This window comes from Nostoc favosum CHAB5714 (assembly GCF_020829495.1).
Classification (GTDB): domain Bacteria; phylum Cyanobacteriota; class Cyanobacteriia; order Cyanobacteriales; family Nostocaceae; genus Nostoc; species Nostoc favosum.
On the sequence record NZ_JAIVFQ010000036.1, the window covers coordinates 1 to 57,671 of the forward strand.

The window sequence follows — 57,671 nt, forward strand, 5'->3', positions numbered from 1 at the left end:
GTGCTTTGCTCGGAAATCCTCGATTATTACTATTTGATGAAGCCACCAGCCATCTAGATTCCGAATCAGAAAGAATTATTCAAAACAACCTCAAAACAATTCTTCAAGGACGCACAAGTGTAATCATCCCCCTCATCCCCCTCATCTCTTGCGTCCAATCAACAAATAAGTGGTCATCTTCCCTTTGCCTTCAACTTCGATTTCGCCCCGCTTTTCAAATAAAAATTCATCACACAAAGACTTATAAGTATCTTCTGTAACTTGGATTTTACCAACAATACCTTGGGATTCCATGCATCTAGCGATGTTTACCGTGTTTCCCCAGAGATCATAAGTAAATTTGTTGAAGTCAATTACTCCTGCGACTACGGAACCGCGATGGATACCGATACGGATGCTGAAGTTTTGGTTATTCTCAGTATTAAATAGAGCGATCGCAGTTTGCATCTGGAGTGCAATTTGAGCGATCGCTTGAGCATGATCTGGGCGGCGTGTGGGCAAACCACCAATTACCATATAAGCATCGCCAAGGGTTTTGATTCTTTGTAAACCATGTTGTTTGCTGAGGCGATCAAAAGTTGAGAAAATCGAGTTGAGTAAGTTTACCAGTTGAATGGCACTCATAGAAGGAGCAATTTCGCTAAAGCCGACAATATCAGCAAATAGAACTGTGACATCAGCAACGTCTTCGACAATGTTAGCTTCTTGTTTCAAGGGTTTGGAAATTGCTGCTGGCAAACTATTTAGCAATAAACGTTCGGTTTCTTCCTGTTGATGACGCAGCGCTTCTTCTGCTGTTAGTCGCTGGGTGACAGTGCGAAAAATGCCGCGAGTCGCAACTGGATAACCTTCGACAAATTTACAGTTAATATTACCTTCTAGAAAGATTGTTTGACCGTCTTTAGTAACGAATGCAGCTTTTACTTGTCCGATCTTTTCTCCTGACAGCACCCGATAAAACCTTTGCAAACAGTCTTGTTTAAACTCTGGATGTATAATATCAAAAATATTCATATTCACAATTTCAGCTTCGCTATATCCCAAAGCTTCTCGCCATGCACGATTTACATACAAAAAACGACCATAGGCATTGACGCATAGAATCAAATCATTAGCGTTTTCAAATAAATCTCGATATCGTTCTTCACTTTCTACAAGAGCATCTTCTGCTTGTTTGCGTTTGATAAACTGGGCGATTTGACTACCAATAGAACCCATCATTTGCAATAATTCTTTATCCTTTGGTTGTACATCCCGGCTAAAGAAAACCATCACTCCTAAGATTTCACTATCGTCTAAAATGGGGAAGCCAAAAGCGGCGTGCAATCCAGCCTCAGCAGCAGGTTGCGATCGCCTTTGGTCTCCATCTTCTGTGATATCTTGAATCCACAGGGGCAAACGTCTGATCCAAATTCTACCAGGTAAGCCAACACCGGGTGTATAGGTAGTTTGCCAGGTGATTGCTTTAAACTCTCGCGCCGAAATTACTCGACTTGACCAAATTTCTACACACCTTAGTACTGCATTGAGGCTATGTCCCTGTACCGAAGTGCCAATATATTGACTTGGTGTCCAAAGTTCGCCTAAATCCCATCCCAAGGTTTGACAAATCGACTGCAAAATTTGCGGAATTACCTGTTTTACAGTTTGGGATTCTGATAATATACGAGTGATAGCATACTGGGCACTTGTACGTTGTTCCCGTTGCTGCCGAGCAGTAATATCCCGACCAATGTAGACAATCTCTTCTAATCCTTTTATTTTTTTCGGTATTACTGAACAAGAAAAAGCAATCAACCGCTTTTCTCTAGTCTTGGTTCGGCAAACTACCTCTAAATTCTGAAGATTTTTCTGAAAAAAAGAATGCTGGTGAATGGCTTCTCTTAAGACTTGCTCATCATCAATTATCAGTGATATTGGTTTATTAATTAATTCTTCTTCACTAAAACCAAATAATTGTTGAGCTGCACGATTTACTTTTTTTATTTTCCCTAAATTACTGGTTATAAACAAAGCATCTGCCATTGCACTAATTACTTGATCCATGTGTTTTTTGTATTAAATTAAAATTGATATTAATTAATTAAGTGTGCTATTTTTTCATATCAACCCAATGCGTTTGAGTGAGAACAACCATGAGCAACCTTTTAATTTGGTTGCTCAAAATTAAGTAAGTGAGCGTAAATAACATGTATTGTATCTTTTGGAGGATTGACAATTGGATATAATTCTGAATCGTTTGAGCAGATTATACTTACAGTAGATTTCAAGTTGGTAAGGTACACAACCTAAGTCTGTTACCCAGGTATAAAGCGTGTTTTACTCCTGTTAACGTAGCGGGGCGTAGCCCATTCTGTATTCTGTATTCTGAATTATGCTGTAATAGCGCGGTTTATAAACGGTCGCCATTTTAACAAAACCATTCCTCTGCAATCCAGCCCTGAGTAAAGCTGAAAGTTATTTAAGGTTATAGCGCTTCTGGGTTGAGTCTAATAGACCTAACCTCCAGCCCTTTTCCTACTAGCGTTGGGGAGTAAGATGTATATAAATGAAAAGTGCTATATTGTTATGCACTTTATTAAATTATCAGATATTACAAAGCTTTGCCAATTCCAAAAGTAAACTTTTATTAGATGCAACATTGCATTGCGATCGCCGAAAATTAAATCTTGATAAAATCGTATTTATAAAGTCAAAACCCAATGAATCACCAGGATGCTAATAGTCTCAAAGCTGGACGTTCATGTTTATATGAACCGCTAGAGGGTGCAAACATAGAGATGTACTATATTATCTCTTTTGATAGATTTTTCCTAAACTGTCTTAAGTGTCTTAACTGTCCTTGTGTAAATTTTTCTGCCGTGATAAGTTCCTTGTGAAAAGCTTTAACAGACAGAAAATTATGACTGTAAAAACCACGGAAAGTATTACTAGAATCACACGACGACTAATGTTAGCAGTTTTGACACTGGTTGCAAGTGGAATGATGCTCTTATCATCTCCTGCGATCGCTGCTACCATAACAACTCTCAATCCAGAGAATTTTCAAACTGAAGTTTTACAATCTGATAAGCCTGTTGTTGTGGTTTTGGTGTCACGTCAGATACTTCAAAACGATATAATTACTTTAGAGCAGGTAAGTCGAAAGCTGAAAATTTTTATGGTAATAAATACAAAATTGCTGTAGGTGAAGTTGAAGAAAATCCAGAAGCCTATTATAAGACACCTTCACCAAGAATATTTCCACCTCCTTCCACGTCAGTCGAAACAATGGCATTGTGAGTCGAAACAATCGCATTGTTAGTCGAAACAATCAAATTGCAAGAGGTTGCATTGAGATAACACGGCGATGCAAATACTCAACGGCAAGAGAGCACTTATTGGCAAGTAGCGCGATCGCATCAATATAATAGCGCTTGTGTGTTGAGTCCAATACAGACCTAACCCCCGGCCCCTTCCCTACTAGCGTTGGGGAGTAAGATTCAAAGCCTCTCTCCTTTTAGGAGAGAGGAATGGAAGTGAGGTCAAAGTATATGCCAAAACTACGTCAAAATTGAGATAAACGCGATCGCACTTACCAACAATGCAGATTAGCCAAAGTCTCCATACAGCAATTCTCGTGACTGACTTAGAACGCTCTGAACACTTTTATGGCAAAGTATTAGGATTATCCAAAATAGATCGTTCCCTAAAATACGCTGGTGCATGGTATCAAGTCGGCAACTATCAAATTCACCTGATAGTTGCACCTACTGTCCCCACCGAAAACCCAAACGAAAAATGGGGACGCAACCCCCACGTCGCTTTCTCAGTCGCTAACTTGGACGCTGCCAAACAAGAGTTGCTCAATCATAATTATCCCATTCAACCCAGCGCCTCAGGCCGCCCTGCTTTGTTTACTCAAGATCCAGATGGGAATATTGTTGAGTTGAGTCAGCAGTAAGGGGGAGTGGGGAGTGGGGAGTAGGGAGTAGGGGAAGCAGGGGAAGAAGAACTATTTATTGATTATTGATCAATGCCCAATGACAAATGACAAATGACTAATGACTAATGACTAATGAAAATAATTGCCTACTCTTACACCAATCCGCTATTAGAATCTGCTCCCGATCAAGCCGATTGGGGATGGGAGGTGGATCGGGTTTATGAAGATTTGGGCAAGCCAGAGTCTTCTGGACACGCTACGCGATCGCAATTACAACAATTATTAACCGATTGCGAAACTGAACCAGCAGATTATCTCTTGATTCGTCGGTTAGAAGAATTAGGGGATACTGTAGAGGAAATTAGCGATCGCTTACATAAACTCGAAGTAATGGGAGTAGCAATAATTGCCACAGAACAACCCTATACTTCCGAAAATTACCCTCTGGGCGCTGACTTGCTGAATTTGCTACACGCTATCCAACGTCAGCAACGTAGTCGTCGCATTCGTCAAGGACACGCCCGTAATCGTCTTGAGGTTGCACCGCCACCGGGCAAAGTTCCCTACGGCTATCGCAGAGGTAAGGGAAAATATACTATTGATCGCAGTACTTCACCAGTAGTCAAAGATTTTTTTGAACACTTTTTACTCTATGGTTCCCTGCGGGGTTCAGTTCGTTACTTGGCGAAAAAATACGGCAAAAAAATCTCTGTCACCACAGGAAGACGCTGGCTAACTAACCCAGTTTATCGCGGCAATACAGCTTATCAAAATGGTGAAATTATCTCTAATACCCATATTCCGATAATTTCTAAAGAAGAAGCTGCCCAAGTTGACCGACTTTTACGCCGTAACAGCCGTTTACCATCCCGAACTGCTAGTGCTAGGCGTTCTTTAGCTGGGTTGGTTGTCTGTGCTGAGTGTCAGTCACATCTAACAGTTACTCGTGTCACCCAACGCAACCAAGATAAGGAGTATCTTTATTTACGTTCTACTAGCTGTCCTCAACGCCCCAAGTGTAAAGCTATTCCCTACCAAGAGGTTTTAGAACATACAATTGAAACCGTTTGCCGTGATTTACCCTTAGCTGTAGCAGGGATGAATTTTCCTCAGTTGGATGCAGTCAAGAATAGTTTAGGACAAGCGATCGCTCGTCAGCAAGAAATACTTGCTCAGTTACCCGCTTTAATTGAAACTGGAATTTTAGATATTGAAACAGCAAAGTTAAGGGCTTACAAACTCCGCACAGAAATTTCTGCACTCGAAGCAAAGTTGGCGACTCTTCCCCCAGTTAACTTGCGTTCTGTTGCTCAAGCTGTTTCAATACCACAATTTTGGTTAGATTTATCGGAAACAGAGCGACGATTTTACTTTCGAGAATTTATCAGGCAAATTGACATTACTCTTGAGAATAAAGAATTAAAACTCCGAGTTATTTTTATTTTTTAATTAAAACGCTATTTCTGAGGTGGTTGATCTTTAGTATACGCAACAGGTTTTGGCCCTGCATTTCGCACATTGACAACTTTATTTAGGATATCAAACCAAAAAGGCGCACCCATCGCAATAGCCAAACCACTCACTATCCAACCGCAAATTAATTTAAAACCCTGCCAAATTCTGATTAATAAAACCTTTCCATTATTCGAGTCTTTAACATCTAATAACTCAAACTGCTGATTGATGTTTTGCCATCCAATAGGTACAGAAGTATCTCCCAAAACTTTTTCAATTTGCCTTCTAGCTTCTGGATCTTTGATAAAATCGGCTCGTTGACTTGCACTTTGAGTTATAGCAGAGCGGATAGCCGAATCCTGCGACAATCTATTAACGAGGTGAAATGTATCAGTATTGGAGAATATGGCAACTGATATTCCAATTAAAACTGCAACTCCTTTGGCATTGCGCTTATAAACGCCACTGGCTCGATCCATAGAGCGATCAAACCATGTTTCGACTTCATTTTGAAACTGATTCATTTCTTGGGTGAGGTCGCTAATCTTTATCCTACTCCGTTGAGCAATCACACCAAGACTCTTAATTAAATTATCAGGTACATCATCCGGCAAATCTTTATTAACAAAATCTATAAATTTTTGGTCAATATCTCCATAAATCGTTTGAATAGTTTTATACTCTTCACTATTTTGATTATTAACACCTTTTTTAAGTTCTTTGTAAAATGCTAATATTATATGCAAATTAGTTTTAGCATCTTCACTAGGATGTTTAACATGATTAATTAGCTGGGGAATTTTTAAGGTATCTAATAAAGTAATTGCAAATGTTTCAGAAGGAAGATAGGAAGGGCCGCTTTGTTTTTCTCCTAGTCCTTTTTTGTCAAGACTTTTACTAATTTCCCGAAACTGCTTTTCTATTTTCTCCTTGGCTTGTTGATTCAAGGTATTAATCAAAGGATCAGCATAAAGTTTATCTACCAGTTTTTTTGCCTTAGTAATATCTGATTCTTCAGTTTCGCTACCACCTGCTAAAAGTAATTCAATTGAATTTTTTAAATGTTTAGCTCTCCATTGTAAACATGTAGCAATCAACTCTTGAATTTCAGAAGCTATCAGGCTCAAAATCAAGTAAATAAAAACTAAGCCAATTGTAATATCCACAACCACAGGTAAATTCATTGATAGGCTCCCATAATTTTATAGGGGTTTATTATTCTGAAAAACTATTTTATATAATTTTATAACATAGATATAGCGGTTCTCGAATGGAAGCAATACAATTTGACCTCACTTCCATTCCTCTCTCCTAAAAGGAGAGAGGCTTTGAATCTTGCTCCCCAACGCTAGTAGGGAAGGGGCTAGGGGTTAGGTCTGTATTGCACTCAACCGAGAAGCGCTATATTTCAATTAGATAATTACTTAATTAAATTTAAAATGCTAGAATTTACTTCAAGAATTATTTTTACTCATCAAATTTCAAATCGATATTTGAGGTAATAAAAAATTATTTTCTTAAAATGACTCACTAAAAATATAGATATTTGTTTAATTATTCAGCACGCCATTGATATCTTGTAGCAATTACTTCTTCGCTTCCCCAATTTAACCAGATAAAAAGTAAGTATATAAAATTTAAATGAAGCGTCACATTCAAAAAAAAAGACAAATTCCTTTACGGATTGTCATACAGGTAATAAATAATTTATTGCCTGTATTATTTTTATCATTTATAGACTGAAATGTTATTTAAATAACCAATATAAATTTTTCCAAAAATAGCGCTAATTAGAAAAAACTGAGTTAATCTTGGAAACTAGCAATTGTTAATAACATACGTTGTTACTGGGTGACAACATTGGAGATTCGCTAGATGTCTCTATGTAATCAAACCAGAAAGTAAAATGATTAACATAGAATATGCAAGAAGGAAGCTTTATTTGGAGTCATCTAGAAAAACAGCATCGCACGGTTGGCAAATGGATTGATTGGGTATGGTTAATGGTGTTGCTGGTGGCAGCAGTGTTACTGTTTAGCATCAATCTGGGAGGATTGCCGCTGCGAGATTGGGATGAAGGGACTGTGGCACAGGTTGCTCGTGAAATTTGGCACGCTCCAGCAGGTTCAATGCGTTGGCTTTACCCAACGCTAGGAGGCGAACCATATCATAACAAGCCGCCTTTAATGCATTTGTTAATAGCTTGGGCTTATTCTCTAGGAGGCGAAAATGAGTTGACAACGCGCCTGCCTGGAGCAATTTTAACAGCCACATCTGTACCTTTACTGTATTGCATTGCTAGAGAGATATTTCGCCAACGTTGGGCTGCTATTTATAGCGCCTTGATTTATCTAACAATGCTACCTGTGGTGCGTCATGGGCGGTTGGCAATGTTGGATGGGGCGATGGTAAGTTTTTTGATGGTGATGATGTTATGCGTGTTGCGATCGCGCCGGGATTTACGCTATTGCCTTGGTGTTGGTGTTAGTTTCGGGTTGATTTGCCTGACTCAAGGATTGTTAGGTGTATTACTAGGTGCGATCGCGATCGTATTTCTGTTTTGGGATACGCCACGACTGCTCACTTGTTACTATCTGTGGATAGCAATCTTAATTGGCATTCTCCCTGTAGCTGCTTGGTATGGTGCCCAACTAGTTGAATATGGTTACACTTTCGCCCAAATTGGGCTTGTAAACCCATCACTAGGCCGAATTGGCTCATTTGTAGAGGGTAATCCTGAACCACCTTGGTACTATGTTATTGAACTTCTCAAATACACATGGCCGTGGCTATTATTCTTACCGCAAACTGTCCGCTTAACCTGGGAAAATCGTAACCTTAGTTGGGCAAAACTAGTAATGGCGTGGAGTGGTGTTTATCTGCTGGTAATTTCTTTCATGATTACCAAAGTTCCCTGGTATTTATTCCCGATTTACCCTAGTTTAGCTTTAGCTTTTGGTATCCAGTTATCAGATACGGAAAATTCGCCTTTACTCTCATCCTATCCCCGTGCTTGGGTTGCTGGTTTGGCGATACTTGCTGTAGCCGCTTCTGCTGGTAGTATTTATTTCAGTTGGGGTACAACACCGAAAATAGACTTACAACTGATTTTTGCAGCAGTAGCTTTAACTATGACCTTAGCAGCTATTTTGGCAGAACGAGGAGACGGGCAATTTCTGAAGATTTTGTTTTGGGGAAGTTATATTTCGCTGCTACTGTTAATGAAATCTAACTACTGGGTTTGGGAATTATCTGAAGCTTATCCAGTTAAACCAGTCGCCGCCATGATCGTGCGGGCAAATCCAGCTACGAGGAAGATTTACACATCTTTTCCCTATCATCGTCCCTCGTTGGATTTTTATAGCGATCGCACCATCATTCCCGCTTCTGTTGGCGAACTAGAATATTATTGGCACTACAACGGGCAACCCTACTTTCTCCTTCATGCATCTGCTTTCAACAATCTCCAACTAGAGTCAATGAAGCTAGTTGACGAAGCTGAAGGCTGGAAGTTAGTTACAAAAGATACTAATCGTCTTTAAGTTTAGGGCATTGGGCATTGGGCATGGGGCATTGGTTATTAAGGGACTTCCAAATAAAAAAATGTCCCAAAACTACTGATGTAAAAACCCTCTCTATTTCTCCTCTCTGTGTTCTCTGCGTCTGGAGTGGTTCGTTTATTTGGATAATTTATTTCTTGGAAGTCCCTAAATATTAGACCTCTTGCAAAAGTCTATCCCCTTTTCCACATCCCGTGAAAAGTCAGGTTGAGCAACAGCATTTGCTTGTTGAGCGACAGCATTTGCTTTAGGACTTACGCAAAATATCTCTCAAACTCTTATTTCTCCGTGTCCTCTGCGCCTCTGTGGTTCGTTATTCCGTAACTTTTGCGTAAGTCCTATGCTTGTTGAGCAACAGCATTTGCTTGTTGAGCAACAGCATTTGCTTGTTGAGCGACGGCATTTGCTTGTTGAGCGACAGCATTTGCTTGTTGAGCGACAGCATTTGCTTGTTGAGCGACAGCATTTGCTTGTTGAGCGACAGCATTTGCTTGTTGAGCGACAGCATTTGCTTGTTGAGCGACAGCATTTGCTTGTTGAGCGACAGCATTTGCTTGTTTGGAAGTAGGTACGGTACTCTCTCTCTTTTTTCCAAAGCTATCTAAATACTTTAAACCTTCAGGCATCATGCGCCCTTTCTCTTGAAATCGGCGGTATATCTCTTTAGAGGATGTTTGAAAAGTATTTTTCGTCACATCAAAGCCTCGGAAACCTAACCCATCGAGCAAGCCTTCCCTACGTTCGCGCAGCGTCTCGAAGAGAGGGAATGGGGGTTTAAAAGCCTCTCTCCGCTTCGGGGAGAGGAATGGAAGTGGGGTTTCTAGTATACTTTACGACTTTTCAAACATCCTCTTAGCCTTGCCATCCTTAAATCGCTCGACCACCATGAATCAATACGCTTGGGTTAAGGCTAAAAACTTTTGGCAAAGTCAAGTTTTTTAACGTAGACGCGGAGCGGCTTGCCGCAGGCTACCTTATTAGGCGCAGAGAAGCCAGTGCGCCCTTGCGGTTAAGAGACTTGTTCGCGCAGCGTCTCCCCTTGGGAGAAGCAACTGGCGCGGCACTGAGAGAAGAAATAAATGCTTAACTGAACTGTATTGCACCATAAATAACATCTTGTCTTCTTCCTCACACTGTAACTAACACGATCTAAGGAATCATCGCTACCTTAATTACCTGACGCGCTTTCATCTTACAAAACACCTGTTCTAAATCTTTTAATGGCCGTTGTTCACTAATAAGCAATTCAAAGGGAATTTTGCGACTAGCGATCAGTGCCAGCGCCTCCTGCACATACTTTGGTGTATTATGGAACACCCCCTTGATGGTCAGTTCGCTGTAGTGTAGCTGTTCTGTGTTGACAGTAATGGTGGTATCCCGTGGGCATCCACCGAATAAGTTGACTGTTGCACCAGGACGGGCGCAGGCGATCGCAGTTTCCCAAACACTTGGTACACCAGTTGCTTCAATCACTACATCTGCGCCCCATCCTTGGGTAAGTTCTTTCACTACACTGGGAATATCCGGGATTTGATGATAATTAAAAGTCTGGCTTGCACCCAACTTCTGACCAATTTCTAGCCTGTGGTTATTACCTCCCCACAGCAACACCTCAGCTTTCCCACTCAACGCCGCCACAAACATCAGCCCGATCGCCCCATCTCCTAAGACGACTACTTGATCTTTGGATTTGACATTAGAACGGGCTACACCATGCAACACACAAGCTAAGGGTTCCGTCATCGCTGCCAATTCCCACGGCAACTCATCGGGAATCTGCAATAAATTATGCTCTACTATAGCTGCGGGAATTTTCAGGTATTCCGCAAAAGTTCCATTATTCCATGTCAGATTCGGACATAATGAATACTCTTGGCGTTGACAAAAAAAGCATTTCATGCAGGGTGCAGAATTATTAGCGACGATGCGATCGCCTATTTGCCAATTTGTAACACCTGCACCCAAAGCAATAATTTGTCCAGCCCCTTCGTGACCAAACAGTGTCGGTGGTATCAGCATTTTGGCATGACCACCACGCCGCCAGACTTTCAAATCTGTACCACAAGTTGTTGCTGCCCCCACTTGGATTACAACTTCGCCAGCCGCCGGAGTAGGGTCACGAACTTCCTCTAAGCGTAAATTTTCTTGCCCATAAAGTAACGCTGCTAACAAAGCTTTTAACCTATCAATTAGCTCCATCCAATTTTATCAGTTGAAGCTAATGGTCTGTCTCATTAATTTTGATGAGTTCGTAGTAAGCACTTCAGTGCTTAAAAATCCAGGACTAAAGTCCTTACTACGAACTTGTTTACTCCTCGTAACTAATGAGACAAACCACTAGTTGATAGGTTTAAAGTAAATTAGTTTTGATTTCTAGTAGGCTTTTATTAATCTAAAATGCCGTAAAACTAAGAATTTACCGCAGGCTGTGGAACTACTCCGGTGTTCCGGGTTTCCACATTAGGCAAGCGAGTAGCAGTTAATAGCGGTACTTCTTGTCGGCACGACAGGCAAAACCAATATAGTTCACCATGTCGGGCATGGCGCAGGAGGGAACCACCGCAGCATGGGCAGGTGTTGGCTCTCGTACTCATACCAATGTCCTCCTTGAAAAAAGTTATTGTTTAAGTTGGATAAAAAAAACAGTTGATTAAAACTGGATGTTAGCTGCACAAATGCAGCCATTCGATTCTATGCGGTCTTTAATAATTTGTCTGTAAACAGCTTCATATCCGTTAACCATTTGGCTAACACTAAAGTTGTTTTCTACGTATTTTCGACAGGTTTGACGATTAAGTTCTAAAGCTAGTGGAATCATTGCCGCCATTTCTGAATAGCTTTTGCAGATAAAACCTGTTTTACCGTGGGCAATCACTTCAGGTGCAGAGCCGAAATTCATGGCAATTACTGGTGTACCAGTTGCCATTGATTCAATCATTACTAACCCAAAAGGTTCTTGCCAGCTAATGGGGAAGAGAGTTATGGCAGCATTGCCCAGAAGTTCAGTCTTTTCGGCGTGGTTGATTTCGCCTAGATATTCAATTTGCTGACCATCTATGAGGGGGGCAATTTCTTGTTCAAAAAACTTAGAGTCTTGAACATCAACCTTTCCTGCCATCTTCAAGCGCCAACCACTCTGTTTAGCAATGGCGATCGCATGTTGTGGTCCTTTCTCTGGCGAAAAACGGCCTAAAAATGCCAAATACGGAGGTTCTGACGGTTGGGCTACCAATGGATAATCTGCTAGCTCGATTCCGTTATAAACCGTGTCAATATAATTGAGATCGATTTGACGCTGCGAGTTACTAATGCTGACATAAGGTTGCTTTTTGTGGTAGCTAAATGCGTGACGGTTATCCGTTGTAAAATCATTGTGCAGGGTATGCACTGTAGAAGTTGCTGTTATCAAACTCGCTAAAGGTAATGCCGAAATCCCTACATGAGAATGGATAATATCGAATTGGGCAGCACTCTGGTAAACTTGGCTTAGTTCCAGCATTTCGTACACTGCATACTCTTTGACATTTGGATCTAAGCGCAATGCTCGCGGATAAACTGCTTCTAAATGAGCCAAAGTTTGGGAATCGCCAGAGGCAAATAAAGTTACCTTATGACCGCGACGAACAAGTTCATCAGTCAAGCGACTCACTACCAGTTCTATTCCTCCATAATTGGGAGGTGGAACCCTTTCCCATAAGGGGGCAACTTGAGCGATTTTCATAAGTTTTTTTGGTTCAGTCTATGAAATTGTCCTCAATATAATGAGTTGCATCATTATTAGATAAGGAGAGAGCATTTGTACTTACTCTTTTGACATTTTAATTAACCTAACAGGCTACAAAAAGCGCAATAATGGTTAATCGTATTGTAAATTTTTTACCGACAAATCTAACAGACTATCGGCTAAACTAAACTCTGAGCTATATTTCTAACTTAGAGTAAATCAATTACTTGTTGCATCTGCCTTGGGGATCATAACGAGGTAGAATATTTTGTAGTAGAACTTACAAAAAGGAATATTTTGTAGCTAAAACTACTAAAATATGCAATGGGATCAAGCCATTAAAGCTTGGTTTAAATGTAATTGGGAAATGGAACAGAAATTATAAATATTAAGGAACTGTACAATAATTACATAATTTGTAATTATTAATTTACAAAAAATTCTGATAACTAATGAAAATCGCTACTTGGAATGTCAACTCAATTCGCACTCGTCTAGAACAGGTTACCGATTGGTTAACTATCAATCCCGTTGATGTTCTCTGCTTGCAAGAAACCAAAGTTGTGGATGCCGAGTTTCCGCGATCGCCTTTTGAGCAGTTAGGCTATAACCTTTATATATCAGGACAAAAATCTTATAACGGCGTAGCGATGATTAGCCGCCAGCCACTTGTAAACGTAAGTAGCGGCTTTAGGGCGATTTTGCCAGATTTACACCACGAATGGGATGAGCAAAAGCGGGTGATTACAGGTGTAATTGATGGTGTTCGGATTGTTAACTTATATGTTCCCAATGGTGCAGCAGTAGGAACAGAAAAATATGAATACAAATTGCGCTGGTTGACAGCACTACACGAGTATTTACGATTGTTGGTGCTGTCACAATCTGCAATTTGTGTGTGCGGTGACTTCAACATCGCCCTAGAAGATAAGGATATTCACGAGCAAGTGAGTACAGAAAATCACATTATGGCAACAGAAGCAGAGCGCCAAGCCTTACGGGATATTCTGAAATTGGGATTTGCTGATGCTTTTCGCAAGTTCACCACAGAAGGCGGAAATTATAGCTGGTGGGATTATCGCGCCGCCGCCTTCCGTCGCAACTTAGGTTGGCGGATTGACCATCACTATCTCACTCCTATCCTGTATGAGCGTGCTACAAGTTGCATTATCGATGTCGGGCCTAGGAAATTAACCCAACCCAGCGACCATACGCCGGTAATTGTGGAGTTTTGAATGGGGTATTGGGTATTGGGCAAAATAGTTCCGTTAGGGGATAGCTATGGTTGAGCCATTTCTGAGTTCTGAGCAAAAAAGTGAGATTCCCCACTCAGCACTCTCGATCAATTTAAGATTATACATCCCTCAGCCTTTTGCCGTATTCTTGGGCGTTTTAATCATTAATATAGCGGTTCTCGAATGGAAAATACACTTTGACCTCACTTCCATTCCTCTCTCCTTTTAGGAGAGAGGCTTTGAATCTTATACCAATAGGACTTACGCAAAAACCCTCTCAAACTCGCCAAGTTTCTCCTCGCTGTACATCGCTTGTAGTGTGGACGCGATCGTGCAAAGTTGTGCCTTCAATTGTGTATTGGTTATCAGTAAATTCCCCTGCACAAAACATTCGCCAACAACGATGCGGACAATAGGCATATTGATTCAATGCCGCAATGGAAATATATTCGGTTTGATTCATAACTTAGGTGGTTTTTAAATGATTATTAGAATTATGGAGAATATAGCCGCCGTGTCATTCCCATTCCCATAGTTGTTTTGCGACCAATTCCTGCATACAGAGCAAAATCAGCTAAAGCATTAAGTTGCTTAATTTGTATGGGTTCAATTTATCCCAAAATCTTGTAGTTAACTTCGCCAAGGATGCCAATAAATTTGCTGCGAGAGTCGGTTAATATTTCTGTGTGAATATTGACAAATGAGGGAAATATTGACTCGAGCGCAATGTGAGAAAATTCTATGCCACTGTACTTATTCCACCGCGAAAGTAGGGAATTAAAGACAGATTCTCTGGTAGGAAGGGTAGTATCATACTGTCCTTGACGGAAGGCGGTAGGGGTGCAGAAGCTAAGGTTAATGGAAGAATTGCGGTCGCTAGCTTCTTCGTATAATTGAGCGTAAGTACTGGCATTTGCCCAAGATTGAATAGATTGGGGTGTGCCTTGAATGCTGGTAATATACAAGTCAGCCGGGCCAAGATGCCAAGGACGATTGGGATTAAGATTTAGCCAGAGTTGGGTAAGTTTACCAAATAAAGTGTCATCTAATAAAGAGATGCGCCACCAACAAGGAGTTCCGGTGGGAATGGGTTGTTGATGTGAATATTGCAATTTAGATCCCCCTTTACCACCCTTCAAAATGGGAGAGTTTGTATTACTAATTTGTAGAGGGGAGAGGGTGAAAGCTTTATCAGCAGTGGAATCGTGCAAGCGATCGCCTAATGTGCTATCTACAGAACTAACGAGGGTTAAAAATAAGGCGTGGAGATGTCTACCTGTAAGATACTGTGGTGGAATAGGCGATTGAGGTAGCAAATTCAACACTAAACTATGAGGCATACTTTCTCTTTTTGGTTGTAGACTGAGTGATTCTTGACTCTACAGTAAACTCAGGGATTTCCTGGAGTTCAGCATCACTCAAACTATACTGTTCGCAAACGAGACTCAGACGATTTCCTGGGGTTTTGACAGCGTTAACCGAATGGGTTAAATCACCTTGAAAATAAACTAAAGTATTGAATTGGGGCTTAATTTGCCCAAGTTGGCGTTTGTGCGATCGCAATACCAGTTCTCCCCCTTCCATATCTGCTGGTACGCGCACATAGAGAACACTCACAACCGCAGGCGGTTCAATGGTTTTGGAGTAGGAACGTAAGGAGCGATCGATGTGCGGATCGACGCGGGAGCCTTCTTTGAGTTGTAAAGGATTGAGGTAAAAAGCATTACAATTCGGCTGGAGAGCCAAATCTAGGTAAGGCTTGAAGTAGGGAAACTGCTGTTCTACTTTTGCTAATCCAGAACGCTGAAATACTACAGAAAATCCTTTAGTGGCGACAAAATCGCGGTTGAGGTTGTTGATAGCAAAGTAAGGACAAGCTTGGATTTCTCCCCATAAGTTGTTTAAGTAATCGCTGGGGAAGGCGTTGGTTTGTTGTTGATAGTGTTTCACTGGGGATAGAGGAGCGATCGCTGAATGTGGTATCTAAAATTTTAAAGACTGTCGAGTGATGATAGTAGTATTCTTTTAAGTGAGAAAAACTACATAGGGAGAAAGACCAATGAGAATTGATGATTACAATGCAGCAAAGGCACTAACTGAAAAACTTAAAGAGAACTTACCCATTAAAGCACGAGCAGGGAAGGAGTTTTTGAAGACATTAAAGCAAAAAGGGGAAAACGCTGATCCAGACAGAGAGTTTGAGATTGATTTCGTTGGCTATTCAGGAGATGAAGGCGGGATTATGTGCGGACTAAAAGAGCCAAATAATCCCGAAAGTAAAGAAAAATATGTTTCTTCTATTACTCACCTAAAAATTGACTCTAATCATCCCCTAGCTGCTGAAGTGCAGGCTTACCAACGTCAGCGAATTCGTAAGTTAATGTTGCAAAATTCCAGAGGTTTTAAAGCAGAGCTAATGACACTAGAGCCAGCAAAAAATAAGAACCGTGGTAAAGGTTTTGGGAAGTAATTAACTCCGAAAGCGATATTCTATCCGAACTGGAATTTTTAAGTTTTGAATGCCATCAAATTGATAGTATTGCCCACGCATTTGGATATTCTGAATTAAGCTAACTGGAGGCATATTCACAACATCATAGCTAATCACTTGATTAGTGAACATGACATCTAACGGATTTAATGGATGTGTACAAGTGAATATACCTTCAGTAATTTTATGTTTCGGTAATTGTTCAACCGTGACTTCAGCCTTGCTCATCCATTTACCCAAGCGAATCCACTTTGGTAGTTTGAGTTCTTTTTGAGATATGACAAAAAACTCAAATAGACTTTCTGCTGCTATTTCCTTTGCTCTCCCAAAACTAGGGATATTTTTCTGTGTTTTCTCCATTTAAACGTAGTAGTTATTGTTAGCATACTTCCATGTGTTGAGGATAGAAGAATGATTGAGCGATCGCGCCTTACTAAAGCACACAAGCTTCGCGTACATCTTCAATCCCTGGATAATGTTCTAAATATTTAGCCGCCAGATAATACCATTCATAAGGTACTCCTCCGGTATTCCCCTTTAACTTATTTTCTTTGAGACTTTCGTTAATGCGTTGAATTTGTCTAATTTGGGGTAAATATTCTGCTAAATTCCAAAACTCTGCAACTTTGTGAGTTAAATCAAAATCGGGAACTGCTGGCAGCTTTTTATCTTTCTTACGAGCAGAATCAACGCGATTAACTGTCTCTTCCCAAATCTTCCGGCTAACTAAATCCCCAAATTCTGCTATTTGGTCAATACGGATATCGTCTTCAAATTTGAAGTCATAATCAGCAGATAAAACATTTTGTTGCTGAAACTTATTCAGATTTTCGCTGCGACTTTTAGCGACAGAGCCTTTATTAGGGTTTAAGATGCGTAATGTAGCATCTAAAGCTACTTTCATCAAGCCTATGTCATCAAACGTAAAGCTGAAGTACTCGCAGACAAACAACAAATTGCTCTTTAGGACTAAGATTAACTAAGCGCAAAATGCCACAGTGAGGATTTCCCCGTACAATCGCCAACTCTCCAAAGTCTTTATCAAGCGTTACTAAAATTCGACCTTCACGGTAAGCAGTTGCTAAAATCTCCTCATCGCCTGGATCTTCTGACCAATCTCCACTCCAAACTACGTCATAGCCAGCAGCAAGTAAATTGGTACGCACCCCAAACCACACACAAGTATCTAGCAGTATTTTCACGTTGCTTACTCTATCAATAATGGTTCAATTCGCTCATGACCAACTAACCTCCGCGCATAAACTAAACAGGCTTGCACATCTTCTTGTTCTAACCAGGGATAAGCTTCTAGCAAGGTTTCGATAGTCTCTCCTGCTGCAAGCATTCCTAAAATATGTTCAACCGCTAGGCGGCGACCTCGAATAATTGTTCACAGGCTTCTTGAAACTTGTCTCGGCTTTGTGCATACTGTTGTTTAATTGTGCGATCGCTCAACTGATAACATAGCCAAAATGATTGCACAGCCCCCCATCGACGATAATAACCACGAAAATCGTTGATTTGTCGATAATTCTCGGTAATTGTATTGTGAAAAGAGGGGCGATCGCAGCTCCTTTTTTCAATCCTTCATTTTCAGCATAAATCTCTAAATCAGCCCCACTTAGTCGCACTACACGCGGCTGATTTTCTGGCTGGAATTTCTCAACATATCCTCTAATCTGCGTTTCTTGATCGCGGGCGAGTTCATTGGTTGGGTAAAGTCCGATCGCAGAAAATTCGCCCTGAAGCACTTCTAGGTAAGCCGCGAGACTTTTACCATCGCCAGTCATCGCAGTGTTGAACACGACATCAATATTTGGATCGCGCAACGCTTCTAAAGTTGCGGCTTGATGCCAAGAAAGCAACCAATCTTTAGGTAATTTCACCCCGTCAGGTGTTGGGACGGTTTGCGAGTAAACAGGCTTGAGAGTAATACTGGAATTTTCGGACATACACTTAAATAGTGTCCGTAACTGGTTGTTAAAAACTATATTGGCACGCAAAATAGAGATTGGCAAGAATTACAAGTATAAAAGTGTCCGTATAAAACATGAGTCGAAAAGGTCAATCTATTACACTGTCGATATCAGAACGTGATAAAGCGGAGCTAGAAGCGATCGCTCGTGAATTCGGTATGATGTGGGGAGAGGAACCTAACATCTCTAAGTTAATTAAAGCGATCGCTCAACGTAAGTTACTCATCGGTAACAATAACGATTGGAAAGAACCACGCATCAGGGCATTACATAGATGTATCAATGCTTTGACAGACATCGGGCAAATTGAACAAGCCCAAATCATTGCAAACTTACTTCTCGAACGCAGCGAACTATCATTACCATTGCGGGGCGAAATCGAACGTTTCTTAGAGAATTTGCCCCCACCTTGGCGCTTAGAAATAGACCGCTACATCTTGCGCGAACAACCCTTTCAGCTTTCATATCAAGATGCAGCAGAGCGTGTGTTTAATTTTACCGTTCGCTATGCCAAAGTTACACCCCACGAAAAGCGGCAATATCTTGATTGCTGGTGCGAAGAGACAGAAGGAAACCATGACATACCAGAACTAGTTCACAACTGGAGTCTCAGATTAGATCGGATTACAGATGCGGCGGTGACTTCAATTGCTGGTGAATGGCGTTCTCAATTAGATGAGATAGATGTCGAAATACATTTATTAAATTGGTTAGCTTTTGCCTATCAAGCTAAACAAGAAGACAATATTAATGAATGGCTACCAGATAAAGCGCGAGTCCGGCGAGTTGTCAGGCGAGTATCTAGTACATTTTGGTTTAGCCGCGAAGTCATGCAGTATGCGCCAGATTGTGTTGTGATATTACCAGAGAATGTGCGCGATCGCCTCAAACAAAAACTCCTCACCCTATGCCATTTATACGATATCGAAACCAGAAGTTAAGTCTTGTGGGGTAACCTTCTAAAAAAGCAGTCAAGCAATTTTAGATTTTAGATCAACATGACTTCAACAAACCTCTCCCAACCTTGAACTTTCCTTCAACTCTTCCCCTCTCCGACTCGGAGAGGGACGGTTTTACGTAGTAAAGCCAGGGAGAGGTCTTTTCATCCTTGACAAAAGTACACTTCCATAAGATGCACTCATGTAGCCGTTATTTGCGATCGCCTATAGTCATCTACAATACGTAAGTAAAAAAAATGACGTAATAACAAGGTTTCCAGCCATCAATTCTGAAAATTAAAGAAAAAAATAATTACTAATTGCTTAAAAATTCCGGTTTATTTAGCTTTGGGATGATAAATAAAAATAATAGCGTTGAATGTCATGCTTCCTAACACGAAGGATTACTGAAATTCTTCGCTGCTTTCAGGATGACTACTCAACATCAAACAACATCTGCCGCCAATCAGTTTTTTGCTGGGGATGCTTCTGCGCTACCAAGCCTTTTGATGCAGCTACATCAATGGGCTTCTACCACAACAATTGCTCTAGATGTATCTAAGTAACTATGCTGACAAAGTGTAAAGATGCCAGGGTATCTAGGAGCGAATTCTAAAGCAATTATAAAGGAATTGGTGCCATTTGGGCAGGTTTTTCTCCCAAATATGGGATATTAGTAGATTGTAGAAATCTCTATTGTTATTCACTATCTACCGACAACTGCTGAGTACAAGTTTAAGTAATTTAATGAAGTAGGAAATAATACATGGTATTATCACTGTCTTCTCATAACGTTATCCAGTATCTGCAAGAAGCGGGGCTGTGTAGCTCAGAAGATGACGCATCAGATAAATCTGAGTTGCCAGGAAGTAGTAAGAACAATTTCGGTTTACTAGTGACTCTAGCAGATAATCGAAAACTGCTCATTAAACAAGAACGTAACGTTAACAACAAAGACGCCGCGCCTCATGAATTGTTTCACGAGTGGCTATTTCATCAGTTGCTCCAGCAGTTTCCAGTTCTCGGCAATATTTCCGCCATCGCACCATTGGTAGTGCATTTTGACCAAGAAAATTCTATCCTTGTCCGCAACTACTTAGGTGATTATCTGGAGCTTGCGACATTATACCACAACAATGGTATTTTTCCACAAGAAATTGCCACTGCGATCGGCACTACTTTAGCGGGACTGCATCGCGCAACCTATAACCGCCGAGAATATAAGGATTTTATGGCAACTGCTCCCCAAGGAGAGTTTCGCTATGGCTTTTACAATCCGGCGCAAGGGGTAGAGTCAATTGGGCCGGAGATTTTTGGAACGGTTCCCACGGATGCGCTGAAATTCTATCTACTATACCAGCAGTCGGAGAGTTTGGAATCTGCGATCGCTGATTTGGCATACGACTGGAATCCTTGCTGCTTGACTCACAACGACCTGAAATTGAACAACATTTTGGTTCATTCCAGGTGGGAAAAACTAGACAATTGCCTAATACGACTAATTGATTGGGAAGCTTGTTCTTGGGGAGATCCCGCCTTTGATTTAGGTACTTTACTAGCAAGCTATTTAGGAATTTGGCTCAAGAGCCTCGTAGTAGATCCTACCATTAAGTTAGAAGAATCTCTACATTTAGCATTGACACCCTTAGAGAGTTTACAACCTTCAATTATTACCCTAATTAGGGCTTATCTAAATGCTTTCCCCTTGATTTTGGAATACCGCAATGACTTTATTGTGCGAGTTATCCAGTTTGCGGGACTGTCACTGATTCATCAAATTCAGGATATGATTACCTGCCAAAAATCCTTTAATAATGCTGACATTTGTATGCTCCAAGTGGCTAAAAGTTTACTGACTATGCCGCAGCAAGGTGTACTGACTATTTTTGGGATATCAGAGTCAGAAATTCTGAATCCTGTAGCAAAAATCCATAAACTTCCTCAACCTGCAAAAGAGCCACACTTACTTCGCATTTATTACGAAAAAACTCGGCTTCGCGGTTGTTAATGGTAGGGAGTAGAACAATTCTGAATTCTGGCTCCAGAAGGACTGAATTCTGTTTTTTAAAGTTTAAGTTCTAAATGGATTAATGCTAAAATACTCTATCAATCAACCGCTAACTTCTCTATTCGACATTGCTAAAAATATCCAGATTGAGTCAAATTTTTGTATTTATCATCCCAATTATCAACCCTTTGGTCTGCCGAGTAAAATAGCCGAGAGATTTCAGCACAATTCTGTAGATTTACAACATAAATATCTCACTCTACTGCTGCGAAACTTTCTCTATGGGATCTATTACAATGGCTCTCTACAAAGTACTTTAGCAGTCAATACTGATACGCCAAAGCATAATTTAGCAGATAATTCTATTTTGGAAATTGATTGGAACTTTTACGAGCAATTGCACGCCAGTAATCACGGTATAGGTTACTTTGACCCCCGATGGCAGGTGTTGCGTAAAGAACCTGATGGTACTATGGCGGTGACTAAAGGCGGTTTAACACTTTATGTTGAGCCAGACTGCCATCTAAAATCCAGCAATAAATCTACCAAAGTGGGTGACATGGTAGCAATCTGGATGCCCAAAAATAGAATGCAAAATGGCTGTTACTTGGCAGTTAGCAATGTCGGACAGGAACGCCAGAGCAACCCCGATGCTGATTTGGGAGCAGGGCGAATTTACTTTAACTTTACGCCATCTGGTGCGATCGCTCTCATGGAAAGCCTGACACTGCAATTGAATGCAGCCTCGATTCCCTTTAGCTTTCAGGTTCTTCACAATCCCAGTGCATACGGACGTTATGATTCGGGGCTACTCTACTTTGAACTCCCCGACTATCCAGTAATTCGCACAATCCTTCAGGCTATTTATTCAGAAAATCAATCCTATTTCCAGCCGGAAATTCCCTTGTTTACAAAATTTTTAGCACCAGGGTTAGGTTTAGCCGAAGAACCAACCCAAAAGTTTGCCGCACAAGAAAGTTTTGGGATGAACCGTTGCCAAATTGTTGCTAATGCTTTATTTGAAGCTTGGCAAAAAGGTAAGAATGCGATGGAGGAGCGGATGAAGACGATTGACGAACACTTTGCGCGACACTTAATAGATTTACAGCGTCCTTATCTTAATCCAAGTTCTGAGGATATATATAAACCTATACGCTTGGGTTAAGGCTAAAACTCTTTGTCAAAGTCAATTTTTTTAACTAGGACTTACGCACAGATAACGGAAAATCGTAGACGCATTCGCAAAGCGTCTCCAAGAGTTGCGGCTTACCGCAGACTACCGCCATCTCTAGGAGACGCTATGTAATATCATGTCCGCTTGATTGCTTATTAAACCCGAAGAACCCCACCCCGCAAAAGCTACGCTTTCGCTCCCCTCCCCGCTTGCGGGGAGGGGTTGGGGGTGGGGTTCTTTTATTATGGGTAACTTGGCGGACATGATATAAACGCGTAGCGTCTCGTAGAGAAATCCCTGTTATATCATGTCCGGATAATTAGTTATGATTCCCACAGTCATTGCACCCCTCCCCTTAATCCCCTCCCCGATGCTTTGGGGAGGGGAGACAAAGCGACGATTGTTGGGGTGGGGTTCTCCGGGTTTAGTAAGTAATCAAGCGGACATGATATTAGGGATTTATATCATCATGTCCGCATAAATAGTTATGCTAACCACAGTCATTACATTATCTGGACATAATATCAATCATTCATTCCAAGCTCGGCTATCGCCTGAGACGTGGGGCTTCTGTTGGGTTAAGCTAAAAAAAGAAAAACCGGGAGAAAAGCCGGTTTTATGCACCCTGAAAAACAGAAATTTTGCATTTTGTTTAATCTAAGTTCCTAAGTTGATGTTTCTGATGAAAGACCCAGGTAATTTTGTACAATCTGCAAAATGCGCTCTGCTGCATGACCATCCCCAAAAGGATTAATTGCATTTGCCATTGCTTCATAAGCATCTGGATCGCTAAGTAACTCAGCAGCATTTGCAAAAATATTCTCACTCGTAGTGCCTACAAGTTTGGCTGTACCGGCTGCAACAGCCTCTGGTCTTTCGGTGGTATCTCTCAAAACTAATACTGGTTTTCCCAAGCTGGGGGCTTCTTCTTGCAAGCCACCAGAATCAGTGAGCAAAAGATGCGATCGCCCAATTGCACCCACCAATTCGCCATAATCTAGAGGATCTGTTAAGAAAATTCGGGGATGATTCCCTAAAAGTTCTTGTAACGGAACTCGCACTGTGGGATTGCGGTGTAATGGTAATAGCAAAGCTGTATCAGGAAACTTGTCTAATATCTGTAAAAACCCCTGAGCGATCGCTTGCAGGGGTTCTCCCCAATTCTCCCGACGATGAACTGTTGCTAGCAGAACGCGGTATGAATCCCAGTCTAAGCCTGGTACATTACAAACTGCTTGGGTTGCAGCTACATTCAACAATGCATCAATTACCGTGTTACCCGTCATGTGAATTTCACCCAAAACACCAGAACGGTGCAAATTTTCCACAGCCCAAGGAGTCGGCGCAAAGTGCAACTGAGTAATTTGAGAAATCAACCGCCGATTAGCTTCTTCTGGGTAAGGATTGAAGATATCATCAGTTCGTAACCCTGCTTCTACATGACCGATAGGGATTTTTTGATAAAAAGCTGCCAAAGCTGCGGCAAAAGCCGTGGTAGTATCTCCCTGCACCACCACTAAATCTGGTTTTTTCTCTTTAAATAATGCTTCTAACCCTTGTAAACTACGGCAGGTAATATCATTTAGAGATTGCTGAACCTGCATAATTTCCAAGTCATAATCTGCCTTAATGTTGAACAACTGCATAACTTGCTCAACCATCTCTCGATGCTGTCCAGTTAGAATTACTTGCGACTCAAAACTTGAAGACTTTTGGAAAACCTGAATCACAGGAGCTAGTTTAATCGCTTCTGGACGAGTACCCAAAATAATGCAAACGCGTTTTTGATTAGTCATTAGTTATTAGTAATCTGTCATTTGCCAATGGTTATAGTCAATGGTCTATGGTCAATAGTCAATAGTTAGCAGTCAATCATCACACAAATCATAAATATAAAAGGATAAATCACACAATAAGCATGAAAAAACCCGGCTTAATCGGGCAGATGCACTGTTTATCAAATTTATCGTAATGACTATATCTTGATCTCACAAGTAAAATCACAAACAGCATGAAAAAACCCGGCTTAACCGGGCAGACGTACTGTTTGTCGTATTCACCTGTAATGACTAGATTTTAATCTCACAAGTTAAAGGGCAAGCAGCGTAAACAGTAGCCTGCATTTGGTCTGCCTCTCCATGCAGCCAGCTTAACCATTTGATTTCATTAGGATGAACTCCTTTAACAGTTAGTACACCCGCAGCCAATACAACTGCCATCACATTAAACATGATTAAAGCGCCTGCTACAAGCAAAACAGCACTAACAGGCATCAGAGATTGTAAGATAATCGACAACAGACATCCGACCGTAGCCATCAAGACAACTAGTGGAAAACCGACAACCAACAAACAAACTGCTAATGTAAAAGTCCATATTAAAAAGCTTTTAATCATCAACAAGGAGTAGGTCTTTCCTAGATTAGAGCTTTGAGCAGAAACCATGACTTTTCCTCCTAAAATACACAACGAATTTTAATTTTCAGTCATATCTCGCTTTTTGCGAGTAAACTGAATTTGTTTCTCAGTGAAATTCAGTATATAAAAACTAATTGGAAAAATGAGCATTTATTTACTAAACTTTACAGTTAATTTTTTGTAATTATGAATATAAAGTCAAGTTTATATCTATTAAAAAAACTTCTTTCCTGCATCTACCTTCAGGTACATACCCTAAAAGCTATCAGCTTTTAACCTTGATCCCCAAGACATTACTCTTATTCAACTTAACATTTCTTATAAAAATTAGTATTAGTTCTCATAATTTATAAATCGGCTGAATAAATGAACTGCTGGCATTTGTGTTGTTAATTGCTAGCAATTCGTGTCTATGCGTGGGATAAATTTCTCATCTAAAAAGCTGAGAATATTTATTTTTGACAATAAGCATTATAAATTACCAAATAATGTAAGTAGTTTTCCTGAGGGGTTTTGAGTCCTTCCGTGTGTTAAACCAGTTGAGATAGGTTAAATAATTTATCTAAATAATCTGAGTAGTGGAATTTCAGGAAAAAAAGATACAAATTGAGGTGGATGAAATGGATTGAACGTGGTTCTAGAGTTTCAATCGCCTCCCATCACCACTAGAGCTTGCACGCAAGCACTCTCCAAAAGTCATAGAAGTAAGTGACTTGACTTCTCGTTAATTCAACTTTTAACTGCCAAATGTGAAGATATATGACACAATCACAGTCTCCATCAAATTCTAACTCTGCTGCCGGACGTAACCTGCCACCAATGCCGCCACCACCGCCAACCTCTAGTACCCAGAGGCAGATGACACAAACATTGGATATGTCAGATAGGAATACCAACGCGCCTGTTGCAGGTCATCGTCCGGTTAGTCCACCGCCAATACCTAGTTCAGTTCCCCTTAAAAACAGCAGTCCACAACTTACTTTAGCGAAGTTAATCAGAGAAGCTTTCGATCAGGGATATTCTGACATTCACTTGGGTGTAGGTGAAGTACCGCGCTTCCGCAGCCGAGGAGAAATTCAACCAACGGATTATCCAGAAACAGATAAAGAAGCTTTTATGAGTTGGTTACGGGAGGTGATGAGTGAAGGGGAAATTCAGCGTTTTGAAGAACACTTAGAATTTGACGGAGCAACTCAATATGACTTTGCTCGCGTGCGGATTAATGTTTTTGGCTCCCTTAAAGGGCCTGCGATGGTGTTGCGGTTGATTCCGCTAAAAATCTTAACTATGGAACAGTTGAGATTACCCCCGGTTTTTCGGGATATTTGTCATCATCACAAAGGATTAATTTTAGTGACTGGGCCCACTGGTTCTGGTAAGTCCACCACAATGGCGGCGATGGTTGACTACATCAATAAGGAGATGGCCAAGCATATCATCACCATTGAAGACCCGATAGAATTTATCCATCAAAGCCGCAAGTCTTTAGTCAAACAACGGGAAGTGGGAATGCATACCCGGAAATTTGACAACGCTTTGAAAGCAGCTTTGCGGGAAGATCCAGATTTGATTCTGGTGGGGGAAATGCGGGATAAAGAAACAGTTAACACCGCCCTAAAAGCCGCTCAGACTGGTCACTTGGTCATGGGAACCCTGCACACCAATAGCGCTGTCAAAACCATTGAGCGGATTCTCAATCTCTACTCTGGTGACGAACAGGATGCAATGCGGGTGGCAATTTCTGAGTCTTTGGTGGCAGTAATTGCCCAAGGTTTGTGCCGCACAACTGACGGGAAGCGGGCTGCTTTCCACGATGTGCTGATCAATACTGAGGCTATTAAGGAATGGATCAAAGACGGTAAGTATGATGAAATTGGCGAGTTGATGAAACAAGCTGGCTTTGACGGTATGGTTACGATGAATCAGTCCTTGCTCAATCTCTATCAAGACGGCCGCATCACTGAAGAAACTGCTTTAGAAATGTCGCCAACTCCTAACGAAATGGCACAGTTTCTCCGAGGTCGAGTTTAAGATTGAGCATTGGGCATGGGGCATGGGGCATGGGGCATGGGGCATTGGGCATTGGTTATTAATTATTCTCCTCTGCCTCCCCTGCTCCCCCTGTCCCCTCATCTCCGACTCCCCACTCCCCACTCCCCACTCCCAAATATCTTTGTCATCCTGGTTGCGGTTATAGCTAAGGTAAAAGGTAAAAGAGAGAATTTTTTACTTTTACCTTCCTAACCTCTGTGAATAATTTGACGACAAACAAACTATCTACACCCCAGTTGTTTAAAGGCATTGCCCTATTTACACCTGGAGGAGATTTAATTTACTGCATCGACCCTAGCAAGCAAGGTCGATGGCATTTGCATTTGTGTTCGGCTTTGCAAGAAATCCTAGATTTACCAGAGCCACCGCACTTTTTAGTGCCTTGTTATACTGCAACTATTGACCACTGGTTAGATCCGCGCACTCAACAAGTGCGAACTTTTGCTGAAGCTTATCCGGCTGTAATTAGACATCAAGCTTTGCTGAATGCCATTTTTGCCACAGGGGAGTTAGTATGGCAAGCAGCTCCTTGGCAGGAGGGGTTGTGCGATCGCATGGTCTTAACAACTTATCGTTCCTCATTCCCGCAGCTTTGGGAGGATCACGATTTAATTGTCCGTCTAGACCTTTCTGAACCTGTGCCAAAATACCACCAGCCAGTAATTGTACAAAAAAAGGAAGTGATTACACAAGGCTATGTTCTGCGATTGTTTGTTGCAGGACATAGCAGTACCACCGAACGCATTCTGCAAAATTTACACGAATTGTTGGAGCGATCGCTCGGACATCCTTATACTCTGAAAGTGATTGATGTTTTAACTCATCCAGAACAAGCAGAACTCAATCAGGTTTCTGCAACTCCTACCCTTGTCAAAGTTTGGCCGCACCCAATTCGGCGAATCGTTGGAGAGTTGGATCATGTAGAAAAGATTTTACAGATGTTAGCTGCTAAGGAAAAATTTTAAGTTTTATAACGAATTGAGGGTAAAAGTGAAACGCAAAGGTTTTAGGACTTACGCACTGGTAACGGAAAACGAACCACAGAGAAGCCAGTGCGCCCTTGCGGTTAAGAGACTTGTTCGCGCAGCGTCTCCCCTTGGGAGAAGCAACTGGCGCGGCGCAGAGGTCACGGAGGAATGAGAGTTTGAGAAGGTTTTTGCGTAAGTCCTAGGTTTGATAGGTGGCAATTGTTTTCGCTAGAAATGAAAGAAAGTCTGTACTAAGCTAATGGATAATGAACTGCTTTGCAATCAGACTAGTTTTTTTGCCCAGTGCGCGAATGGGTAGGTGTTGGTTAAGAGGTGACTACAAAAAAAGTATTGATAGTTGCAATTAACTAAAATCCCTATTAACCCAAGTTGCGGGTTATTAAATTTTAGATTTTTTTGCATCCGTCCACTCATGCGATCGCCATCACAAGTTGACGGTTGGAATTCTTCTTACGCATTACTTTTAAGAATATTTGACTACTTTCTTCTGTTGGGTATAACTGGGGTGATTAGGTTTATGCGATCGCTGGCAATGGCACGGGTCTACAGCACTCACACAACACAAAATCCCACACTCACACTGCGATCTCGTTTAGCGTGGCTTGACGGGTTGGGGTTTTGTTGCTTCTATCCGCAATATTAAAATTTTGTTAGCACGGCATTGCTTGCAGGAACTTGAACGATAACGGACAAATTGCACTTAGTCATATATTTTACATTCATCTTGCTAAATGCAAAATGTGATCTAAAAAATCTATCTAATCATCACATCGTTAAGGATTGCTAGAAAAGCTTACACACTATAAAACAAAGTGACCTGTACTTCTACGGTACAGGTTATACAACTAAGTTGTTATTGAATTGTTAGAAATCTATTCTCCTTTTAACTTTTTCTTAAGCGCTTTTACAATTTTCCAAAGTTTTATTGGGCTGACTTAGCAAATTGAGCAAATCAAGCGATCGCTTGCAGTACAATCAAATATTGGATGGTAACTTTAGGGCGATTTTGTTAAATTATAAAATCTATCAGAACGCATCTGAGTACCATTTCGCCAAACTTCCACTTTTTCAGGACTGACTAAATAATAAAAACTACCATTATCTGCTCGATATCTGCCTTTGCCAATATTTAAAGCTGCTATTTTTATAGGCTTAGTAGGCTCTTGTTTCAACTGCCCAATATAAAATAACTGACCATTTTCTTCACAGACTTTTACACGAATACTTGCAGTCTCACCCTCAATCATGGTAACTCCATTGCATTTAGTATCAGTGCTAACAGATGCAAAACCTATTGGAATTGGCTGGGAACGTGAAACTTGCTTTGCTACTGGGGGTGTCGAGACTGGGTGCTTCAGGTTATCCATTTGCTGAACTTTAGCAGCAGAAGCAACACTTGCAGTTAAGGATGTTAACAGACGAAGAGGATCAACTGCTATTCGACCATTTGGATGAACTTCAAAGTGCAGATGAGGCGCTGTACTATTGCCTGTAGATCCCATCTCAGCAATAATTTGACCTTGAATGACCTGTTGACCCTTGCTCACCAACAAACGGCGATTGTGACCATAAACAGTGATGCTGCCGTCAAGATGTTTAATAGTTATAGCATTGCCTAATCCCCAATCATCCCAACCTGCTTTGATCACTGTACCAGATGCAGCAGCAATAATAGGAGTTCCAGATGCCCCTGCAATATCAATTCCTTCATGTTGATATTTGCGGAAGCCTTGAGAAATAAACCCTTGAGTCGGCCAGATTAAGTTAGAAGCAGGGATAAGAGTTTGCCCAATTGGGGAATCGTCTGCTAACTGTGTTAGGACAGGTGTAGTTGTACTTAATACGGCGGTTAAAGAGATTAACCCAATTAGTCCATAAGTGCGGTATCGATAAACGGTAACTTTTTTCATAAATTAAAAGTTTATTCAAACAATAATTCAGATAGTTTCTGATTATTTGTTGTTTCAAGCTGACTCGGAAAATATCAGGAAATTTAGCAGATATGGCATCTCCAAGTCCCTCGCCAAACATCCTGACTTTTCACGTTATGTGGAAAAGTCCACTAAAAACCTAACCCCCTAACCCCCTAACCCCCAACCCGTGGCGGGAAGGGGGAAATTCAAAGTCTCTCTCCTTAAAGGAAGAGAGAAATAGAAGTGAGGTTTTCCAGATGACCTGAATTGTCAGGCCAAACATCTTGGCACTACAAGTGTAATCTTTGCCCCGTATGCCAGCCACCGACGCATCGAACGGTGGCATACGTTTATCGAAACAGAATTCAGGAGTCAGGAGTCAGGAGTCAGAATTCAGCGTCAACTGCCACACCTAAAGAGTGGAATGTGGCTTGTAACTAGGAAATAGAATTTCCCGAAACATACGGGGTCTTGACTGACCTCTGCTCCTCCGTCCCTTGGGTAGAGGAAAGAATAATCATGGACATTCCTAGAAGCATTGAGATTCGCGTGCGTCTCGTAGAGAGTGTCTGAATAAGTGGGTTTAAGATCCCCACGAAATCGTAGATTTCCTGGTCTTTAATTAGTCGCGGGTCTGAATCCCCCACTAAAAGATTGCTGAATTCTGAATTCTGGCTTCTGAATTCTTCAATGTGATTCTTCCCTTCTAGCTCAGGACTTAGTGTAATTCTCGATTACTTTGGCTAAGTCTGGCACTGCTTCTTCTACGTGCTTTTTGGCTGAACCGCGAAATTTTTCATAGGTTCCTCGCACGATTTGGCGCTTGGCGTTCTTGACTCTAGCATCGGTGACACCGAGTAGCGCGTCTGCCGTCTGAGAGCGATTCGCACTCAGGTATTCAATTGGATCGCCTTTCTGTACGCCTTCACTCCAGATGGGATCAAGTGCTGTGAAGCACTGCGGTAAAATCTGCTCAACCACGTAGGGGATATACCCTGGCTTAACCCCCTTCAGGGCGGCGAAGGCAGTTTTTAAAGCCATACCACTCATGCCTGACTTGGATGCAAGCTGTCCTTCAATCATGTTGCAACAGTCATCTATGACCATAGCCTTTTTGGTCGGGTTCAAAAGTCCGTCGCTAAGTCCCATTTCACTTTTCCTTATCTAAGTACTGAATTTCTATTCGACTAATTTTTTTAGCAAGCAGGAAATTACAGAAAATCGTATCAGAGTTAGAGGATGTTATGGACATCACATTTTCACTTCTTAAGTCTTTGCTGATAACGGGTGCTTTTTATTTGCAGCTGCAATGAATTTTTGAGCAGTCTCAACCAGGGTTTCAATCGGCGCACTAATGTTGGTAACAGTGCTTTCTGTTGTTTGAGCATCCGCACCAATGTTGTTGGAGCTAACGGTGATTTGCACCGGGGCGAGATCCGGTAGCTGAGAAATCGGCAGGATCGGAATACAGATGCTCCTTAGCAGCAAAATAATGAACGTGCAGACCGTCGTCAGGACTGGACGTCTGATGAAGGTATTGACAAACATAAATTAGGCAAAAGTTCAAGACTCGTTAGTGAGGTAGTAGCTTTTTATTAATATAAGGATTATTAAGGCTTAGTGTAGGCGATCGCCCAAAATTGCGGCTTGGGAATTTTTAAAAAGCCAAGGAGAGCAAGGGAGTGGAGTTCAAAGACTCATTAATGGAGCTAAAAGACTGATTAACGGAGTTCAAAGACTCATTAATGGAGCTAAAAGACTCATTAATGGAGTTCAAAGACTCATTAATGGAGTTCAAAGACTCATTAATGGAGTTCAAAGACTCATTAATGGAGTTCAAAGACTCATTAACGGAGCTAAAAGACTCATTAATGGAGCTAAAAGACTCATTAATGGAGCTAAAAGACTCATTAATGGAGTTCAAAGCCTCATTGTATTCTCTCGTTCCCATGTTCTGCATGGGAATGGCTGATTAGAGGCTCTTTTTCCAGTCAGACATTGAGGCAGCAGCCACATGAATGCATTCCCAGGCTCCCGCCTGGGAACGAGGAAAATTTAAATCGTCTTACTTCACAGAAAATTTATATATCTATTGTTGTAAAGTCTTAGCTACTAACCTAGTGGAGGCTAGTAAAACCAGCATAAATACTGTTTTTTGATTGACGTTCCACTGTTTGCATCTATCTAAAAAATATATTTATTTGGCAAAGATAGTCAAAAATAACTTGTAAGAGGTACGTGGAATATCTTAATTTACTAACGTAACAAATGTTTCAGCCTAATTCGTAATTGTAATTTAGGATACATTACCTGCTCATAATCTTTAATTTGAATCGCTCAAATTAAAAGTGGGTTAATTTGGCATTTTATTTGTAATTTCTAATTAGTAATCAAGAATTAGTAATTTTTGATAAACCTTTGGAGGATTTAATGTTTATGTCCATATCAAATCTAGCGAAAACGCTATCGATAGTAACAGCTGGTTCAGCATTTATTGCTTTCGGTGCTATTGATAAAGCAGAGGCAGCATTCATTACCAGTCAATCAGATCCAGCGTTATCAGGAACAAAGCTGATTGACTTTGAAAGCGTTACACCAGGTAGCTATACATCGTTGACAATTGGTGATGTAAATTTCTCTCCTAGTGTTGGTGAGGTAGAGTTTGTTAATGCGGACTATGCTGGAGATTATAACACCCAAGGACAGTCACTTCAAAACACTTATGCTGTCAAAGCATTTAACAATCTAAAAATTAGTTTTCTTACTCCTGTAAAAACATTTGGCTTTAATTGGGGAGCATCTAATGTTCCTTGGAAATTGACTGCGTTTGATTCTTCTAACAATATTCTTGATTCCCAAGTTCTACCAATTGTAGTTTCCTCGAATGCAGGTGATTTTTTTGGGATTAAAAATGTAAGTGCCCCCATAAGCTATGCAACCTTAGTCGCAAGTGAATTTGGCGATTATGTGTTGATTGATAACTTTAAATCTAAATCTGTATCAGTTCCAGAACCCTTGAATATAGCTGGGACTGGCTTAGTAGGAGCAATGGGTCTATGGCTGAACAGAAAGAAAGTCACAACAAAAAAAGCATAAATAAGTAAATGCAGAACTAAATAAGGCATTCAAAATGTTGATGGTATGTTCAGTAGTACTTTTTTGAAAGTCATTTGTAATCTTGTAGGGTGGATCACGGCAAGCCGTAACCCACCCTACATTTATAAGTGCCAGATTAACAAATCCAAATTTCTAGTTAGCTTTGCCATTACCCTGAAAATTTAACAACTGCTCATCATTGACCCAAATTGCTTGCTGAGGTACAGAAATAGAAATTCCAGCTTCGTCTAGGGCAACTTTCAGACGGCGGCGAAACTCCCGTGCAACATCCCATTGCTTGAGGGGCTGTGTTTTAATCCATACACGAATAATTAAACCGCGATCGCCAAATTGATCTATTCCCAAAACTTGCGGTGTTTCCAGAATTTGACGCTCCCATTGCGGATCTTTATCCATCTCAAAGCCAATACTTTCAATCAACTTCAAAGCCTTTTCAATATCGGCTTGGTAGGCGATGGGGATCGTTAAATCGGCTCGTGACCAACGGCTAGAAAGATTGGCAACAACTTTAATTTCACCATTAGGAATCGTAATCAAGCGCCCTTCGGAATCCCGCACTTGGGTCATCCGCAGATTCAGATTTTCTACTAAGCCTCCCACGTTTCCGACAGTAATCACATCGCCTAAAGCGTACTGGTCTTCTAAAATGATCAAGAAACCATTAATCGCATCTTTAATTAGGTTTTGCGAAGCCAGAGACACCGCAACACCAACTAAACTGGCACCCGCTAGCAAGGGAACGATATCTATCCCCAATGACACCAGCGCTAGCAAGAAGCCTACTCCTACGCAGATACCAGTAGCGATGCTTTTAGTCACGCCGGAAAATGTAGAAACTCGCAGTTGCAACCGTTCAGAACTTTCTGGAGTCAATAAAGCACCACTGCTGATCAGAGTAGTGGTAAAGCGGTCAATGAGGGCGTAGATGAGACGGATTGCTACGTAAGTCCCCAGGAACACAACACCTAATCGCAAAGGAAATTGGGCAGCTGTGAGAATTACTACCTGGAATGGTCGTGTGTAGGGAAATAGACCCAAAATAAAGAAACTTCCACTTCCCCAAATTCCTGCTTGAGTTAGCTGAAACAATCGTCTTTTGACTTCTTGGATATGTCGATGTTGCTGTTGATTCAGTTGTGTTGTAATTGGTTGAGCCGCTACTGGTGAAATTGGATTTAGAGACTCTCCGGGGGGTTGGGAGGCAAGGGGGTATACTACATCGTTTTTGGAACGTCTTTGCCAGCTATATACCCCCCAACTCATCACAATCATTGCCAATCCGATGCCCGCAGCAATTTTACCTTGGTCGATTAAAAATTGAGTTTGTCTTTCTTGCTTTGCTTGTTGCAAGTCTTCTTGTAACGATTCTTTGATTTGATTTGCCGATGTCGATATATCTACCTCTCGCAATCCAGCATCCTCAGAAGTGATGGTCATCAGGTATTGATCGTTGACATAAATTACTGGTAATTCGTTTACTTTGCGAATATTTACCTTGACTGCTGTTTTCGGTGGTGACTGAAAGTAATTTTGGGCAATTTTCTCCAACTTCTTTTGGATATCTTCTGAACGCTCAGGAAAGTTGCTTCTTGATGCCGCTATCTGAAATAACCGACGACCATCTAAATAAATCCAGCCTGTAACAAGTCTATTATTTGCATCATTACTCACACTGCTGGGAGCTTGCAGCTGCGGTAACAAAGGAATCTGGGCTGTGGCTTTTGGCACAGATACAACAGCTATGACCATTGAACTAGCGATCGCCAAAAATTGAAAGCGCACTCAAACACCTCCTTGAGTATAATTTCTTAGTGGCTACTTCTATAACTATCCTCCGTAATTACTTTGGGTAGATGTACCTATCTAAAGTTGAGGTTTTGCTTTGAGATGATGAAATTTTGATGTTTTTTTGAGCGTCTTCTATCTTTAGAGAGGTGACAATGTACTTAGAATCACCGACCAAAGCCTAGAAAAGTCTCACTCTTAGCAAAGATAAAACAAAAAGGAAGAACCTGGGGATGAAGTTGACATTATGCTGATCAAACGTCAAGCTAGTTTTGAGGACTATTGACTGGTAGTTTGCTTTTCTTACAAGCAAAAATCAGCAGTAGTAGAATAACCTAGTAGAGTGCGTAAAATTTACGTAGCTTTTTTTATATTTTGAGGTAACTTTTGATGACCGCAACTTCTCCCCGATTAAAGCACGAGGTTAAAGACCTCGGCCTAGCTGCCTTGGGAAGACAGCGCATTGAATGGGCTGGACGCGAAATGCCAGTTTTGCGGCAAATCCGCGATCGCTTTGCTATCGAGAAACCCTTCGCTGGTTTACGCCTTGTAGCTTGCGCCCACATTACAACAGAAACAGCACATTTGGCGATCGCTCTGAAAGCTGGTGGTGCAGATGCGCTTTTAATTGCTAGCAATCCCTTATCAACGCAAGATGACGTAGCCGCTAGCCTCGTCCTCGATCATGAAATTCCCGTCTTTGCTCAAAAAGGCGAAGATAACGCAACTTATAACCGCCACGTTCAAATAGCTTTAGATCATCGCCCCAACATCATTGTTGATGACGGTAGCGATGTGGTTGCAACTCTGGTACAAGAACGCCAACACCAAATCGCTGATTTGATTGGTAGCACCGAAGAAACCACAACTGGGATCGTGCGGTTACGCGCCATGTTTAGAGAAGGCGTTCTCACCTTCCCCGCAGTCAACGTCAACGACGCCGACACCAAGCACTTCTTTGATAATCGCTATGGTACTGGGCAATCAACCCTAGATGGCATTATCCGCGCCACAAATATTTTGTTGGCTGGTAAAAACATTGTCGTCGTCGGTTATGGCTGGTGTGGTAAAGGTACAGCCCTCCGCGCCCGTGGCATGGGTGCTAACGTCATCGTCACCGAAATCGACCCCATCAAGGCAATTGAAGCCGTAATGGATGGCTTCCGCGTCCTGCCAATGGCAGAAGCTGCACCCCAAGGTGATATATTTATCACTGTGACTGGTAACAAGCACGTCGTTCGCGGTGAACACTTCGATGTCATGAAAGACGGTGCGATCGTTTGTAACTCCGGCCACTTTGACTTGGAACTAGATTTGAAATACTTGGCTGCACAAGCTAAGGAAATCAAAGAAGTTCGTCCTTTCACTGAAGAGTACAAGTTGAAAAATGGTAAATCAGTTGTCGTTCTTGGACAAGGACGCTTGATTAACCTAGCTGCGGCTGAAGGACACCCCAGCGCGGTAATGGATATGAGTTTTGCAAACCAAGCTTTGGCTTGTGAATTCCTGGTGAAGAATAAAGGTAAGTTGGAACCTGGTTTGCACTCAATTCCTGTTGAAGTCGATCAAGAAATTGCTCGGTTGAAGTTGCAGGCTATTGGTATCACGATTGATAGCCTAACAGCAGATCAAATTGAGTACATCAATTCTTGGACTAGTGGAACTTGATACATTGATTAGTTGATTTTTTTGGGGATAGGCGTTTTGCTTATCCCTTTTTTTTGTGTTTCTCTCGCAGAGATGCAGAGGCACAGAGAGAGGATATAATAGGATGGAGGGTGTTATTGTAAGTTTGTATGTCAGCAAAAGATTTTTTTCATAATGCTGTTAAGTTAGCTTTAGAGAAAGATGGTTGGTTAATTACTGATGATCCTTTAATATTTATAGTAGATACTATAGAATTTCGTCTTGATTTAGGAGCAGAAAGACTTTTAGGAGCAGAAAAAGAAGGAGAAAAAATAGCAGTTGAAATAAAATCTTTTTTGGGAAAATCAGCGATTAGTGAATTTCATACAGCTTTAGGACAAACACTTAATTACCGTTCTATTTTAAGAAAAGAAGAACCTGATCGTATTTTATATTTAGCAATTAGTTATGAAATATATACAGCTTTTTTTCTGATATCTGTGATTCAAGAAATAATTGCTGAACATAAATTAAAATTATTGATATTTGAAAGTAGCAAAGAGGAGATTATTTTATGGAAGGAATGAATTATCCTGAATTAGTACAGACAGTATTAGCAAGACATACAGAAAGTCATTTAGCCAAGGGAACGGAAATACAATTAATATTTGATAATCAAAAAAATCACTATTTAGTAATTCATCTAGGTTGGGAAGGTGAAAAACGGACTTATGGTTCGGTGATTCATATAGATATTATCAATGGAAAAATCTGGATTCAGTGCGATTTTACAGAGGAAGGTGTAGCTAATGAATTAGTAGAATTGGGAGTACCAAAAACAGATATTGTTTTAGGTTTTAGATCACCTCATGTGAGACAGTTTACTGGTTTTGCATCAGTTTAATGATTTTTTATATGTCAGAAAAAGATATCTTTCATAATTTTGGCAATATCTCAAGATATCTACCAAGAGTTTTTTATAGATTCTTTTATTAAAAGTATATTGGAACGATATGAAATCAAATTATTTGTTTTTCATGTTCAGAAACAGGAGATAGTATTATGGAAAAATTAGATTATCAGGAATTAGTGAAAAGGATTATCTATAAAGATGCAAATGAGCAACCTAAAGAAGATTTAGAAAATACCGAAATTGTCTTTCATTAGGCTGGGAAAATAATCAACGGGTGCATGGTTGCTTAGTCCATCTTGACATTATCAACGACAAAATCTGGATTCAAAGAGACGGTACAGAATATGGGATAGCCAAGGAACTTGTTAACGCTGGTATTCCTAAAAATCAAATTGTTCTCGCCTTTCAACCAGCCGATATCAGACAGTATACTGAATTTGCAGTTACTTAATTAAGCCTAAATTTTATAATTATGATAGCGTTGCCATCAACTTGATATACTATAAATATCCCTACATACACATATCATGTTAACCGTAACGTTTGATGAAATCCAGCAAAATCTAACTAGCTATCTTCAACAAGTAGCAGCAGGAGAAAGTATTATTATCATGCAAGCAGGTAAACCTATTGCAGAAATTAAACCAGTTTCAGCCACCTCTCAACAAATTAGACCTTATGGCTTATGTGCTGGGGAGTTCATTGTTCCAGATGATTTTGATAGTCCTTTACCTGAAGAGATTTTGAATAGTTTTGAAGGGAAATGAAACTCTTATTAGATACCCATATTTTCTTATGGTTTATTAGTGGTGATCAAAAATTACCAATTAATTTACAAAATAACATTCGTGATTTAAACAACGACGTATATTTAAGTTGCGTTTCAATACCGTTCGGATAAGCAGGGGAGGCTCTTGAGGCTCTTGAGGCTCTTGAGGAAAGAAGGTTATTGTTCAGCAATTCTTCTCTCAAGAACAGCTTCTCTTCTCCCCCTGCTCAAGAACAGCCTGCCTCAACCAAAAAATTCCTTAACCGAACGGTATTGAGTTGCGTTTCAGTTTGGGAAGCAACTGTTAAATATCAATTAGGTAAATTACCATTACCAGAATCCCCTGAAATCTACCTTCCTAAACAGCGTCAGCAGCATTTAATCAGTAGTCTCAACCTAGATGAAGAAAGTGTTGCTCAACTCTTGAATTTACCATTATTACATCGCGATCCTTTTGATAGGATGTTGATTTGTCAAGCTTTACAACATAATTTAACAATTTTAACTGTAGACCCGGCAATTCGTTCCTACTCGGTCAGTGTTTTATATTAAGGTAATAATTGCTCAAAATCTGGAAGAGAATAGCCTTTCCATTTTAAAAGTGCATACAAGTATGCTTTTTTCAACATTAAATAATCAGCACTTAGTCGGAGCGATGCCTGCGGCGGGCTATTCGGCGTCGCAAAACTACACGCTATAGGAGCAATTCATGAATTGCCCCTACCTAAAAATCATTCTTCTCGGCTTTGTTTGCGTAAGTCCTGTTCACTTTTCGTTGTTCGGCTAAAAAGTCGATAGTATAGCCATGTACTAGTTTCCTTTAAGGGAAACAGTAGATAGGTGAGAGGATTTATTGCCACAATAATATTTCGGAAGTCTCGCCGTGCCAAAAATAAGATCGCACGAGCAACTTGCTGTGCAGACATCACTCCATAAGGATTAAGTTGACTCTTAAATGGGCCAAGAATTAACTTGCGAATTACACAATCCCCGTCCAAACGCTTCAGGGTAACAATATCTCCTAGCGATCGCTTGCTGAGTTCATAAAGCGGACTCAATGCTGGAGAAACCTCAGCCTCAGAAGTGTTTACCCAGATTTCCTTGGTTGCTTTTGCTTGTGGCCCTGTTACAGTTGTCAAAAATATATCCATCAACCGCAATGCTGAAAAGGTATTCACTTCATAAGAAGAGTTGATAGCCTCCGATGTGCGGCTGGCATAGACATTGATGCCGTGGTTGATAATTAAAATATCTACTTTCTCTAAACTATCTCTCAAATTGGCTTCATTACCCAACTGCCAAGGAACCACCTTCACCCCAACTTGCTCTACTAATTTTTCTGGATTAGTGGTTAATGCGACAACTTTAGCATTATTCTTTACAAGTTCAGCCGCTAATGCTTGTCCCAATGCTCCTGATGCTCCGGTTAAAGCGACGGTTTTACCCTTGAGAGACAGTCCTGTACCAAGAATTTTATCCACTAGAGGAAAGACACCACTGTAGTAAGCGTTGACATCATCAAAATGATGCCGCCAATGGTAAGACCGATTCACCCACCAAATGGATGGTATTGTCTCTAAAGGGCCGGGTAGGTGGTTGTAGTCTGTATCAATTTTTCCCTGGAAATATCGTACAGACGCGCCATACAAGAAGGTGCAACCATAAGCTACTCCCAGCCATAACCCCATTTGCTGGACAATTAAGGCAATGACTACCAATACCACCAGCAGTAGACTCGATTCTAAAATGTCGTGATAGAGCTGGGATTCTTGGTAAACTTTCAGGGAAACTATTGATAAATCGCGGCGATAAGCCATGTGGTGCTTGTTGTGCCATTTAGCAAGCCAATTGACTTGGTGACACAAAGCATGGTAGCTGTCTCTCAAGACCTCAGCGAGTAAAAGTGAGAAGAGTGCCCAACTAGCAAACTGTAAGCTGGCATTTAGCCAAACCCAATTAATTTGTAATCTTGCTTCAATTCCAATCAAGTTTTCAGCTAGCATTTTTATCATATTTGTCTATACTCGTTTTTCTTAATCATTCTTCAAGTGGTAATTAAGGTTGAGTCTAGAGCAAATAAAAATCAAAGGGAATAGGGAATAGGGAATGGGGAGTAGGGAATGGGAAATGAGGGAGCAGGGGGAGTGGCAAAAAGCAATATTCAATGCCCCCCGATCGCTCATACTACCAACCGTCGGAATTTAGCTACAATATCTCAGTTCAATAGAGCAAAACCAAGGCTGATCAACTGCAATTGAGACTCGATTGAGATGGCGATCGCAGCAGCATAAATACTTAATTGCCAACGCGTGGGGCGAATAATTTCGACTCGTGCTGCTTCCGGCACAAATTGAAAATCCATAGCATATTTTAACTTGGTAAGGTACAGAAGTTAGTTCTTAAAACCAGAATTAAGCTTGTTTTAAGGACTAACTCCTGCCTTATAGCGGTTCTCGTTTACGTCAGGTACACCCGTAGGGGCAAGTCTTTGCCCATAGGTGTCAACTTAACGTAAAACCCTTGCAATGACGTTATATCAAGTCCACTCAATTACTAATTAAGCCACTAATTAAGCCGTCGGAACCCCACCCCGCTTTTGTCTAACGACAAAATCTCCCCTCCCCGTTCACGGGGAGGGGATTAAGGGGAGCCAGTGCGGTCTTGGGGTTCACCTGCGTGGAGCCGGATAGCGTGTGGGGTAAAATGACTGTGGAATGAAGCTCTCTGACTTAAGTTGACACCAATGGGCAAAGACTTGCCCCTACACCTCGTGATGTAATGTTGTACCGCATCTGAATGGGAACCGCTATATTCAAATAGCTCTTTGCCGCGGATGTTCCCCATTAAGCCCTTGCTTAATCCAACTCAGGCATTCATATTCGGATTGGAATAATTTGGGAGCTGCAATATTATTCAATAACTCTGGTGGATAATGGTCATAAAAATATTTGTCTCCTTCTTGGAAAATGATTATCAAATTGTTTCGGTAAATGTAGCGAGACTTAAAACTATCTCTGTGACTAACAAACTCTAAATTTTTATCAATATGTTCTTTAGCAATATCAATGATATTACTAACGCTACTTCCATAGATTTTTGCTGGATTTTCTGCTTTATGAAATTGGCTTGTGTGTCCAACCTCCGATAGCAATTTATACGAATAAATCTCGGAATTATCAAGCTTCCCAAAAACAAATGGAATGATGAGATATCCTTTGTATGAGACTGAATTTTCATAAAGAAGACGACTCATCTCAACCTCCTTTGCTGTAACTGCTCTAAAAAAATTCCCTTAAATCACATTTACATTAAAAATCAATGCTTTTCTGTTAAATATATTCATGTATCGCCTAAACCCTCATCGCTATTTAACAAAGAGGGCTATTACCCCTTTTGTCAAGCAAAAAGGAATATCAAGCTTTAACAAAAAAGTATCGTAACACTAATTATGGCTCTTTTTGTAATTACTAAACATTAGATATTTTATAAAAGTTAAAAAATTATAAATCTCATTCTGTCGGCCTACTCCCCCTGCTTTTGCGCCCTGCCTTTCAAGACCATAAACTGAGTTGATTGGGGGGATGCTCAAGGTTATTCCAAGGTAGGGGTGGAACTGGTGTGTGACTCTGTTCTAATAGCTGTTGAAAGTGACGGGCTGTGCTAGGCGTAGACGCTTCTATTGGACAATGGACAAAGAAATAAATTTGCACTCCCATTTGCAACCATTGCTGAATCTGCCTTACCCACTCTTCCATAAACGGCTGATTCACTGATAAAATTGGATGAGAAATAAACCGAATCAGAGTAAAAGGTGCTGTCACACTTAATTGCAACGGTAATTTGGGTTTACGCCGTTCCGATTGCAACTGGGGGTCATCATCTCCGGTGTAAATAGGGCGCGAGTCTAACAATACCCGTCCCACACCTAGCTTTTCTAAAAGTGTCGTCAAATTACTCGCATAGGGTTCTCTGAACCAGTCGGGATGCCGAACTTCTAACGCTAGGGGTGCTTCTTTACGCGGCCAAGCTTCCAGAAAGTTGGTCAAATCGTCAAGCAATGCAGGTGCATAACTGGGTGGTAACTGGGCAAACATTGGGCCAAGACGCTTACCTAGAGGGCGCATCCCTTCCAGAAATTTGAAAGCAGCCGGAATATAAGGTTTCAGCAATCCTTGATGGGTAATATCTCGCGGTAATTTCAGACAAAATTCAAAACCTGCTGGTGTTTCGGCAGCCCAACGGGTTACAGTTTCTTGGTTAGGCACGGCATAAAAGGTGGTATTACCTTCTACAGTGGTGAAGCGACGACTGTAGAGATTCAGAAAATCGGCAGTGCGAGTGCCTTGGGGATAAAGTTCGCCCGCCCAACCTTTATATGCCCAAACAGCACAACCAATAAAAAAGTTCACAGTGCCTAAAAGCCTTGAGATATCATATTCAATTTTACAGGCAGGTTGTAGGGATGGATAAAGCTAGTACCGCAAGGCGGAAGTCAAAAGTCACGTATGCTTTAATTTTGGGCTTTCTGGCTATTTTTAATGGTAGGTTTATTTCCGCTGACTTGTACTAGGTTAGATTTCCGACTTCAAAATACTTGATTGCTTATACCATTTCTTTGTAAGGCTGCGCCAAACCCTTTTAACTTCTTTCTTTCTTTCTTTCTTTCTTTCTTTCTTTCTTTCTTTCTTTCTTTCTTTCTTTCTTTCTCTTTCTTTGTGTCCTTTGCGTCCTTTGCGGTTCGTTTTTCTTCCTTGTACTTAAATATGGTTTAGCGCATCTTCATACAGAATTGGTATTACTCATTTTGATAGATTTAGCAAGCAAAAAGGTATATTGCTTACTCAAAATGCTTGATTACTTTCTCATTTCAGTAGATTCAGCAAGCAAAAAGGCATATTGCTTACTCAAAATGCTTGATTGCTTTCTCATTTCGGTAGATTCAGCAAGCAAAAAGGCATATTGCTTACTCAAAATGCTTGATTGCTTACTCATTTCAGTAGATTTAGCAAGCAAAAAGGCATATTGCTTTCTCATTTGAGTAGATCGCGTATTCATTTTGGTGTTTTGGGCAAGTAAACAGGCATATAGCGGTTTCAATAGCCTGGAATACACATCACTTCACTTATAAGGGCACAGCATTGCTGTGCCCCTACCATCTGTTGCATCCAAACAAGAACTGCTTGATTGCTTTTTCATTTAAGTAATTCATACACTGTGTGTCATAGCGCAGCCTCAACTATTGAAAAATTGAACCATCAGGCATAATTGCCCCTGCTAAGTTAGTACCAACTAGTTTAACCAGAAGGCGCTCACCAGAGCGAATCCGCGCTCCCGTTAAGTCGGCTCCTCGCAAGTCGGCCCCACTGAGATCCGCTCCAATCAAATTAGCAGCGCGTAAATTCGCCTCCCTGAGATCCGCTAAAAGTAGATTTGCCCGAAATAAATTTGCTTCAGATAAATTCGCTCCTCTGAGGTTGACTTTGTGCATAAAAGTATCGCTGAGATTAGCACCGCTCAAATTGGCATAACTCAGATTTCTGCCAGATAAATCTTTATTGCTCAAATTTGCCCGACTGTAGTCTTTGCCACTCAAGTCTGAGTTTTGCTTTGGTGGTTTCTGGCTTGTTTGAGATGGTTTTTCCGGTTGCGGTGGCGGTGAGTGTGGTTTCTGGGTTGTTTGAGATGGTTTTTCCGGTTGCGGTGGCGGTGAGTGATGTGTGGTTTGATGTTTGGTTTTTAGAGAACGCAACTTTTCACGAGCTTCATTTATGGCTTTGAGCTTATCTTGTGCTTTCTGCTGTAAACGGAGATTGTCTTTGGGAATGCGATCGGGATGCCAAACAAAGACTAAATCTTTGTAAGCCTGGTTCACTTCTTCAAGTGTTGCCCCAGGCTCTAATTCCAAAACTCTATAGTAGTGCTCCAGATCGCTCATACGATATTTTGGTGGACAATCAACTTAATTATGAGTGATGGAGCCATTTATTCGCTGCATCATTTGTTATTGATCATTGGGCATTGGGCATGGGGCATTGGGCATTGGGCATTGGGCATTGGTTATTAATTTTTCTCTCTCACTCCCCCTGCCTCCCCTGCCTCCCCTGCCTCCCCTGCCTCCCCTGCCTCCCCTGCTCCACTCATCTCCCCATCTCCCCATTTCTCCATCGAGCGATCGCTCTCAAATATGCTGCAACTGGAATCTGATAAATTTCAATCACAATCCAAACAATAATTGATAAATGTGATAAAAAAGTTAATATCGTCCAAATATATGGCGTCCAGGTAATGGGTTCTTTGAGATTAGCAGGAAAATAGTAAGCTACTATGCCAATTAGAGTAGTGGGAAGAATTACAAAAACTGCTGCTGCTAGTCCATAACCCCAACCTAATTCCACACCTTCCAACTGGCCTTCTGTCCAACTAAAGCCATTCCAACGCCAAATTAAGGGTGGTTGCCTAGAAGGCATCTTGATTTGCTGTAGTTCTAAGTTGACTGTAAAAATTTCTTGGCAAAAGTCACAAGCCATAGCTTCCATCATTGGCATGTGAGAAATCTTACCTATCCGACAGACTGGGCAGGGGTAAACTCCATAATAGTCGAAAGATTGGGCTAAGATTTTGGAACTGGGCATAATGAAACTGAATGATCCTAAAAAGTTAATCTGGTCAATGAGGACTTGGGTAAGAATAATGTATGGCGATCGTCAATTGTCTGCAATAAGCTTTCGCAAGGTGAGGTGACAAGTCAGGAGAATTATATATTTTAACTTCTTAATCCTGGCTTTTTAAACTTCTCAGAGACAAAAGCTATCGTTTAGAGTTCTCTCTGATTACCTTGATTTGGCTGTATTCTATTCCTTTAGAGAATCGCCAGATTCGGAATTTTTAGATTTTTCACCATTGATTTTTGCTCATCTACACTACCCATTAGTCATGACACAACAATAATTTGTAAACTTATTAACTAGGGTGATATCTAATGACAAGCAGCTTTCTTTGTCTACGCAAACAAGCAACTAGCACTTCACTACACAATCAGAACAGGGCATGATTTTGAATTTTGCAAAGCGTTATTAGTCTTTACTCCCACATTTGTACTGAGTCTATCGCTTTTTTATGGTTTGTGGGGGTCTTGACACCGCCTAGTGTTCCTGTTAATGTTACTTTAAATAGGCATATTTATTCAGTTTTACAGCAAAAGCCCCGCAAATGCTTAACACAAATTTCTACTTATATTTTTCGTTTAGGGTGGTTCACCGGGAGTGAATCGAGTTTCCTAACGGAAACCGCCCGGTGAACCGCAGAGCGAACTCTGCGGTTTTTGTTGTTTTAAGGAGAATTTCATTGTCATGACTTATTTCAGTAGCTGGTTTTATGGCTTTTACTTTTGGCCCAGACTAAGTTCCGGGTAAATAGCGTCATGCCAATGAATCAGAACGCGCCCGGAACTCTTCAAAGGTTTCGGGCTTTTTTATTATCCGCAAATAGTGCCCAATACTCAATTTTTAGGAGAACGAAACCATGATTAACGCCAAACTTGCCGCACAATCTCATCCGAACCACCAGACAATCGTTAAAATTTCAGAAAAAGTCGCTTTCGGGGGCGAAGAACTGGTAATTATCGGCGGCCCCTGCACTGTTGAAAGTTTAGAACAAATGGAGATAGTCGCCCAAAAGCTATCTACTACATCCGTGCAGGGGTTGCGTGGCGGTGTCTACAAACCCCGCACATCTCCCTACGCTTTCCAGGGTATGGGTGAGTCAGGATTGGAAATTTTGGCAAGGGTGCGATCGCATTACAATATGCCAGTTGTCACCGAGGTTATGTCAATTTCCCAAATTGAAGTAGTTGCTGCCCACGCTGATATGCTTCAAGTTGGTAGCCGTAATATGCAAAACTTCGACTTGCTCAAAGCTTTGGGACAAGCTGGTAAACCAATACTGCTCAAGCGTGGGTTAGCAGCGACAATTGAAGAATTTGTTATGGCTGCTGAATATATTCTCAGCCACGGGAATCCTGATGTGGTGTTGTGCGAAAGAGGTATCCGCAGTTTCGATGATTACACCCGCAACGTCCTGGATTTAGGAGCAGTGGCAGCACTCAAGCAAATAACTCACTTGCCTGTGATTGTAGATCCTTCCCATGCCGTTGGTAAACGGGAGTTGGTAGCACCTGTGGCTAGGGCTGCGATCGCTTGCGGTGCTGATGGATTAATTATTGAATGTCACCCAGAACCAGAAAAATCTGTTTCTGATGCCCGTCAAGCACTTTCTTTAGAAGATATGGTGCATTTAGTTGATAGTTTAAAGCCTGTAGCAACAGCCGTTGGGCGCAGTATATCAGAAGCGATCGGGGCGGGTTCAAAACCTGCCCCGATTTTTTGTGCAGCTTAAATTTAGTCATTAGTCATTAGTCATTAGTCATTAGTCATTAGTCATTGGTACTAATGACTTTGATTTTTGCACGGCTTTTTATGAAAACGAGCGATCGCGCGAGCTTGTCGGAAAGACAAGCGATGTTTTGTAGCCGTGGGATGAGTCAAAATATTTATTTGGGCTGAAAGACAAACTGCGATCGCTAATGCTATTCAGCTTTCTTACAGTTCCATCTACTCGCCAATTGCTGGATGGACAGGTAGCCTGAAACTAACTCAAGGCAACTTAGTACAGGCGAATGCCACCGATCCGCCTCCTTCTGGTTGGTATTGTGAAGAGAAACGGGATCATGATGGTTGACTTTGCGATTATTGCCCGTCAAAATGGCAAAACTCCTTTATTTGTAGGGGCACAACATTGTTCATTGGTGTCAACTTAAGTTCAAACGCTTATCCCACAAGCGTTTTACCCCACCCCTTAATCCCCTCCCCGTGAACGGGGAGGGGAGATTTTGTCGCTAGACAAAAGCGGGGTGGGGTGTAATGCAATACAGTTCAGTTAAGCATTTCTTTCTTTTCTTCCTTTGCGTTCTTTGCGTCCTTTGCGGTTCGTTAAAAAAATTGACTTTGACTAATATTTAAGCCTTAACTGAACCGTATTGGGGTGTAATGACTGTGGTTAGCGTAACTATTTATGCGGACATGATATTACCTGTATTTTTGGAACCTGTGTTTGCGTAGGCGTAGCCCGTCGTAGACATCGCTTTTACGAATACCTCCAGCCATCTGATACTCGTAGCTATCCTCAAGGCAAAAGCTGCTACAGACTGCGCGAAACACCGAAACGTGATGGCAGAAGTTACTACTCTTAAGACGGAAGCTGCTACAGACTGCGCGAAACACCAAAACGTGATGGCAGAAGTTACTACTCTTAAGACGGAAGCTGCTACAGACTGCGCGAAACACCGAAACGTGAAGGCAGAAGTTACTACTCTTAAGACGGAAGCTGCTACAGACTGCGCGAAACACCGAAACGTGAAGGCAGAAGTTACTACTCTTAAGGCGGAAGCTGCTACAGACTGCACAAAACACCTAAACGTGAAAGCAGAAGTTAATTTTTAATCAGTAACTCTTGACTCCCTTCATTTTAAAAGGGAGTTTTTTATGTATTATGATTATTTTTGATAATTCACCTTGTTTAACTAGTTCCGTGGGTTTAAGTCCCCCGGTTCAATAAAAAAGCAAGTTTTGTGTTGGGGTTAAATCCCCATTACAAAACTTAATTACGAATTACGAATTACGAATTACGAATTATTTAACTTTACTATGATTGCGATCGCCTGGGTTGGATGCTTGGTGCGATCGCAAGAGTTATTTAATCTACTTTTATGACAAAATCTTTGATTGCAAAAAGACGAAATTATGTTTTTGTTGTCAAACATTAGCTTTAAATACTTTTATAAAATACCCAAAAGTATCTAACTGCACAAATTGTCTATGACAAATAATTTCACTAACTTACAACCTATTAACGCGTAACTTATGCCTGCTAAAGATCAGAAGGATAGTGTTCTGACAAATAGATAAATAATTTGAGATTCGACAAATAAATTAGTGAGATGTATGTTATGGTTTTTATAGGAATCAAAAAAGTAAAAGCACAAAAGACTTCAAGAAACTTTGAGGCAAGCTCAAGAAAGTTTTTTTGCTCTGGTAAGTCCACTTCACTTCGCTACATCTTTTTGTAACTAAAATCTAAAACTAGATTGAGTAGGATAGTAGCCTTCGTAACAACTTGAAGTCAATCGAAATTTATCTGGGTATGAGCCAATAAGAGTTGGCCAACCTAGCTAGAGCATTACCCACCAAAGGCGATTACTCTTGGAGTCTGGGAAGAAAGACTCTTAGTACAGCCTGACAAATCCATAGAAATACAGAATATTTACAAACTTATTCTTGCGGCAACAAACATTTTCAACCGCGAACTAAGTTGAAGCAGTTGCTGACTTTTGGAAGGAAAACTTCAAGCAATATGGTGTTGTTCCACAATTTTTAGGAATTTAACCATACTGTCAAAACTCACCAAGATATTGTCTCAACCAGAGTGTTAGAGGTTACTTGTGCAAGCATTATAGTATTGCACCTGTAGCTGTCACTTTTGGGCTGGAATTTATCCTGCTGCATCAATCACGAAACGAGAAGCGCTATAGAAGTTCTTAGGGACTTGACATTAGCAAAATCAGAGAAGTTGCAGTGACCATTTAGAGTGGATTGCAATTTGGTTGGTTGTGTGGTTCAGGGAACAAATCTGCGTTCATTTGAATTCCTGCTGCAACCACTCTTCAGGCTTGAGCAACCATTTGGGATTCTGTTACAACAACTGACAATGCTGAAGTCAAAGTTTTAAAGGCTTCGTTATTAGGAAATAGAGATTTTTCTATATCTTAAGCGATGTCTGACGACAAGCCGCTCTGCGTCTACGCTTCGTGGGTAAATATGTTCTGATTTTAACTGCTTTTGCCAGGATGCGATGTCTAGCGACAAGTTGCTATGCGTCAACGCCAATAGGCTCTACTTCCCTACGACACCAAGGGTGAACAACTACATCAAGCTTACGACCCATCAACTAAATCATTGTAGGAAACACAACCATGACTGACGAAAAGATTAGACAAATAGCTTTCTATGGTAAAGGCGGTATTGGTAAATCTACCACCTCTCAAAACACCCTTGCAGCAATGGCTGAAATGGGTCAACGCATTTTAATTGTTGGTTGCGACCCTAAAGCTGACTCTACCCGTTTGATGCTACACAGTAAAGCTCAAACAAGCGTTCTGCAATTAGCTGCTGAACGCGGCGCTGTAGAAGATATTGAACTCGAAGAAGTAATGCTGACCGGTTACCGGGATGTACGTTGTGTGGAATCTGGCGGCCCTGAGCCTGGTGTGGGTTGCGCTGGTCGTGGTATTATCACCGCTATCAACTTCTTAGAAGAAAACGGTGCTTACAAAGATGTTGATTTTGTAAGTTACGACGTTTTGGGAGACGTTGTGTGCGGTGGTTTCGCTATGCCTATCCGTGAAGGCAAGGCACAAGAAATCTACATCGTTACCTCTGGTGAAATGATGGCGATGTATGCAGCTAACAACATCGCTCGTGGTGTTCTCAAATATGCTCACACTGGCGGTGTGCGTTTGGGTGGTTTGATTTGTAACAGCCGTAACGTTGACCGGGAAATCGATCTTATCGAAACCTTGGCAAAACGTTTGAACACCCAAATGATTCACTACGTACCTCGTGACAACATTGTACAACACGCAGAATTGCGCCGGATGACTGTTAACGAGTATGCACCTGATAGCAATCAAAGTAACGAATATCGCATACTAGCTAAAAAGATCATCGACAACGACAAACTCGCCGTTCCTACCCCAATTGAAATGGAAGAGTTAGAAGAGTTGTTGATTGAATTCGGTATTCTCGAAAGCGACGAAAATACCGCAATGCTGGTTGGCAAGACTGCTACTCAAGCACCCGTAAAGTAGTACCAATTAAATAATGGTTTAGGGTGGGCTACTTGCCCACCCTTTTCCCAATTTTTGCATTTCTTTGTTTCATATTCATGTCCGCTTGATTACTTATTAACCCGCTTTTGTCACTCTAGGCAATCCCGATGAAGCAAGTTTCACAACCAAGCATGAAAGTGGTCTTTCACGACTCACCACTCACCACTCCCTACTCCCAACTTTCAAGTCAGAGGAAAAATATTAAAAAAGTTAAACCTTTGGAATCAGGTTACAAACGATAAGTCTAGATATGGCTACTTTGAGGTAGCTTTGTCCAGACATTATCGAGTGGTGACTTCTGGTTAAATACCCAAAGCTGCTCGTGTTTCGGGGCCCACAGTACCATCTACAAGTAGACCTTTACTTGCCTGAAAGCTTCGGACTCTGTTAACAGTTTCTTGACCATAAATTCCATCAACTCTGAGATTACCTAAAGCTGTTTGAACGTCTCTTACAAGCTGACCTCTAGAACCACGGGTAAGAATGACTGAACCGCCAACACCACCAGGTCTAGTTACAGGAAGATTGTTAGGTCTATCACCAACCCATCGAGCAAAAACGTATCTACCCGTAGAAAGCCTAGCAAACCCGTTTTCATACCTTTCAATCGCTGGAAGTGTTGCGCCATTTGGTACACAATCCACATAGGAGTAGTTGGTGCTTGGGCCTGTACGGATACGCAAACAACTGCCGTTAGTCCTGACAAATGCAGCCGAACTCATTTGAATTTGGGCAGCAGCAATAAGTAATACACCAACACCAGCTAAAGCTAACCAAGCTGAAGATTTAAGCAGTTTTTTCCAATTAAATTTAGCTTTAGTGATTCTAGATGCCTCTTCTTTAGTAATAACTATGTCAGAAGATTTAAGAGGTTTTTTGCTATCTAATTGAGATTTCGACGGATTATATTTGGTGTTTCGAGATGCCTCTTCTTGAGCAATAAACATCTCAGAATAAGCAAGATATTCCATAATGCACCCCTTTATATGAAAAAATGAGTAGTCACAGAGAACTATTTCAGTTTTCTCTGTATTTACTCTTAGTATATTTTATATCCCTGTGTTTTCAAAAGGTTTTTGCTGGTAGTGCAGTTAAAAAACAATAAAATTAACGTGAGTTCGACAAACCTCTCCCCGCCTTGAACTAAAGTTCAAAGCTGTCCCTCTCCGACTCGGAGAGGGACGATTTTGCTTAGAAAAATCAGGGAGAGGTCTTTTTGATTGAGCTAATTAAACGGACAGGATATAAGCTGCCGAAGTCACGTTGAAATCAGTCAAAAGAAAAAAATGCGATGTCTACGACGAACTACGCCAACGCGCTGATTTATTATAGAAATCACTAGGCGTTGGCATAATCCGTAGTAGACATCGCATTTTAACAGAACAGAATACATGCGTCAGTCGTCAGAATTCAGTATGAATTCTGACCGAAAAAGCAGATAGCGTAGCGTTAGCGAGTCATCGAGCGTCTGAATAAACGGGTTTAAGTCCCCCACACGCTAAAAATGTTTTAATAAAAGATTAGATTTTTCTATTTATAATATAACATAATTAAATTAAAGATTTCCAGTAGCAAATAAATCCTGATGTAAATCAAAAAATTTGGTATAGCTCGCTAAAGTATCTATCCAAAGGTGGAGAGCAAAATAATACAAATCACAAAGCAAAATAGCCCGCCTCAGAATGAATTCTGAGTCTAATAGCGAAAGTCGTCTAAAGACGACTGAGAAAATGTTATAGTCCGTTTTAATGAGCCTTCTGATAGACATTCCTATGCGGTGCATAAGAACGAATTACGAATTACGAATTACGAATTACGACTTTACCGAAGTGAGCCGCACTTTTGAGGTAATGATAAGCTTCTCGTGCTTCAGTGAAGGGAAAAACTCGATCAATAATCGGTTTGATTTGATGTTGTTGCATCGCCTGATTCATTGCCTCAAACATTTCCCGACTGCCAACATAAATTCCCTGAACTGTTAAACTCTTAAAAAGTATTGGCATGGGGTCAATTTCATTTCCTCTGCCTGATAATACGCCAATCAAATTAATACGTCCTCCAATGCGGACTGCTTGTAGTGATTTTGGCAAAGTGCCTGCACCGCCTACCTCAATTACATGATCTACACCCGTGCGATTGGTTAATTGGTAAACTTGCTTTTCCCAATCTGGCGTTGTTTTGTAGTTGATTGTCTCGTCAGCACCAAGCTGTTTCGCTCGTGCCAATTTCTCATCGCTGCTGGAAGTAATAATCGCTCTAGCACCATGTATCTTGGCGAACTGGAGAGCAAAAATCGAAACTCCTCCAGTACCGAGTAATAAAACACTATCACCTGCGCGAATATTACCTTTTGTCACCAGTCCATGCCAAGCTGTGACTGCTGCACAGGGTAAGGTTGCCCCTTCAATGTAGGATAGGTGGTCAGGTAATTTCACTAACCCATCTTCGTGTAATACGACATACTCAGCCAGCATTCCATCGATACCGCCTCCAAGATCGGATTTCATTTTCTCTTTGGTTAAAGAGCCATAAATCCAGTCTTGGAAGAAAATACCAGCTACGCGATCGCCTATTTTAACCCGTGTCACACCTTCCCCCACCGCCACGACTTCCCCAGCACCGTCAGATAAGGGAATTAAGGGATATTTCTGTCCAGAACCGTAAGAACCTTCAATGACAAGCAGATCGCGGTAATTTAGGGATGTTGCTTTGACTTGAATGAGAACTTGTCCCGCAGTTGGTTTTGGTTCAGGGCGATCAACTAATGCGAGGGCATCAATCCCGGCGTTGCTTTGAATTTCGTAAGCTTTCATTGGCGGACTCCTTTTCCTAAAGATCATAGTGTAGAGAAATTTTGTGCTGCTTTTCTACACCAAGATAATTACTGTTAACAATTCTGTATGAAGTGCGCTAAACCATATTTAAGTACAAGAAATAAGAAAGAAAAACGAACCGCAAAGGACGCAAAGGACACGAAGAAAGAATTGAAGAAGAATTCAGCTATTCTGAATTCAGGAGTCAGAATCAATCAGTCGGGGATTCAGACCCGCGACTTTCTTGTTGACCACCAAATCTACGATTTGGTGGGGGTGCAAAAACTCCGGTTATTCAGACGCTCGATGACTCGCTTTTCGCGTCGCTATCTGCTTTTTCGGTCAAAATTCATTCTGAATTCTGACGACTGACGCATGTATTCTGTTCGATAAGTTAAAAGGATTTGGTGCAGCATTACAAAGAAATGGTATAAGGCTCGTATTTAATTTTTGAAAGAAATCAGTATACCCCAAAAAGGCTTCTTTCCCACTCCCTACTCCCTGTGTATCGCGCCTGCGCTGCGCTTCGCGCACCACGCAAATAATTTCAAAAATCAAAGCGGACTGCTATATGAAGAGGGGAAAAGGAATAATTAAAAAGCAGTGATTTAATATCATATTAAACCACTGCTTTTTATTGTAATAGATAAATAGTCACTACCCTAAGTGATAGTAGTCATTTAGCTTTATGAGCCTGGTTGCTGATCGGGAAACATACACTTATCAGAGTCACAACCACTAGGGCCAGCCTCTGCCATTTCGCCTAAATCGTAGCGGCTTAAGACTGCACAGAAATCATCTGTTTTACGCCGTGCTTTCACCTCTTGATTCAAGCGATCGTATGTTGGTTTATCTATTGGTTCAAATGGCAAACGTGGGAATGATTGCAAATCGTCAAAACGAGCTAAAAGGGCTGCTGAAATGTATCCCTCATCATTCTGAATGGTTTCGTAGATGCGCTGTCCTAAAGGTTCAATTTCATCAGAGCGAAGTTCTAAAGTAGCTGATGTGTTGTGAGTCACATACCAACGTTGAACCTGGAGGACAAAATCAAATTGGGCTAAAACTGAAAACTTAGAAACATCAATTTCATCAGCCCCTGGTAAATCAGCCCAAGATACAGAAACAGGAATTTCTACTAACCATTCACTCACCCGTGAATCAAAGGGATCGTTGAGCAAATTGCCCTGTTCATCTTTATCTGATTGAGAGGGAATGATGTTGTAACCATAGTCAATACAAGCTAAGGCTACTGGGTCATTTTTGCCGAAGGTGATGCGGCGAATAAATCTTTGCGCTTTCGGGGGATGCCATCCTGAACTAGCATTAGTTAATAATGCCTTTGTGCCACTGGGTTGGACTGTGGTACAGCGATTTGGACGTTTGAGATTGTGGCGATCGCAGTAATTCCAAACTACCCGATGTACAATATCTCTCCAGGAACTTAGATATTTTTCTTCCTCACGCTTGAAAGCTAACCCTTGTGCAGTTGCGGGTCTTCCTTGTTCCCACCAGCGCAGCCAATCAACACCAAAAGCATGGACAAAGAAATCAAATAAACCTGTAAAAGAAACTCCCACAATCGGGTCTAATTCACGGCTGTATTGATAGCGTGGTTCCAGGAATTTGTGATTTAAAAGTGCTGCTACAGATAGCGCCCCAGCAGTGAAAGCCTCCTCTTGTTCTTTGTAGTTATGTGGGTCGATTTGATTGAGGTGAACCTCAGACAAATTACAGTGGAAATTAGAGCCGATAATTTCACCGCAATTGTGAGTAATGCAACCGTTGGCAATGAATGAGTGAGTTAGTGGAACATGAAGATCATAGACAGGTTCTTCACCAAACTCTTCAATACTGTGAACTTTGGAAGTAAACCATCGGTTGATAATAGTTTCACTATAAGTCCTTGCTAGTTTCTTTGTTGCAAGTTGCTCTAGACGTTGCTGTTTTTCAGGTACAAGAGGAAAACCAACTAATTTATAGAAGTTTCTGACTCCCTCTCCTGAGTAAACTATCAGTCGCCAACTTCCTCTATTTTGACTAATCTTTTCCGTTCCATCTTTCAAGATGTAAGATACACCTTTTTCTCCTGGGTTTTGTTTAAGTTTTAGACTGCTTTTGATTCCCAGGTTTAGCAACAATAACTGAACTTGCCGCAGGAAATCTTTAGAAAGGTTACGAAGTTCTACATGTCTTGCCTTAAAACTAACGCAACCATCAGCAGAAAATAAACCTTGTAGAAAGCCAATGATGACTTCTTTAGATTGATTTAGAAAGCTATCTGGTAAACAGTTCTTTGACTGAATGCCTAGTTTTTCCAAGAATGAATTCATTAAAGATGAACCACTATGAAAGGTATATACCCCTTTCACCAAACTAGGTTTATGGTTATAGCCTGTTAGAGATTCGACAGCTTGGCTTAGGACAGGAAAAACTGTTGGGTATTCCTTTTGATTGATGTAGAATACTGCATCTAAACTTCTATATCCTTTGTAGATTGAACCATCACCATATAACCAGCCCAGCATTTGAGCTTGTTCAATAGTGATTGTACCTTTACCGAAACTTCCTTCTCCTTTTTGAATATAGATACTATGCTCTGAGGTTAAGTCCTTGGTTGCTACCCATCCGTGATTAGTAAAGTGTTTATGGTCAGCAGTACATCTCATCTGTAACCCATTTTCTAAGGTTACTGTACAAGTTGTTTGTACACCAGTAGAAAACGCGATCGCATCAGTCAACTTGACTCCATCTAATCCTACTGAGCGCAAATCCACCAAGGTTCTGAATGGCTTACCAATTAAATCTTTTATTGGTACTAACCCTTGATCAGTTGATACTAATGTATCGCCCGAATGACAAGGATTTAGCCCGTAGCGGTGCAAACGATGTTCTAGCTCATTAGCATCAAGGTTGGGATAGCGTTCCTGTAACCACTGTTTTGCTGTTCCTTGGTTATAAGCTTTCAAAAAATCAACTTTTAATGCTTGTGTTGGTAACAAATCACAATTAGCTCTAGCGACAGCTTCACCACCCCATTGAATCGCTCCCTCTCCGCTATAATATTGTTTACGGACAGCATCAATACATTCTTCTAATGAGGGTTTGTGGTGAAAGACCCTGCTATGGTTTGCCATTCTTAGAGCATCACGCTCTGGATCAATTCGCCAGTTGCCACTTTCATCTTGCTGCCATAAATTATCTTTGGCAGTGGCTGCTAGGCGATCGCCAGAATCAAACTGACGCATCCCCGCGCTTCTTCGGATATTACCTGCAACAATTGTTACAGCACCTTGATCGATTAACAGACAGCATTCAACTGAATTTAATTGTCGTCCTACAGCTTTATTCAGGATAGATGCACAACGCTGATAAAGTCCGGGCAATTTTACAGGATTAGCAACTCCTCCAAAGCCGTTGAGAGTTTCTCCTGCTTTTCGGACATCACTGATATCAACTAATACTTCAACTTCTGCTGAAAATTGTTCATCAGTGGAGAGTTCTAATAGGGCTTGATATGATTCAACCCAACCTTCACGGCTATCTCCAACGTGAATAGTGACGTTGTTGCCTTCTATATGAGTTTCAGTATATTCACGTCGCTGTTGCACAGGAGTGCTGCCAATTTCACCTTGTACAGTGACATTCAGTTGATTACGGATGGGGGGTAACTGGTTAATAAATTGTGGTTCTACGACGGCTCCAGTACCACAGCCCATCATTGCCAAATCCATCATTAATCCGAAGGCATTCCAGTCTTGGAGATTGGTGGAGGTGCAATTATAAGCCCCGGAAAAATTCTTTGGCTTGGTTATCCAGTCTGTACCACCAACCCATAGCCAGCGCCCACTGGGCATAGCTTTCAAGTTGCGCTGCATCTTATCCAGTATGACAGCTTCTTCTTGAGTTAGCTTTCCCAACTCGACTAAGCCGAGTAGAGTGCGATCGCATACTTCATCCCATGTTTCCCTTAGTCCCGCCAATGTCTTGCGGCTATAGGTTCTAAAAAATACGGGATTAGCAGCCGGTGCAGTTTCGGGAAACTTTGCACTCTGGCGTTTTCTTTCGAGTTCTCGAACCATATATCAAGTGTCTTGCGTTCTTGTTGCGTGCGGACAGATTATGACTATACGCCAAGTAGTTCGAGTATTAAAGATTGTCAAATTGTCCACTTTACGCTAGCTATAGGCCGTACTATTTGCAACATAAATTTATGATGTATAATATCCTTCAACCCTGGGTATGATCTTAATATAGAGTTTTAATTAGCACATATAAAATCATAAGTACTTTTAGAATGATTAATATCCGTTGTGAAACTCTGCCAGACTACACAGTAATAGCTGAGGTGAATACATTAGCCTTTGGGCAGGAAAATGAGGCTAAACTTGTAGAGGAAATTCGCCGTTCTGACCGCTATATTCCAGAACTTTCTCTAGTTGCAGAGGTTGAAAATGTTGTAGTCGGTCATATTTTATTTAGCTACATTGATTTAGTGGGTGAAAAAACACTACAGGTACTAGGTTTAGCACCTTTGGCAGTTCATCCACAGTTTCAAAGACAAGGTATTGGTAGCGCACTTACTAAAGCAGGCTTAGAAATAGCAGAGGCAAAGAAAGAAGCCATAGTGATTGTCCTTGGTCATCCCCACTTCTATACTCGTTTTGGCTTTCAGCCTTCTGTTGTTTATGAAATCGAGTCTCCTTTTGCAGTACCAGAGGATGTCTTCATGGTTAAACCACTGCAAAGCTATCAAAAAAACTATAAAGGGAAAGTTGTTTATCCCTCAACTTTTCATGGGGTGTAGTATTATCTCCCACGAATTAAGAATTAGGAAGTTGAAAAAATGC

General features: G+C 41.1%; 52 protein-coding genes and 5 pseudogenes. 25 read left to right on the forward strand and 32 right to left on the reverse strand.

Annotated features, from left to right (window positions below; translation table 11 throughout):
• Positions 1-141: 141 nt before the first annotated feature.
• Positions 142-2,046, reverse strand: coding sequence for an adenylate/guanylate cyclase domain-containing protein (locus LC586_RS21300; RefSeq protein WP_229486694.1), 1,905 nt, complete (start codon positions 2,044-2,046; stop codon positions 142-144).
• A gap of 856 nt (positions 2,047-2,902) precedes the next feature.
• Between LC586_RS21300 and LC586_RS21305 the strand changes: the two genes are divergently transcribed.
• The 3 genes from LC586_RS21305 (at position 2,903) to LC586_RS21315 (ending at position 5,374) form a co-directional block, all read left to right on the forward strand.
• Positions 2,903-3,187, forward strand: a complete 285-nt coding sequence (locus LC586_RS21305) for a YbbN family protein (RefSeq protein ID WP_229486695.1) — start codon at positions 2,903-2,905, stop codon at positions 3,185-3,187.
• Between the two features lie 396 nt (positions 3,188-3,583).
• Positions 3,584-3,943, forward strand: a complete 360-nt coding sequence (locus LC586_RS21310; protein WP_229486696.1) for a VOC family protein — start codon at positions 3,584-3,586, stop codon at positions 3,941-3,943.
• A gap of 114 nt (positions 3,944-4,057) precedes the next feature.
• Positions 4,058-5,374: a recombinase family protein gene (locus LC586_RS21315; protein ID WP_229486697.1), complete on the forward strand. Its 1,317-nt coding sequence runs from the start codon at positions 4,058-4,060 to the stop codon at positions 5,372-5,374.
• Positions 5,375-5,382: 8 nt separating this feature from the next.
• Here the strand turns inward: LC586_RS21315 and LC586_RS21320 are convergent, their stop codons facing one another.
• A complete protein-coding gene (locus LC586_RS21320) occupies positions 5,383-6,564 on the reverse strand; it encodes a hypothetical protein (protein WP_229486698.1) in 1,182 nt (393 codons plus the stop codon).
• A 738-nt stretch (positions 6,565-7,302) separates the two neighbouring features.
• Between LC586_RS21320 and LC586_RS21325 the strand changes: the two genes are divergently transcribed.
• Positions 7,303-8,922: an ArnT family glycosyltransferase gene (locus LC586_RS21325; protein WP_229486699.1), complete on the forward strand. Its 1,620-nt coding sequence runs from the start codon at positions 7,303-7,305 to the stop codon at positions 8,920-8,922.
• A gap of 356 nt (positions 8,923-9,278) precedes the next feature.
• On the opposite strand, the gene LC586_RS21330 is transcribed toward LC586_RS21325, so the two are convergent.
• The 4 genes from LC586_RS21330 to LC586_RS21345 form a co-directional block, all read right to left on the reverse strand.
• Positions 9,279-9,668, reverse strand: coding sequence for a hypothetical protein (locus LC586_RS21330; RefSeq protein WP_229486700.1), 390 nt, complete (start codon positions 9,666-9,668; stop codon positions 9,279-9,281).
• Between the two features lie 421 nt (positions 9,669-10,089).
• Positions 10,090-11,112: a zinc-dependent alcohol dehydrogenase gene (locus tag LC586_RS21335; RefSeq protein WP_229486749.1), complete on the reverse strand. Its 1,023-nt coding sequence runs from the start codon at positions 11,110-11,112 to the stop codon at positions 10,090-10,092.
• Positions 11,113-11,348: 236 nt separating this feature from the next.
• Positions 11,349-11,534, reverse strand: a complete 186-nt coding sequence (locus LC586_RS21340) for a hypothetical protein (RefSeq protein WP_118166720.1) — start codon at positions 11,532-11,534, stop codon at positions 11,349-11,351.
• Positions 11,535-11,590: 56 nt separating this feature from the next.
• Positions 11,591-12,661, reverse strand: coding sequence for a glycosyltransferase family 4 protein (locus LC586_RS21345; protein ID WP_229486701.1), 1,071 nt, complete (start codon positions 12,659-12,661; stop codon positions 11,591-11,593).
• Positions 12,662-13,116: 455 nt separating this feature from the next.
• Here LC586_RS21345 and xth point away from each other — a divergent pair, with 455 nt between their 5' ends.
• The gene (gene xth, locus LC586_RS21350) at positions 13,117-13,899 is read left to right on the forward strand and encodes an exodeoxyribonuclease III (protein WP_229486702.1); all 783 of its coding nucleotides are present in this window, start codon (positions 13,117-13,119) and stop codon (positions 13,897-13,899) included.
• Positions 13,900-14,179: 280 nt separating this feature from the next.
• On the opposite strand, the pseudogene LC586_RS21355 reads toward xth, so the two are convergent.
• The 3 genes and pseudogenes from LC586_RS21355 to LC586_RS21365 all read right to left on the reverse strand — a co-directional run.
• Positions 14,180-14,362 (reverse strand): annotated as a pseudogene (locus LC586_RS21355) (CRISPR-associated protein Cas4); the annotation flags it as partial.
• A gap of 31 nt (positions 14,363-14,393) precedes the next feature.
• Positions 14,394-15,239, reverse strand: a pseudogene (gene cas6 / locus LC586_RS21360) (CRISPR-associated endoribonuclease Cas6).
• Positions 15,229-15,849, reverse strand: a complete 621-nt coding sequence (locus tag LC586_RS21365) for a 2OG-Fe(II) oxygenase (RefSeq protein ID WP_193947514.1) — start codon at positions 15,847-15,849, stop codon at positions 15,229-15,231. Before LC586_RS21365 ends, cas6 begins: the two are co-directional and overlap by 11 nt.
• 109 nt (positions 15,850-15,958) lie before the next feature.
• Between LC586_RS21365 and LC586_RS21370 the strand changes: the two genes are divergently transcribed.
• Entirely contained in the window at positions 15,959-16,369 is a 411-nt protein-coding gene (locus tag LC586_RS21370; RefSeq protein WP_229486703.1) for a hypothetical protein, read from the forward strand.
• Here LC586_RS21370 and cas5d read toward each other — a convergent pair.
• The 5 genes and pseudogenes from cas5d to cas3 form a co-directional block, all read right to left on the reverse strand.
• Positions 16,370-16,822: pseudogene (gene cas5d, locus LC586_RS21375) on the reverse strand (type I-D CRISPR-associated protein Cas5/Csc1); the annotation flags it as partial. It lies immediately after the preceding gene.
• A gap of 10 nt (positions 16,823-16,832) precedes the next feature.
• Positions 16,833-17,312: pseudogene (cas10d, locus tag LC586_RS21380) on the reverse strand (type I-D CRISPR-associated protein Cas10d/Csc3); the annotation flags it as partial.
• Positions 17,308-17,592 (reverse strand): DUF5615 family PIN-like protein, encoded by a 285-nt coding sequence (locus LC586_RS21385; protein WP_309143393.1) that lies wholly within the window; start codon positions 17,590-17,592, stop codon positions 17,308-17,310. The gene LC586_RS21385 and the pseudogene cas10d, both read right to left, overlap by 5 nt.
• A 5-nt stretch (positions 17,593-17,597) precedes the next feature.
• Complete coding sequence (locus LC586_RS21390) at positions 17,598-17,777, reverse strand: DUF433 domain-containing protein (protein ID WP_309143395.1); 180 nt, start codon at positions 17,775-17,777, stop codon at positions 17,598-17,600.
• Between the two features lie 166 nt (positions 17,778-17,943).
• Positions 17,944-18,342: pseudogene (gene cas3 / locus LC586_RS21395) on the reverse strand (type I-D CRISPR-associated helicase Cas3'); the annotation flags it as partial.
• A gap of 98 nt (positions 18,343-18,440) precedes the next feature.
• Between cas3 and LC586_RS21400 the strand changes: the two are divergent.
• The 4 genes from LC586_RS21400 (at position 18,441) to LC586_RS21410 (ending at position 22,477) form a co-directional block, all read left to right on the forward strand.
• On the forward strand, positions 18,441-19,307 hold the full coding sequence (locus tag LC586_RS21400) for a WCX domain-containing protein (protein WP_229486705.1): 867 nt from the start codon (positions 18,441-18,443) through the stop codon (positions 19,305-19,307).
• Between the two features lie 428 nt (positions 19,308-19,735).
• Complete coding sequence (locus LC586_RS40760) at positions 19,736-19,870, forward strand: hypothetical protein (RefSeq protein WP_267921708.1); 135 nt, start codon at positions 19,736-19,738, stop codon at positions 19,868-19,870.
• A 200-nt stretch (positions 19,871-20,070) separates the two neighbouring features.
• Positions 20,071-21,312 carry an aminoglycoside phosphotransferase family protein gene (locus tag LC586_RS21405; RefSeq protein ID WP_229486706.1) on the forward strand — a complete coding sequence of 414 codons (1,242 nt, stop codon included), beginning with the start codon at positions 20,071-20,073 and terminating at the stop codon, positions 21,310-21,312.
• Between the two features lie 82 nt (positions 21,313-21,394).
• A complete protein-coding gene (locus LC586_RS21410; RefSeq protein ID WP_229486707.1) occupies positions 21,395-22,477 on the forward strand; it encodes a T3SS effector HopA1 family protein in 1,083 nt (360 codons plus the stop codon).
• Positions 22,478-23,151: 674 nt separating this feature from the next.
• Here the strand turns inward: LC586_RS21410 and wecB are convergent.
• A complete protein-coding gene (gene wecB / locus LC586_RS21415) occupies positions 23,152-24,282 on the reverse strand; it encodes a non-hydrolyzing UDP-N-acetylglucosamine 2-epimerase (RefSeq protein WP_100897132.1) in 1,131 nt (376 codons plus the stop codon).
• Positions 24,283-24,555: 273 nt separating this feature from the next.
• The gene (locus LC586_RS21420; RefSeq protein ID WP_229486708.1) at positions 24,556-24,930 is read right to left on the reverse strand and encodes a hypothetical protein; all 375 of its coding nucleotides are present in this window, start codon (positions 24,928-24,930) and stop codon (positions 24,556-24,558) included.
• Positions 24,931-25,662: 732 nt separating this feature from the next.
• Here LC586_RS21420 and LC586_RS21425 point away from each other — a divergent pair.
• The 3 genes from LC586_RS21425 (at position 25,663) to LC586_RS21435 (ending at position 28,587) form a co-directional block, all read left to right on the forward strand.
• Positions 25,663-26,934 carry a type IV pilus twitching motility protein PilT gene (locus tag LC586_RS21425; RefSeq protein ID WP_229486709.1) on the forward strand — a complete coding sequence of 424 codons (1,272 nt, stop codon included), beginning with the start codon at positions 25,663-25,665 and terminating at the stop codon, positions 26,932-26,934.
• 218 nt (positions 26,935-27,152) lie between these two features.
• The gene (locus tag LC586_RS21430) at positions 27,153-27,920 is read left to right on the forward strand and encodes a circadian clock KaiB family protein (RefSeq protein WP_229486710.1); all 768 of its coding nucleotides are present in this window, start codon (positions 27,153-27,155) and stop codon (positions 27,918-27,920) included.
• A gap of 436 nt (positions 27,921-28,356) precedes the next feature.
• Positions 28,357-28,587 (forward strand): hypothetical protein, encoded by a 231-nt coding sequence (locus LC586_RS21435; protein ID WP_229486711.1) that lies wholly within the window; start codon positions 28,357-28,359, stop codon positions 28,585-28,587.
• Between the two features lie 352 nt (positions 28,588-28,939).
• Here LC586_RS21435 and LC586_RS21440 read toward each other — a convergent pair whose 3' ends face one another.
• The 4 genes from LC586_RS21440 to LC586_RS21455 form a co-directional block, all read right to left on the reverse strand.
• Entirely contained in the window at positions 28,940-29,854 is a 915-nt protein-coding gene (locus LC586_RS21440; RefSeq protein WP_229486712.1) for a M23 family metallopeptidase, read from the reverse strand.
• Between the two features lie 714 nt (positions 29,855-30,568).
• Positions 30,569-31,006, reverse strand: a complete 438-nt coding sequence (locus tag LC586_RS21445) for a DUF6918 family protein (RefSeq protein ID WP_229486713.1) — start codon at positions 31,004-31,006, stop codon at positions 30,569-30,571.
• A 117-nt stretch (positions 31,007-31,123) separates the two neighbouring features.
• Positions 31,124-31,405: an efflux RND transporter permease subunit gene (locus LC586_RS21450; protein ID WP_229486714.1), complete on the reverse strand. Its 282-nt coding sequence runs from the start codon at positions 31,403-31,405 to the stop codon at positions 31,124-31,126.
• A gap of 109 nt (positions 31,406-31,514) precedes the next feature.
• Positions 31,515-31,817: a hypothetical protein gene (locus LC586_RS21455; RefSeq protein ID WP_229486715.1), complete on the reverse strand. Its 303-nt coding sequence runs from the start codon at positions 31,815-31,817 to the stop codon at positions 31,515-31,517.
• Between the two features lie 458 nt (positions 31,818-32,275).
• Here LC586_RS21455 and LC586_RS21460 point away from each other — a divergent pair, with 458 nt between their 5' ends.
• Positions 32,276-32,953, forward strand: coding sequence for a PEP-CTERM sorting domain-containing protein (locus LC586_RS21460; protein WP_229486716.1), 678 nt, complete (start codon positions 32,276-32,278; stop codon positions 32,951-32,953).
• Between the two features lie 153 nt (positions 32,954-33,106).
• On the opposite strand, the gene LC586_RS21465 is transcribed toward LC586_RS21460, so the two are convergent.
• Positions 33,107-34,756: a mechanosensitive ion channel family protein gene (locus LC586_RS21465; protein ID WP_229486717.1), complete on the reverse strand. Its 1,650-nt coding sequence runs from the start codon at positions 34,754-34,756 to the stop codon at positions 33,107-33,109.
• Between the two features lie 393 nt (positions 34,757-35,149).
• Between LC586_RS21465 and ahcY the strand changes: the two genes are divergently transcribed.
• The 7 genes from ahcY to LC586_RS21500 all read left to right on the forward strand — a co-directional run bounded on the left by ahcY (position 35,150) and on the right by LC586_RS21500 (position 38,619).
• Complete coding sequence (gene ahcY / locus LC586_RS21470; RefSeq protein ID WP_229486718.1) at positions 35,150-36,427, forward strand: adenosylhomocysteinase; 1,278 nt, start codon at positions 35,150-35,152, stop codon at positions 36,425-36,427.
• 128 nt (positions 36,428-36,555) lie between these two features.
• Positions 36,556-36,972, forward strand: a complete 417-nt coding sequence (locus LC586_RS21475; RefSeq protein ID WP_229486719.1) for a XisH family protein — start codon at positions 36,556-36,558, stop codon at positions 36,970-36,972.
• Entirely contained in the window at positions 36,960-37,289 is a 330-nt protein-coding gene (locus LC586_RS21480) for a XisI protein (protein ID WP_094353376.1), read from the forward strand. The genes LC586_RS21475 and LC586_RS21480 overlap by 13 nt, the downstream gene beginning before the upstream one ends.
• A 39-nt stretch (positions 37,290-37,328) precedes the next feature.
• Complete coding sequence (locus LC586_RS21485; protein WP_229486720.1) at positions 37,329-37,460, forward strand: element excision factor XisH family protein; 132 nt, start codon at positions 37,329-37,331, stop codon at positions 37,458-37,460.
• Positions 37,461-37,572: 112 nt separating this feature from the next.
• Positions 37,573-37,749, forward strand: a complete 177-nt coding sequence (locus tag LC586_RS41190; RefSeq protein ID WP_309143394.1) for an element excision factor XisI family protein — start codon at positions 37,573-37,575, stop codon at positions 37,747-37,749.
• Positions 37,750-37,825: 76 nt separating this feature from the next.
• Complete coding sequence (locus tag LC586_RS21495; protein WP_229486721.1) at positions 37,826-38,065, forward strand: type II toxin-antitoxin system Phd/YefM family antitoxin; 240 nt, start codon at positions 37,826-37,828, stop codon at positions 38,063-38,065.
• Positions 38,066-38,247: 182 nt separating this feature from the next.
• Positions 38,248-38,619, forward strand: a complete 372-nt coding sequence (locus LC586_RS21500; protein ID WP_229486722.1) for a type II toxin-antitoxin system VapC family toxin — start codon at positions 38,248-38,250, stop codon at positions 38,617-38,619.
• A gap of 179 nt (positions 38,620-38,798) precedes the next feature.
• Here the strand turns inward: LC586_RS21500 and LC586_RS21505 are convergent, their stop codons facing one another.
• The 8 genes from LC586_RS21505 to LC586_RS21540 form a co-directional block, all read right to left on the reverse strand.
• The gene (locus LC586_RS21505; RefSeq protein WP_229486723.1) at positions 38,799-40,079 is read right to left on the reverse strand and encodes a bifunctional sterol desaturase/short chain dehydrogenase; all 1,281 of its coding nucleotides are present in this window, start codon (positions 40,077-40,079) and stop codon (positions 38,799-38,801) included.
• A gap of 203 nt (positions 40,080-40,282) precedes the next feature.
• On the reverse strand, positions 40,283-40,429 hold the full coding sequence (locus tag LC586_RS21510; RefSeq protein ID WP_229486724.1) for a hypothetical protein: 147 nt from the start codon (positions 40,427-40,429) through the stop codon (positions 40,283-40,285).
• Between the two features lie 450 nt (positions 40,430-40,879).
• Positions 40,880-41,320 carry a hypothetical protein gene (locus LC586_RS21515; RefSeq protein ID WP_229486725.1) on the reverse strand — a complete coding sequence of 147 codons (441 nt, stop codon included), beginning with the start codon at positions 41,318-41,320 and terminating at the stop codon, positions 40,880-40,882.
• Positions 41,321-41,618: 298 nt separating this feature from the next.
• Positions 41,619-42,476 (reverse strand): DUF72 domain-containing protein, encoded by an 858-nt coding sequence (locus LC586_RS21520; protein WP_229486726.1) that lies wholly within the window; start codon positions 42,474-42,476, stop codon positions 41,619-41,621.
• Between the two features lie 445 nt (positions 42,477-42,921).
• A complete protein-coding gene (locus LC586_RS21525; RefSeq protein ID WP_229486727.1) occupies positions 42,922-43,122 on the reverse strand; it encodes a hypothetical protein in 201 nt (66 codons plus the stop codon).
• Between the two features lie 181 nt (positions 43,123-43,303).
• Positions 43,304-44,002, reverse strand: coding sequence for a pentapeptide repeat-containing protein (locus LC586_RS21530; protein WP_229486728.1), 699 nt, complete (start codon positions 44,000-44,002; stop codon positions 43,304-43,306).
• 66 nt (positions 44,003-44,068) lie between these two features.
• The gene (locus LC586_RS21535; protein WP_229486729.1) at positions 44,069-44,224 is read right to left on the reverse strand and encodes a hypothetical protein; all 156 of its coding nucleotides are present in this window, start codon (positions 44,222-44,224) and stop codon (positions 44,069-44,071) included.
• Positions 44,205-44,699, reverse strand: a complete 495-nt coding sequence (locus LC586_RS21540) for a hypothetical protein (protein WP_229486730.1) — start codon at positions 44,697-44,699, stop codon at positions 44,205-44,207. The genes LC586_RS21535 and LC586_RS21540 overlap by 20 nt, the downstream gene beginning before the upstream one ends.
• A gap of 889 nt (positions 44,700-45,588) precedes the next feature.
• Between LC586_RS21540 and aroF the strand changes: the two genes are divergently transcribed.
• The 3 genes from aroF (at position 45,589) to nifH (ending at position 49,987) form a co-directional block, all read left to right on the forward strand.
• The gene (gene aroF, locus LC586_RS21545) at positions 45,589-46,461 is read left to right on the forward strand and encodes a 3-deoxy-7-phosphoheptulonate synthase (RefSeq protein WP_229486731.1); all 873 of its coding nucleotides are present in this window, start codon (positions 45,589-45,591) and stop codon (positions 46,459-46,461) included.
• Between the two features lie 830 nt (positions 46,462-47,291).
• Complete coding sequence (locus LC586_RS21550) at positions 47,292-47,564, forward strand: hypothetical protein (protein WP_229486732.1); 273 nt, start codon at positions 47,292-47,294, stop codon at positions 47,562-47,564.
• Between the two features lie 1,529 nt (positions 47,565-49,093).
• On the forward strand, positions 49,094-49,987 hold the full coding sequence (nifH, locus tag LC586_RS21555; RefSeq protein ID WP_229486733.1) for a nitrogenase iron protein: 894 nt from the start codon (positions 49,094-49,096) through the stop codon (positions 49,985-49,987).
• Positions 49,988-50,310: 323 nt separating this feature from the next.
• Here nifH and LC586_RS21560 read toward each other — a convergent pair whose 3' ends face one another.
• From LC586_RS21560 to nrdJ, 3 genes are all read right to left on the reverse strand, one after another.
• Positions 50,311-50,979: a peptidoglycan-binding protein gene (locus LC586_RS21560; protein ID WP_229486734.1), complete on the reverse strand. Its 669-nt coding sequence runs from the start codon at positions 50,977-50,979 to the stop codon at positions 50,311-50,313.
• Between the two features lie 828 nt (positions 50,980-51,807).
• Entirely contained in the window at positions 51,808-52,821 is a 1,014-nt protein-coding gene (locus tag LC586_RS21565) for a zinc-dependent alcohol dehydrogenase family protein (protein WP_229486735.1), read from the reverse strand.
• Between the two features lie 686 nt (positions 52,822-53,507).
• Positions 53,508-56,903, reverse strand: coding sequence for a ribonucleoside-triphosphate reductase, adenosylcobalamin-dependent (gene nrdJ / locus LC586_RS21570; RefSeq protein ID WP_229486736.1), 3,396 nt, complete (start codon positions 56,901-56,903; stop codon positions 53,508-53,510).
• Positions 56,904-57,118: 215 nt separating this feature from the next.
• Here nrdJ and LC586_RS21575 point away from each other — a divergent pair, with 215 nt between their 5' ends.
• Complete coding sequence (locus tag LC586_RS21575; RefSeq protein ID WP_229486737.1) at positions 57,119-57,628, forward strand: GNAT family N-acetyltransferase; 510 nt, start codon at positions 57,119-57,121, stop codon at positions 57,626-57,628.
• Positions 57,629-57,671 lie beyond the last annotated feature (43 nt).

What these genes read in the sequence shown, in the direction of transcription:
- LC586_RS21345 (WP_229486701.1), bottom strand. Translation starts at nt 12,661, where the DNA reads ATGAAAATCGCTCAAGTTGCCCCCTTATGGGAAAGGGTTCCACCTCCC.
- ahcY (WP_229486718.1), top strand. Translation starts at nt 35,150, where the DNA reads ATGACCGCAACTTCTCCCCGATTAAAGCACGAGGTTAAAGACCTCGGC.
- LC586_RS21495 (WP_229486721.1), top strand. Translation starts at nt 37,826, where the DNA reads ATGTTAACCGTAACGTTTGATGAAATCCAGCAAAATCTAACTAGCTAT.
- LC586_RS21405 (WP_229486706.1), top strand. Translation starts at nt 20,071, where the DNA reads ATGGTATTATCACTGTCTTCTCATAACGTTATCCAGTATCTGCAAGAA.
- LC586_RS21550 (WP_229486732.1), top strand. Translation starts at nt 47,292, where the DNA reads ATGGCAGAAGTTACTACTCTTAAGACGGAAGCTGCTACAGACTGCGCG.
- LC586_RS21445 (WP_229486713.1), bottom strand. Translation starts at nt 31,006, where the DNA reads ATGGGACTTAGCGACGGACTTTTGAACCCGACCAAAAAGGCTATGGTC.
- LC586_RS21440 (WP_229486712.1), bottom strand. Translation starts at nt 29,854, where the DNA reads ATGAAAAAAGTTACCGTTTATCGATACCGCACTTATGGACTAATTGGG.
- wecB (WP_100897132.1), bottom strand. Translation starts at nt 24,282, where the DNA reads ATGACTAATCAAAAACGCGTTTGCATTATTTTGGGTACTCGTCCAGAA.
- xth (WP_229486702.1), top strand. Translation starts at nt 13,117, where the DNA reads ATGAAAATCGCTACTTGGAATGTCAACTCAATTCGCACTCGTCTAGAA.
- nrdJ (WP_229486736.1), bottom strand. Translation starts at nt 56,903, where the DNA reads ATGGTTCGAGAACTCGAAAGAAAACGCCAGAGTGCAAAGTTTCCCGAA.
- LC586_RS21535 (WP_229486729.1), bottom strand. Translation starts at nt 44,224, where the DNA reads ATGGGGAGATGGGGAGATGAGTGGAGCAGGGGAGGCAGGGGAGGCAGG.
- LC586_RS21320 (WP_229486698.1), bottom strand. Translation starts at nt 6,564, where the DNA reads ATGAATTTACCTGTGGTTGTGGATATTACAATTGGCTTAGTTTTTATT.
- LC586_RS21315 (WP_229486697.1), top strand. Translation starts at nt 4,058, where the DNA reads ATGAAAATAATTGCCTACTCTTACACCAATCCGCTATTAGAATCTGCT.
- LC586_RS21565 (WP_229486735.1), bottom strand. Translation starts at nt 52,821, where the DNA reads ATGAAAGCTTACGAAATTCAAAGCAACGCCGGGATTGATGCCCTCGCA.
- LC586_RS21560 (WP_229486734.1), bottom strand. Translation starts at nt 50,979, where the DNA reads ATGGAATATCTTGCTTATTCTGAGATGTTTATTGCTCAAGAAGAGGCA.
- nifH (WP_229486733.1), top strand. Translation starts at nt 49,094, where the DNA reads ATGACTGACGAAAAGATTAGACAAATAGCTTTCTATGGTAAAGGCGGT.
- LC586_RS21425 (WP_229486709.1), top strand. Translation starts at nt 25,663, where the DNA reads ATGACACAATCACAGTCTCCATCAAATTCTAACTCTGCTGCCGGACGT.
- LC586_RS21575 (WP_229486737.1), top strand. Translation starts at nt 57,119, where the DNA reads ATGATTAATATCCGTTGTGAAACTCTGCCAGACTACACAGTAATAGCT.
- LC586_RS21420 (WP_229486708.1), bottom strand. Translation starts at nt 24,930, where the DNA reads ATGGTTTCTGCTCAAAGCTCTAATCTAGGAAAGACCTACTCCTTGTTG.
- LC586_RS21480 (WP_094353376.1), top strand. Translation starts at nt 36,960, where the DNA reads ATGGAAGGAATGAATTATCCTGAATTAGTACAGACAGTATTAGCAAGA.
- LC586_RS21410 (WP_229486707.1), top strand. Translation starts at nt 21,395, where the DNA reads ATGCTAAAATACTCTATCAATCAACCGCTAACTTCTCTATTCGACATT.
- LC586_RS21510 (WP_229486724.1), bottom strand. Translation starts at nt 40,429, where the DNA reads ATGGATTTTCAATTTGTGCCGGAAGCAGCACGAGTCGAAATTATTCGC.
- LC586_RS21400 (WP_229486705.1), top strand. Translation starts at nt 18,441, where the DNA reads ATGAGTCGAAAAGGTCAATCTATTACACTGTCGATATCAGAACGTGAT.
- LC586_RS21300 (WP_229486694.1), bottom strand. Translation starts at nt 2,046, where the DNA reads ATGGATCAAGTAATTAGTGCAATGGCAGATGCTTTGTTTATAACCAGT.
- LC586_RS21370 (WP_229486703.1), top strand. Translation starts at nt 15,959, where the DNA reads ATGAGAATTGATGATTACAATGCAGCAAAGGCACTAACTGAAAAACTT.
- LC586_RS21325 (WP_229486699.1), top strand. Translation starts at nt 7,303, where the DNA reads ATGCAAGAAGGAAGCTTTATTTGGAGTCATCTAGAAAAACAGCATCGC.
- LC586_RS21310 (WP_229486696.1), top strand. Translation starts at nt 3,584, where the DNA reads ATGCAGATTAGCCAAAGTCTCCATACAGCAATTCTCGTGACTGACTTA.
- LC586_RS21435 (WP_229486711.1), top strand. Translation starts at nt 28,357, where the DNA reads ATGCGATCGCCATCACAAGTTGACGGTTGGAATTCTTCTTACGCATTA.
- LC586_RS40760 (WP_267921708.1), top strand. Translation starts at nt 19,736, where the DNA reads ATGACTACTCAACATCAAACAACATCTGCCGCCAATCAGTTTTTTGCT.
- LC586_RS21540 (WP_229486730.1), bottom strand. Translation starts at nt 44,699, where the DNA reads ATGCCCAGTTCCAAAATCTTAGCCCAATCTTTCGACTATTATGGAGTT.
- LC586_RS21505 (WP_229486723.1), bottom strand. Translation starts at nt 40,079, where the DNA reads ATGATAAAAATGCTAGCTGAAAACTTGATTGGAATTGAAGCAAGATTA.
- LC586_RS21515 (WP_229486725.1), bottom strand. Translation starts at nt 41,320, where the DNA reads ATGAGTCGTCTTCTTTATGAAAATTCAGTCTCATACAAAGGATATCTC.
- aroF (WP_229486731.1), top strand. Translation starts at nt 45,589, where the DNA reads ATGATTAACGCCAAACTTGCCGCACAATCTCATCCGAACCACCAGACA.
- LC586_RS21450 (WP_229486714.1), bottom strand. Translation starts at nt 31,405, where the DNA reads ATGTTTGTCAATACCTTCATCAGACGTCCAGTCCTGACGACGGTCTGC.
- LC586_RS21305 (WP_229486695.1), top strand. Translation starts at nt 2,903, where the DNA reads ATGACTGTAAAAACCACGGAAAGTATTACTAGAATCACACGACGACTA.
- LC586_RS21340 (WP_118166720.1), bottom strand. Translation starts at nt 11,534, where the DNA reads ATGAGTACGAGAGCCAACACCTGCCCATGCTGCGGTGGTTCCCTCCTG.
- LC586_RS21530 (WP_229486728.1), bottom strand. Translation starts at nt 44,002, where the DNA reads ATGAGCGATCTGGAGCACTACTATAGAGTTTTGGAATTAGAGCCTGGG.
- LC586_RS21525 (WP_229486727.1), bottom strand. Translation starts at nt 43,122, where the DNA reads ATGAATACGCGATCTACTCAAATGAGAAAGCAATATGCCTTTTTGCTT.
- LC586_RS21475 (WP_229486719.1), top strand. Translation starts at nt 36,556, where the DNA reads ATGTCAGCAAAAGATTTTTTTCATAATGCTGTTAAGTTAGCTTTAGAG.
- LC586_RS21455 (WP_229486715.1), bottom strand. Translation starts at nt 31,817, where the DNA reads ATGCAGAACATGGGAACGAGAGAATACAATGAGGCTTTGAACTCCATT.